Annotated in this window: 80 protein-coding genes and 1 pseudogene; 1 reads left to right on the top strand and 80 read right to left on the bottom strand. The window is 30.2% G+C overall.

Annotated features, from left to right (window positions below):
- Positions 1-104 precede the first annotated feature (104 nt).
- The 12 genes from ACREV6_RS13120 to ACREV6_RS13065 form a co-directional block, all read right to left on the bottom strand.
- On the bottom strand, positions 105-416 hold the full coding sequence (locus ACREV6_RS13120; protein WP_431578483.1) for a hypothetical protein: 312 nt from the start codon (positions 414-416) through the stop codon (positions 105-107).
- A 93-nt stretch (positions 417-509) separates the two neighbouring features.
- Positions 510-1010: a hypothetical protein gene (locus ACREV6_RS13115; protein WP_431578482.1), complete on the bottom strand. Its 501-nt coding sequence runs from the start codon at positions 1008-1010 to the stop codon at positions 510-512.
- A gap of 179 nt (positions 1011-1189) precedes the next feature.
- Positions 1190-1918 carry a sugar phosphate isomerase/epimerase family protein gene (locus tag ACREV6_RS13110; protein ID WP_431578481.1) on the bottom strand — a complete coding sequence of 243 codons (729 nt, stop codon included), beginning with the start codon at positions 1916-1918 and terminating at the stop codon, positions 1190-1192.
- 152 nt (positions 1919-2070) lie between these two features.
- The gene (locus ACREV6_RS13105) at positions 2071-2526 is read right to left on the bottom strand and encodes a GNAT family N-acetyltransferase (RefSeq protein ID WP_431578480.1); all 456 of its coding nucleotides are present in this window, start codon (positions 2524-2526) and stop codon (positions 2071-2073) included.
- A gap of 57 nt (positions 2527-2583) precedes the next feature.
- Entirely contained in the window at positions 2584-3081 is a 498-nt protein-coding gene (locus ACREV6_RS13100) for a cupin domain-containing protein (protein ID WP_431578479.1), read from the bottom strand.
- A gap of 20 nt (positions 3082-3101) precedes the next feature.
- Positions 3102-3578, bottom strand: coding sequence for a GNAT family N-acetyltransferase (locus tag ACREV6_RS13095; RefSeq protein ID WP_431578478.1), 477 nt, complete (start codon positions 3576-3578; stop codon positions 3102-3104).
- A gap of 118 nt (positions 3579-3696) precedes the next feature.
- Positions 3697-4524 carry an MBL fold metallo-hydrolase gene (locus ACREV6_RS13090; RefSeq protein WP_431578477.1) on the bottom strand — a complete coding sequence of 276 codons (828 nt, stop codon included), beginning with the start codon at positions 4522-4524 and terminating at the stop codon, positions 3697-3699.
- Between the two features lie 124 nt (positions 4525-4648).
- Positions 4649-4900: a hypothetical protein gene (locus ACREV6_RS13085; protein WP_431578476.1), complete on the bottom strand. Its 252-nt coding sequence runs from the start codon at positions 4898-4900 to the stop codon at positions 4649-4651.
- Positions 4901-4925: 25 nt separating this feature from the next.
- Positions 4926-5549 (bottom strand): cyclase family protein, encoded by a 624-nt coding sequence (locus tag ACREV6_RS13080; RefSeq protein ID WP_431578475.1) that lies wholly within the window; start codon positions 5547-5549, stop codon positions 4926-4928.
- Between the two features lie 34 nt (positions 5550-5583).
- Entirely contained in the window at positions 5584-6447 is an 864-nt protein-coding gene (locus tag ACREV6_RS13075; protein WP_431578474.1) for an alpha/beta fold hydrolase, read from the bottom strand.
- 21 nt (positions 6448-6468) lie between these two features.
- The gene (locus ACREV6_RS13070; RefSeq protein WP_431578473.1) at positions 6469-7050 is read right to left on the bottom strand and encodes a class I SAM-dependent methyltransferase; all 582 of its coding nucleotides are present in this window, start codon (positions 7048-7050) and stop codon (positions 6469-6471) included.
- A 56-nt stretch (positions 7051-7106) separates the two neighbouring features.
- Positions 7107-8876 carry a M3 family oligoendopeptidase gene (locus ACREV6_RS13065; RefSeq protein ID WP_431578472.1) on the bottom strand — a complete coding sequence of 590 codons (1770 nt, stop codon included), beginning with the start codon at positions 8874-8876 and terminating at the stop codon, positions 7107-7109.
- 478 nt (positions 8877-9354) lie between these two features.
- Here ACREV6_RS13065 and ACREV6_RS13060 point away from each other — a divergent pair, with 478 nt between their 5' ends.
- Positions 9355-9693, top strand: coding sequence for a hypothetical protein (locus ACREV6_RS13060; protein ID WP_431578471.1), 339 nt, complete (start codon positions 9355-9357; stop codon positions 9691-9693).
- Positions 9694-9784: 91 nt separating this feature from the next.
- On the opposite strand, the gene ACREV6_RS13055 is transcribed toward ACREV6_RS13060, so the two are convergent.
- The 68 genes and pseudogenes from ACREV6_RS13055 to ACREV6_RS12720 all read right to left on the bottom strand — a co-directional run.
- The gene (locus ACREV6_RS13055; protein ID WP_431578470.1) at positions 9785-10447 is read right to left on the bottom strand and encodes a class I SAM-dependent methyltransferase; all 663 of its coding nucleotides are present in this window, start codon (positions 10445-10447) and stop codon (positions 9785-9787) included.
- 61 nt (positions 10448-10508) lie between these two features.
- A complete protein-coding gene (locus tag ACREV6_RS13050) occupies positions 10509-11123 on the bottom strand; it encodes a class I SAM-dependent methyltransferase (protein WP_431578469.1) in 615 nt (204 codons plus the stop codon).
- Positions 11107-11916, bottom strand: a complete 810-nt coding sequence (locus ACREV6_RS13045) for a DNA polymerase III subunit beta (RefSeq protein ID WP_431578468.1) — start codon at positions 11914-11916, stop codon at positions 11107-11109. Before ACREV6_RS13045 ends, ACREV6_RS13050 begins: the two co-directional genes overlap by 17 nt.
- 119 nt (positions 11917-12035) lie before the next feature.
- On the bottom strand, positions 12036-12296 hold the full coding sequence (locus ACREV6_RS13040) for a TIGR04076 family protein (protein WP_431578467.1): 261 nt from the start codon (positions 12294-12296) through the stop codon (positions 12036-12038).
- The gene (locus tag ACREV6_RS13035; RefSeq protein WP_503417272.1) at positions 12284-12640 is read right to left on the bottom strand and encodes a hypothetical protein; all 357 of its coding nucleotides are present in this window, start codon (positions 12638-12640) and stop codon (positions 12284-12286) included. Before ACREV6_RS13035 ends, ACREV6_RS13040 begins: the two co-directional genes overlap by 13 nt.
- Positions 12641-12680: 40 nt before the next feature.
- The gene (locus ACREV6_RS13030; RefSeq protein ID WP_431578466.1) at positions 12681-12998 is read right to left on the bottom strand and encodes a hypothetical protein; all 318 of its coding nucleotides are present in this window, start codon (positions 12996-12998) and stop codon (positions 12681-12683) included.
- Positions 12999-13043: 45 nt separating this feature from the next.
- Positions 13044-13406, bottom strand: a complete 363-nt coding sequence (locus ACREV6_RS13025; RefSeq protein WP_431578465.1) for an HD domain-containing protein — start codon at positions 13404-13406, stop codon at positions 13044-13046.
- A 130-nt stretch (positions 13407-13536) separates the two neighbouring features.
- Entirely contained in the window at positions 13537-14229 is a 693-nt protein-coding gene (locus ACREV6_RS13020) for a 4Fe-4S double cluster binding domain-containing protein (RefSeq protein ID WP_431578464.1), read from the bottom strand.
- Positions 14230-14273: 44 nt separating this feature from the next.
- Positions 14274-15608, bottom strand: coding sequence for a M20/M25/M40 family metallo-hydrolase (locus ACREV6_RS13015; RefSeq protein WP_431578463.1), 1335 nt, complete (start codon positions 15606-15608; stop codon positions 14274-14276).
- A gap of 325 nt (positions 15609-15933) precedes the next feature.
- On the bottom strand, positions 15934-16866 hold the full coding sequence (locus ACREV6_RS13010; protein ID WP_431578462.1) for a homocysteine S-methyltransferase family protein: 933 nt from the start codon (positions 16864-16866) through the stop codon (positions 15934-15936).
- A 21-nt stretch (positions 16867-16887) separates the two neighbouring features.
- Positions 16888-17109 (bottom strand): GNAT family N-acetyltransferase, encoded by a 222-nt coding sequence (locus ACREV6_RS13005; RefSeq protein WP_431578461.1) that lies wholly within the window; start codon positions 17107-17109, stop codon positions 16888-16890.
- Positions 17110-17536: 427 nt separating this feature from the next.
- A complete protein-coding gene (locus tag ACREV6_RS13000; RefSeq protein WP_431578460.1) occupies positions 17537-18478 on the bottom strand; it encodes a DUF1028 domain-containing protein in 942 nt (313 codons plus the stop codon).
- A gap of 28 nt (positions 18479-18506) precedes the next feature.
- Entirely contained in the window at positions 18507-18971 is a 465-nt protein-coding gene (locus tag ACREV6_RS12995; RefSeq protein WP_431578459.1) for a GNAT family N-acetyltransferase, read from the bottom strand.
- Between the two features lie 14 nt (positions 18972-18985).
- A complete protein-coding gene (locus tag ACREV6_RS12990; protein WP_431578458.1) occupies positions 18986-19732 on the bottom strand; it encodes a class I SAM-dependent methyltransferase in 747 nt (248 codons plus the stop codon).
- A gap of 285 nt (positions 19733-20017) precedes the next feature.
- Positions 20018-20455, bottom strand: a complete 438-nt coding sequence (locus ACREV6_RS12985; protein ID WP_431578457.1) for a GNAT family N-acetyltransferase — start codon at positions 20453-20455, stop codon at positions 20018-20020.
- On the bottom strand, positions 20436-20567 hold the full coding sequence (locus ACREV6_RS12980) for a GNAT family N-acetyltransferase (protein ID WP_431578456.1): 132 nt from the start codon (positions 20565-20567) through the stop codon (positions 20436-20438). Before ACREV6_RS12980 ends, ACREV6_RS12985 begins: the two co-directional genes overlap by 20 nt.
- Positions 20568-20691: 124 nt before the next feature.
- Positions 20692-20910 carry a GNAT family N-acetyltransferase gene (locus ACREV6_RS12975; protein ID WP_431578577.1) on the bottom strand — a complete coding sequence of 73 codons (219 nt, stop codon included), beginning with the start codon at positions 20908-20910 and terminating at the stop codon, positions 20692-20694.
- A gap of 91 nt (positions 20911-21001) precedes the next feature.
- Complete coding sequence (locus tag ACREV6_RS12970; RefSeq protein WP_431578455.1) at positions 21002-21943, bottom strand: amidohydrolase family protein; 942 nt, start codon at positions 21941-21943, stop codon at positions 21002-21004.
- 253 nt (positions 21944-22196) lie between these two features.
- Positions 22197-22742, bottom strand: a complete 546-nt coding sequence (locus ACREV6_RS12965) for a GNAT family N-acetyltransferase (RefSeq protein ID WP_431578454.1) — start codon at positions 22740-22742, stop codon at positions 22197-22199.
- Positions 22743-22794: 52 nt separating this feature from the next.
- Positions 22795-23253 (bottom strand): hypothetical protein, encoded by a 459-nt coding sequence (locus tag ACREV6_RS12960; RefSeq protein ID WP_431578453.1) that lies wholly within the window; start codon positions 23251-23253, stop codon positions 22795-22797.
- 94 nt (positions 23254-23347) lie between these two features.
- A complete protein-coding gene (locus ACREV6_RS12955) occupies positions 23348-24280 on the bottom strand; it encodes a metallophosphoesterase family protein (RefSeq protein WP_431578452.1) in 933 nt (310 codons plus the stop codon).
- A 397-nt stretch (positions 24281-24677) separates the two neighbouring features.
- A complete protein-coding gene (locus ACREV6_RS12950) occupies positions 24678-24890 on the bottom strand; it encodes a cysteine-rich CWC family protein (protein WP_431578451.1) in 213 nt (70 codons plus the stop codon).
- Between the two features lie 56 nt (positions 24891-24946).
- Positions 24947-25495 carry a GNAT family N-acetyltransferase gene (locus ACREV6_RS12945; RefSeq protein WP_431578450.1) on the bottom strand — a complete coding sequence of 183 codons (549 nt, stop codon included), beginning with the start codon at positions 25493-25495 and terminating at the stop codon, positions 24947-24949.
- A gap of 187 nt (positions 25496-25682) precedes the next feature.
- Positions 25683-26075: a GNAT family N-acetyltransferase gene (locus ACREV6_RS12940; protein ID WP_431578449.1), complete on the bottom strand. Its 393-nt coding sequence runs from the start codon at positions 26073-26075 to the stop codon at positions 25683-25685.
- 116 nt (positions 26076-26191) lie between these two features.
- Positions 26192-26662 carry an NUDIX hydrolase gene (locus ACREV6_RS12935; protein WP_431578448.1) on the bottom strand — a complete coding sequence of 157 codons (471 nt, stop codon included), beginning with the start codon at positions 26660-26662 and terminating at the stop codon, positions 26192-26194.
- 99 nt (positions 26663-26761) lie between these two features.
- Positions 26762-27595, bottom strand: a complete 834-nt coding sequence (locus ACREV6_RS12930; RefSeq protein WP_431578447.1) for an alpha/beta fold hydrolase — start codon at positions 27593-27595, stop codon at positions 26762-26764.
- Between the two features lie 56 nt (positions 27596-27651).
- Complete coding sequence (gene murC, locus ACREV6_RS12925; protein WP_431578446.1) at positions 27652-29121, bottom strand: UDP-N-acetylmuramate--L-alanine ligase; 1470 nt, start codon at positions 29119-29121, stop codon at positions 27652-27654.
- Positions 29122-29238: 117 nt separating this feature from the next.
- Positions 29239-30000, bottom strand: a complete 762-nt coding sequence (locus ACREV6_RS12920; RefSeq protein WP_431578445.1) for a hypothetical protein — start codon at positions 29998-30000, stop codon at positions 29239-29241.
- A gap of 138 nt (positions 30001-30138) precedes the next feature.
- Entirely contained in the window at positions 30139-30837 is a 699-nt protein-coding gene (locus ACREV6_RS12915) for an HAD family hydrolase (RefSeq protein ID WP_431578444.1), read from the bottom strand.
- Positions 30838-30898: 61 nt separating this feature from the next.
- Entirely contained in the window at positions 30899-31672 is a 774-nt protein-coding gene (locus tag ACREV6_RS12910) for a metallophosphoesterase family protein (RefSeq protein ID WP_431578443.1), read from the bottom strand.
- Between the two features lie 252 nt (positions 31673-31924).
- Positions 31925-32152 (bottom strand): hypothetical protein, encoded by a 228-nt coding sequence (locus ACREV6_RS12905; RefSeq protein WP_431578442.1) that lies wholly within the window; start codon positions 32150-32152, stop codon positions 31925-31927.
- 277 nt (positions 32153-32429) lie between these two features.
- A complete protein-coding gene (locus ACREV6_RS12900; protein ID WP_431578441.1) occupies positions 32430-32999 on the bottom strand; it encodes a histidine phosphatase family protein in 570 nt (189 codons plus the stop codon).
- A gap of 72 nt (positions 33000-33071) precedes the next feature.
- Positions 33072-33620, bottom strand: coding sequence for a GNAT family N-acetyltransferase (locus ACREV6_RS12895; protein ID WP_431578440.1), 549 nt, complete (start codon positions 33618-33620; stop codon positions 33072-33074).
- A gap of 235 nt (positions 33621-33855) precedes the next feature.
- Positions 33856-34551, bottom strand: coding sequence for a hypothetical protein (locus ACREV6_RS12890; protein ID WP_431578439.1), 696 nt, complete (start codon positions 34549-34551; stop codon positions 33856-33858).
- A 99-nt stretch (positions 34552-34650) separates the two neighbouring features.
- Positions 34651-34938 carry a hypothetical protein gene (locus tag ACREV6_RS12885; protein ID WP_431578438.1) on the bottom strand — a complete coding sequence of 96 codons (288 nt, stop codon included), beginning with the start codon at positions 34936-34938 and terminating at the stop codon, positions 34651-34653.
- Between the two features lie 392 nt (positions 34939-35330).
- Complete coding sequence (locus ACREV6_RS12880) at positions 35331-36251, bottom strand: aminoglycoside phosphotransferase family protein (RefSeq protein ID WP_431578437.1); 921 nt, start codon at positions 36249-36251, stop codon at positions 35331-35333.
- Between the two features lie 63 nt (positions 36252-36314).
- Positions 36315-37307, bottom strand: a complete 993-nt coding sequence (locus tag ACREV6_RS12875; protein WP_431578436.1) for a phosphotransferase enzyme family protein — start codon at positions 37305-37307, stop codon at positions 36315-36317.
- 83 nt (positions 37308-37390) lie between these two features.
- The gene (locus ACREV6_RS12870) at positions 37391-38347 is read right to left on the bottom strand and encodes an alpha/beta fold hydrolase (RefSeq protein ID WP_431578435.1); all 957 of its coding nucleotides are present in this window, start codon (positions 38345-38347) and stop codon (positions 37391-37393) included.
- A gap of 269 nt (positions 38348-38616) precedes the next feature.
- Positions 38617-39090 (bottom strand): HIT family protein, encoded by a 474-nt coding sequence (locus ACREV6_RS12865; protein ID WP_431578434.1) that lies wholly within the window; start codon positions 39088-39090, stop codon positions 38617-38619.
- Between the two features lie 44 nt (positions 39091-39134).
- Entirely contained in the window at positions 39135-39515 is a 381-nt protein-coding gene (locus ACREV6_RS12860; protein ID WP_431578433.1) for an SH3 domain-containing protein, read from the bottom strand.
- Between the two features lie 122 nt (positions 39516-39637).
- Positions 39638-40279, bottom strand: coding sequence for an HDOD domain-containing protein (locus ACREV6_RS12855; protein ID WP_431578432.1), 642 nt, complete (start codon positions 40277-40279; stop codon positions 39638-39640).
- A 119-nt stretch (positions 40280-40398) separates the two neighbouring features.
- Positions 40399-41004: a class I SAM-dependent methyltransferase gene (locus tag ACREV6_RS12850; RefSeq protein ID WP_431578431.1), complete on the bottom strand. Its 606-nt coding sequence runs from the start codon at positions 41002-41004 to the stop codon at positions 40399-40401.
- Positions 41005-41234: 230 nt separating this feature from the next.
- Positions 41235-42173: a hypothetical protein gene (locus ACREV6_RS12845; RefSeq protein ID WP_431578430.1), complete on the bottom strand. Its 939-nt coding sequence runs from the start codon at positions 42171-42173 to the stop codon at positions 41235-41237.
- Between the two features lie 120 nt (positions 42174-42293).
- Entirely contained in the window at positions 42294-42422 is a 129-nt protein-coding gene (locus tag ACREV6_RS12840) for a hypothetical protein (protein WP_431578429.1), read from the bottom strand.
- A gap of 233 nt (positions 42423-42655) precedes the next feature.
- Positions 42656-42826: a hypothetical protein gene (locus ACREV6_RS12835; RefSeq protein WP_431578428.1), complete on the bottom strand. Its 171-nt coding sequence runs from the start codon at positions 42824-42826 to the stop codon at positions 42656-42658.
- A 324-nt stretch (positions 42827-43150) separates the two neighbouring features.
- Positions 43151-43570 (bottom strand): hypothetical protein, encoded by a 420-nt coding sequence (locus ACREV6_RS12830; protein WP_431578427.1) that lies wholly within the window; start codon positions 43568-43570, stop codon positions 43151-43153.
- Between the two features lie 66 nt (positions 43571-43636).
- Complete coding sequence (locus ACREV6_RS12825; protein WP_431578426.1) at positions 43637-43948, bottom strand: hypothetical protein; 312 nt, start codon at positions 43946-43948, stop codon at positions 43637-43639.
- A gap of 169 nt (positions 43949-44117) precedes the next feature.
- Entirely contained in the window at positions 44118-44330 is a 213-nt protein-coding gene (locus ACREV6_RS12820; protein WP_431578425.1) for a PF20097 family protein, read from the bottom strand.
- Positions 44331-44516: 186 nt separating this feature from the next.
- Complete coding sequence (locus ACREV6_RS12815) at positions 44517-44864, bottom strand: hypothetical protein (protein WP_431578424.1); 348 nt, start codon at positions 44862-44864, stop codon at positions 44517-44519.
- A 136-nt stretch (positions 44865-45000) separates the two neighbouring features.
- Positions 45001-45156: a CD1375 family protein gene (locus ACREV6_RS12810; RefSeq protein WP_431578423.1), complete on the bottom strand. Its 156-nt coding sequence runs from the start codon at positions 45154-45156 to the stop codon at positions 45001-45003.
- A gap of 1 nt (position 45157) precedes the next feature.
- Entirely contained in the window at positions 45158-45328 is a 171-nt protein-coding gene (locus tag ACREV6_RS12805) for a hypothetical protein (RefSeq protein ID WP_431578422.1), read from the bottom strand.
- A gap of 18 nt (positions 45329-45346) precedes the next feature.
- Positions 45347-45853 (bottom strand): hypothetical protein, encoded by a 507-nt coding sequence (locus ACREV6_RS12800; RefSeq protein ID WP_431578421.1) that lies wholly within the window; start codon positions 45851-45853, stop codon positions 45347-45349.
- A complete protein-coding gene (locus ACREV6_RS12795; protein ID WP_431578420.1) occupies positions 45853-46191 on the bottom strand; it encodes a hypothetical protein in 339 nt (112 codons plus the stop codon). The genes ACREV6_RS12800 and ACREV6_RS12795 overlap by 1 nt, the downstream gene beginning before the upstream one ends.
- A 281-nt stretch (positions 46192-46472) precedes the next feature.
- Positions 46473-47393, bottom strand: coding sequence for a GNAT family N-acetyltransferase (locus ACREV6_RS12790; RefSeq protein ID WP_431578419.1), 921 nt, complete (start codon positions 47391-47393; stop codon positions 46473-46475).
- A gap of 37 nt (positions 47394-47430) precedes the next feature.
- Positions 47431-47955, bottom strand: a pseudogene (locus ACREV6_RS12785) (nuclear transport factor 2 family protein); the annotation flags it as partial.
- 162 nt (positions 47956-48117) lie between these two features.
- Complete coding sequence (locus tag ACREV6_RS12780; protein ID WP_431578418.1) at positions 48118-48741, bottom strand: class I SAM-dependent methyltransferase; 624 nt, start codon at positions 48739-48741, stop codon at positions 48118-48120.
- Between the two features lie 61 nt (positions 48742-48802).
- Complete coding sequence (locus ACREV6_RS12775; RefSeq protein ID WP_431578417.1) at positions 48803-49330, bottom strand: HAD-IIIA family hydrolase; 528 nt, start codon at positions 49328-49330, stop codon at positions 48803-48805.
- Positions 49331-49383: 53 nt separating this feature from the next.
- The gene (locus ACREV6_RS12770) at positions 49384-49674 is read right to left on the bottom strand and encodes a Mur ligase family protein (RefSeq protein WP_431578416.1); all 291 of its coding nucleotides are present in this window, start codon (positions 49672-49674) and stop codon (positions 49384-49386) included.
- A gap of 3 nt (positions 49675-49677) precedes the next feature.
- Positions 49678-50721 (bottom strand): UDP-N-acetylmuramoyl-L-alanine--D-glutamate ligase, encoded by a 1044-nt coding sequence (gene murD / locus ACREV6_RS12765; protein WP_431578415.1) that lies wholly within the window; start codon positions 50719-50721, stop codon positions 49678-49680.
- A gap of 161 nt (positions 50722-50882) precedes the next feature.
- Positions 50883-51320, bottom strand: a complete 438-nt coding sequence (locus ACREV6_RS12760) for a GNAT family N-acetyltransferase (RefSeq protein WP_431578414.1) — start codon at positions 51318-51320, stop codon at positions 50883-50885.
- Positions 51321-51706: 386 nt separating this feature from the next.
- The gene (locus tag ACREV6_RS12755) at positions 51707-52186 is read right to left on the bottom strand and encodes an NUDIX domain-containing protein (RefSeq protein WP_431578413.1); all 480 of its coding nucleotides are present in this window, start codon (positions 52184-52186) and stop codon (positions 51707-51709) included.
- A gap of 57 nt (positions 52187-52243) precedes the next feature.
- On the bottom strand, positions 52244-52390 hold the full coding sequence (locus ACREV6_RS12750; protein ID WP_431578412.1) for a hypothetical protein: 147 nt from the start codon (positions 52388-52390) through the stop codon (positions 52244-52246).
- Positions 52391-52683: 293 nt separating this feature from the next.
- Complete coding sequence (locus ACREV6_RS12745; protein ID WP_431578411.1) at positions 52684-53346, bottom strand: hypothetical protein; 663 nt, start codon at positions 53344-53346, stop codon at positions 52684-52686.
- A gap of 159 nt (positions 53347-53505) precedes the next feature.
- Positions 53506-53736, bottom strand: a complete 231-nt coding sequence (locus ACREV6_RS12740; protein ID WP_431578410.1) for a hypothetical protein — start codon at positions 53734-53736, stop codon at positions 53506-53508.
- 328 nt (positions 53737-54064) lie between these two features.
- Positions 54065-54685 (bottom strand): HAD-IA family hydrolase, encoded by a 621-nt coding sequence (locus ACREV6_RS12735; RefSeq protein WP_431578409.1) that lies wholly within the window; start codon positions 54683-54685, stop codon positions 54065-54067.
- A 2-nt stretch (positions 54686-54687) separates the two neighbouring features.
- Positions 54688-55272 (bottom strand): GNAT family N-acetyltransferase, encoded by a 585-nt coding sequence (locus tag ACREV6_RS12730; protein ID WP_431578408.1) that lies wholly within the window; start codon positions 55270-55272, stop codon positions 54688-54690.
- A 166-nt stretch (positions 55273-55438) separates the two neighbouring features.
- Entirely contained in the window at positions 55439-56026 is a 588-nt protein-coding gene (locus ACREV6_RS12725; RefSeq protein WP_431578407.1) for a DUF2785 domain-containing protein, read from the bottom strand.
- A gap of 419 nt (positions 56027-56445) precedes the next feature.
- Positions 56446-56729, bottom strand: a 284-nt coding sequence (locus ACREV6_RS12720) for an RNA-guided endonuclease TnpB family protein (protein ID WP_431578406.1), incomplete at its 5' end; no start/stop codon positions are given.

Genomic DNA, 56729 nt, shown 5'->3' with positions numbered 1-56729 from the left:
TTGCCATTGCGTAAGTTTCAACCTATATATAGATTATAACCCATAAATTTACACAAATCCATATAAAAAAATCCACCAACTAAGGTGGATAAAAGTGTAGTAAATCATTTCAAAGTGTTTAAAATTTCACTGCACCTTTTTATAAAGCCCATTATACCTATTATAATTAGTATTGAGGCTACTAAAATTCCAATAATATAAAGTACGCCTAATAGAGGTATGAAAACAAAGAAAAATGAGCATAATGCTGCAATCTGTAACAGCTTATATTGATTCCATTTTTCATCAGACTCTTTCACTAAATCAGATTGTTCTCGTTTTTCCGCCATATCCTTAATTCCCATAAATAAATTATATACAATTAATAAATTCAGCACAAAGGAAGCAATTGCTAAAGGAATACCAAATATGCCCAATGGACCTAAATGAATACCTCCACGTTTGAAGCCATATCCTATTGAGAACTAATTTTACTGTGTTTTTCTCTATTAGTCTGTGATATTTAGAATTTAATAGTTAGGGTTAGAAATTCCATATCTTCTAGTATCACTATCTCCAATAAGAGTGATTTTTATATTCGGAGTTCCTTTTATTTCTATAGTGTAAGTCTTTTGATCATTATCATAATAATAGTTTCTTATTTTATTATCTTGTTTCATTTCCTTTAGCACTGAATTGAAGAATTCCCTACACTTATTAACATCATACTTGCTATAATAAATATCAGTTGGAGTTTTAAGTAGCCATACAGAATTAGGGGGTAATGGTATATCTACTTTTGTACTATCTAAATGGGTAACAGTATAGGTATGCCGTGAAAAAAAATTACTCTTTATAAAAATATTAAAGTCATAATTCAAAAAATATAATACTAAAAAAATTGTTAGTGGGATAATAATAATTAATAGTCTTTTGAAAGCTTTATTGCCTCTTATTACAGCAGTTAATATTACAATTAAACTAATTATAAATATTGCGCAAACCGAATAAAACATGTAATTTAATCTCATATTAAATTACCCCCAACTTATTTCCCCTTATTATATATGCTTAAAAATTTTCAACTATTATTTAATCTTAAAATTTACTGTTCTGTATCTTGTATTTCTGTAAATTGTAAGCAGTTTATTCTTTTTCAAAATTCTCTCTTCCTAAGTTTTAAGTTGTATAAAATATGAAAAACAAAGATTTATATGATTCGGCAGTACTGCTCAATCCTAGTCTTTGAACTAATTATATCACTTGAGCCTTGTACAATTTCTAATATTATCTTGCCATGAAAATCCTGCAATATATTGGCGAATATATGCTTGAAATCTATATTGCCTTGTCCTATAGGTAGATGTTCATGAATCACTTCCAGATGTCTATCTGCAACATGTAGTATCTTAGGCATCTTTATTGTAATCATAGATTTAAGATGGTCATAGCTATCTATATGAGCTATATCAAGAAGGAATTGAAGATTTGGGTTTTGCCCAAACATAATTTCTAGTTCATATGGTTGATTAAAAATCGGATCTAATCTACTGTTATTTTCTAAGTATAAAGTTATATTTTCTTTTGATAGTTCCCCTAAAGCAAAGCTTACTTTATCTGATAGCTTATATATTGTTTGTGTAGTTATTTCTTCACTTTTACATATTGGATGAATTATTAACTCATGGTGTCCTAAATATTTTAGTATTTCAATTAGTTTTGGTACATGTTCTTCAAATTCATTTATATCCAAAACAGCATGAATTATCGTTGGAAAATCATATTCTTTAATTATTTCTATTGGATTTAGATCTTTCTTCAATGCAATTCCATTGCTGTCATACCATATTTGCATAAATTCAAAATTATTATTTTGTGCAAATTCCACTTCTTCTTTGTAAAAGTTAAAATATCTTGCTAAACATCCTATCTGCATCATTTTCCCCTCCATCTTTATTCATTAAATTCACATTTAAGCATTGAATAGTTTAGTTGATCATATTTATCTTCATTAATCCAATAATGCTCTCTTAGTCTTCCATCCAATTTAAAATCTAACTTCTACTTGAATTATTCATTATTATATAAATATCATTTTCTTCTTAAAATATAGGTTCCGACATAAAAACCATAGCGCTGGTAAAACGGCAATGATTCCTCATTTGAATAAACTACACCAATTTCAATATTTGTTATTCCATTTAATTTGAACCAACTCAAAGAACTATCCATAAGTTTACCACCTAACCCAAACTTCCGATAATCATTTTCAATGTATATAGATTGTATTTCTCCTAAATTATCATTAATTGAACTTAGACAATATCCTACATAATTTTCAGTTTCACTATTCCAAAGCATATCTATCTTTATAATACCAGTTTGTGCTTTTTCATAAATGGATTTGACTCTTTTATCGAAGGTGAATTTTTCGAAGTTACGCTTAAAATAAATTGATTTATCAAAGTGAACACAATTGAGTTGCTCCCATAATGGCTTTATAAGTTCAAGTTCTTTTATACTTTTTTCAACTATACAAATATTCATAAATGCCTCCAGATTAAATTTAGACTCTCCTCACAATAAGTGAAGATAAATTAAAAACTAAGTTATATCTCCCAGCGGCCATTTTTCACTTACTTTATCTTCACCTTTATAATAATCTACCTTTTGGTTACTTTGGTATATCTCTTGATAGGGTAAAATGTTTATTTTTCCTGAATCAGGATATTCACAGACATCTAGGCCAACATTGGTACCTATATCAATGAACATGCATGGCACCTCTGTATGATTATAAAGTTGATGAGCACCTTCTGGTCCAATTTCAAAAAATACAATATCGCCTTTATTTAATTCCACAAATTTATTTGGTGTTCGAAGTGTAGCTTTTCCAGATAAAATTACAAATATCTCTTCGGAGTTTCTATGAAAATGATATGGATAAGAATATTTACCCGGATCAAGGGATCTTACATCAAATTGTAAATGTTTTGATTTAACTATTTCTGACAACTTCTGACTTGTATGCCAAGAGAATTCTGGAATAGGTGATTGTCTGAGTTCAAATGATATATTATTTTCAGTGAATATCTGTGCCATGTAAAAGCTCCTTTCTAAAATTATTTCTCAAAAATGAAAGATTTACAGCCATTATCGCATATGTTTTCTCTACTAAATACGAAACCACAATTTTTAGTGTAAAAATGGTGGTTTCTTTTTGAATAATCAGGTGTTTCAACCGTCCATTTTTTTGCATCTATATATTTTTTCTCTATATCTTTCCACACTATAGTTCCCAGATGATTTTTTCTGTATTTTGGATCAATAAATAACATTTCCAAACTGTATTCACCATTAAGATTAATCGCAACAGTATAAGCACCAATGGTAGTATTATTATAAACTACTTTATAGCTTTCAAAATCTTTATGTTCATTAAGCCATTTAATTAAGCGACCGTCATTGTATCCTGAAGGACCATCTTCTTTCAAATCAGTGTGAATAAATGTATCTTCATTAAATGCAGAAGTCATTATAATTGTTAGTATTTCATAATCAACGGGATATATCTTTAAATATGCTATTTTATTATTCATCTAAAACTCCTTTTTTGTTATCGTTGTAATTTAGCATTACACATAAATCATTTGTTTAAATATAAACGCTTAATTTACTATATAAAACTAAATTCATAATTCCACTTACCCTTTCTAACTATACTTCAATAATCATTCCTGTTTTTAACTCATTTAAATTATTCATGGTTTTACTTAAATAACTATAAGCTTTTTCACCAGTACAATGGCAAGTATAATAATTAGCAATACTACTGCTAATTAGAGCCGCTGAAAGATTATTTAAAAATGCTTTAGAATCTTGATTTTCAATATTCATTCTCATTAAATGAAATCCACCAATTACTGTGTTTAAATCTCTATCTATGAAATCTTTAGTTCTCTCAATTATATTAATAATACCTTTGTGAGCACATCCGCAAAATAGACTATTTTTGTTATCTTCATTAATCAATAGGTTTATTTCATGTTCAAAATCATCTTTTTCTATGGATTTATTACTCCATTCTTTTAATAGCCTATTATTACCTTTAGGCTGAAGCTTATTACCCTTAACGTCACCAAATAAAGTAAGCTCGTCATCTATTCTCGCCAATCCATCTACGAACACAAACCTATTATTACTGATTAATTCTTTCTTCAAACCTATATTAAATTTAATAATCCCAAGCAATTTTACTAGATGATTATCAAATGCGCCCTTGCCCATGTAAATCTTTGCTTTACTGTTGAGTTTTAATAATGTTTCTAGGCCACCACCATGATCATAATGGCCATGGGATATAACGGCTATGTCTATATCTTCCAGGTTCACACCTAACTTACTAGCATTATAGGCAAAGGATTGATCTGTTCCAGTATCAAATAATATCTTATGATTAGCTGTTTCTATATACAATGATAAGCCATGCTTACATTTATATTCTTTTGAGATAGTTCTATTTTCAAACAATGTTATAACTTTCATAAATATCTCCTTTAGATTAAATACTCGGTAAAATATGTGGAGTGTAAAAGGCACTTAGTAACCAGTGTGGGCTATCAAAATTACTTCCCTCTCACCATCATTTATTCTTCAAATATACTGAAACCTAAACTATTAAATCTTTATCCTTCTCATCCTTCATAACTTTCTTCTTATTTGCTTTAGCCTGTCTTTCTTCATACATATCTTGAATCCAAACACTTACAGGTGCTTTCCATTGTTCACTTTTATTCGGAATATTTTTAATTAGGCTCCTGGGATTCAAACCCATTTCCTTTGCCTGCTTTAATGTTTCAGCATTAAGCTTGCACTTCTTTTTTACGTCTTGCCATTCAGCCTCTTTTTTATTAATAGCCATTTATGCTTTCCTCCAGTCATTTGAATTACAATTGAGTTCTCGCAATAACTCTTGCCATTGAACTATCGGCCTTTATTTTTAATGGAAAGGCCATAACTTCAAAATTTTTATTACCCAATAATTTATCTATATTGGTTAGATTCTCAATTATACATATTTTATTTTCCAAAAGAAATTTATGAATTTCAAAAGGAGATTTATCTGGTGAAGGCATATCTATACCTACCATTTTAACATTTTTCTTTAATAAGAATTTGCATAAATCCATGTCTAAAAGTGGGTGATCTTCATAATATTCTGGCATACCGTAAAGTTTATCTAATCCGGTATAAAGTAGCACTATACTGTTTTCTTTTATCAAATCTTCATATACTGCTTTCATTTGTATTATAGGTTGATTTCTTACATCTAGGATACAACCCGTAGCTATAAATGAGTCCACAGATAGTTCAGATATGTACTTATTGCTTTCAGTTAAATGCATAGGTGAATCTATATGTGTACCTGTATGCATACTAATTTCTAATCTAAAATTATTGTGGCTGTTTATACTTAGATACTTATTTTGAAATAAGTTTGTTGAAACATCTCCTGGATAAATAGGCATAGTATCCTCAATTATATGTGTTAAATCTATTAATTGTTCCAAAGTCTCACTCCATTCTGTTTTTGTATATAATTCTTTACTTAAACCAATATAAAATTTCTTTAACAACTTCATCAGGTTTATCCCAATGGAGCATATGACCTGCTCCTTCAATTCTCTTTGTCTTTGAACCTGTATTACTCTTAAATTTTTCAACTAGTGTTTCTCTAATTTCATTCATAGATTCTGGCAAGGTACTTTGCAACAAATAGATTGAAATTGGTAACCTGTTATAAATAGAATCCGGCGGATAATGATACATTGACTTTACAGCACCTGTTGCAGTGCGAGCATTTGCATGGTATTTATATTTACCCTCTTCTACTCGTATTAAATCCCTTGAGGCTTCTTCTAATAAACAAGACCATCTAATATAGTTAGCCTTTTCTACTTCAATATGTTCTTGCAAAGTATCAAAACAGTATTCATCAAAGTCCTTAATATAATAATCTATTTCCTTTTGTAAAGAATCTATCATTCCTGACCTTAATGCATTGTAAGCGTAGATATCTGTTTTTATATAATATCCACCATCCAGTAGCATAGCCTTAATCACTTTTGATGGATGAATAGATATATAATGAAGTGCAATGTCTGCACCCCAGGAATGAGCCAATATATAAAATTTATCGTTTGTTATGTTAGAAACAATTTTGTCAATCCAGTTAATCATATTAGGCATCTCATAATCTTCTTCTTTTAAAAAGTCAGGTGTTTTCCCATGACCTGGTAAATCTATAGATATAATATGATATTCATTCTGTAAGAAATGTCCTAATTCAATAAAACTGAGGCTTGTACTCCCTAAGCCATGGAAGCATATAATTGTTGGTTTTTCTGAATTTCCCCACTCATGGATTCTTGCCTTAACTCCTTCTTTATTTAAATAAATCTCTTTCATAAATTTCTCCTTAAAAACAAATTAATTTTTACAACTAAAATAGAAAAAATCATCATCTCTTAATATAACTTCTCTAAATTCATATTTCGCTACAAGCTCATATAAAGTATCATCATTAGGAATTGCTTCTCTTCCCAAATTATAACCTATTCTTTTATGATGTTCTTTTACTTCCTTTCTAGTTTTTGAATGTATTATTGCAAAAATACCTCCAATTTTCAAATGTTTCTTAGCATTTGAAAACACTATATTTAAGTTTTCAAAATGTGGTATGCTATTAAACATTAAAATATAATCAAATGTTTCCACGAAGTTAATATCCTTATCAAAATCATCACATATAGTTTTTGCATCAGGATATAGCTGCTGTAGTTCTTTTAGCATATTTTCTGATATATCTAATGCTACATAATTGCTTAAGTGCATATTTTTTAAAACTGAGTATAACACACCTGTTCCTGAGGCTACATCCAGTACCGAATGGCCTTCCGATATCCCTAATATATTTATAGCTTTATTTATAATGCTGCCTTTTTCATCAGATATTTCTTTCCACTTTTCATAGGTATTATTAAAATATTCTTTTTGGTTTTTAATGGTCATAATCATCCTCCTAAGTCAGTTATCAACTTCAAATTTCCACTGCTTAAAATATAAATCTATGCTCTGTTAATAAACACTTCAATGTCCTTTTGAATAAGATTTAATGCATTTCTCCAAAAATCTATTGAGTGAACGTCTATATCAATTATCTTTGCAATATCAACAATATTATTTTTACTTGTAGCACTCAAAAAAATATTATATTGCTCTACAAAAGCTTCTCCTTTTTTCATATATTCTGAATAAACACCTTTAGAGAATAAAACCCCAAATGAATATGGGAAATTTAAGAATTCATTGCCAACCATATAATACCCAGCTTTATTCATCCACATATATGGGTGAATTGTTTCAATATCAATACTATCACCATAAGCTTCTACCATACAATTCAGCATTAATTCATTTAACTCTTCAACAGACAATTGACCAGATTTTCTTCTTTCAAATAATTTGTTTTCAAATAAATACCTACCATAAAAATCAACAATATAATAACCCGCATCTGAAATACTTTTTTCTAAAATTGATAAACCCTCATTGATTGGTAGAATATTAAGCAATGCTTTATTTACTATGGTTTCACAGAAAATTGCAGCTGTTTCTGCAATAGGATTAGGATAATCCGTATTTAACATCTCTTCATTTCTAAGACAATAACTATGATAAGCATGTCCAATTTCATGAGCAAGTACAGCAACATCACTAAAGTTTCCAGTAAAATTAGCCAAAATTCTACTTTCTTTTATTGGAAAAATATCAACATCCAGTCCATAATTCCCTTTCCCAGTTCTTGGCTCAGCATCAATCCATCTATTGTCAAAGGCCTTTTTTGCAAAATCAGCAAGTTCTTTACTGAAAGTTTTAAAGCTTGATACAATTAAATCTCTGGCATCTAAATATGATATTTTTGTATTAGCATCACCCACTGGTGCAAAGATATCATAGAAGGGAAGGCTCACTTTATGTCCTAGAATTTCTGCCTTTTTATGATAATATTCATGAAATATAGGCAGGCGTTCTTTTATAGCTGAAAACATAGCATTTAAAGTTTCATAATCCATCATTGAGACCTTGAGGACTTTTTCTAGTGGTGATTTATAACCTCTCATATCATAAATAGTAAGTGCTTCACCACTAATTCCGTTTAAACATGCTGCAGATGCTTGTGATATGCTTTTACATGCGTCAGCCTCTGCATAATAAGCTGCCTTTCTTAAAGACTCACTTTTCTCATATGCCATATTTCTCAGCTCTGAAAGCGACACTTTTTTTAATTCACCTTCAATATTTATATCCATTAGTATAGTAGAAGTGAGCTCCATATAAAGTCTTTCCCATGATCTCGAGCCTGTACTCTGCATTTTTGCAATTACTACTTCTACATCTTCGCTCAATAAATATTTTGACTGCAAAAGAAGTTCTTTAATATAAAACCGATGTTCTATAAGATATGGTGAAGCCTCTATTAGCTCATCTATATTATTAAAATGCTTAAGCCAATTGTTAAAACTTACAAAAGTCTCTATAACCGATGAATCCCTATCCTCCATATTATCTAAAACGTCCATTGCTTCTACATTTGAACAATCCGCACTTGAAATTAAATATGCATAACAATATAAGCATGAATATAAGCTTTTATATTCGTTATAAAGATTTAAAAATTCTTCAATTTTAAAAGTAGCGTTGCTCCTATCTTTTAGATTTTTTTCAGCCCATTTGTTTAAATTTATAATATATTCATTAAGAAGCTCTTCATCACCTTTAAACTTTTCAGAGTTAAAGGAAGTATAAAGTGTATCTAAATTCCATGTTAAATCCATTAATAACCATCTCCTTAAGACTACTATTTAGTTCACTAAATAATGTATCTTCTATATTATTCATAAGACTCTCCTTTATTCATAGTTATGTATCCCTATCCATCATAGCCATGCTACCCCCTTTAGAAAAATTTAATTCAGCTCTTTTCTCTATACATTAAGCAAACAATTCCATTTGTCACCATTAAATATAAAAAAATCAACGCAAAAGCAATAAACATAAAACTATTTACTATATTTTAGCATAACAACCTTTATATTAACAGTTATTCCTTGGAAAAGCCTTAGATGACACTCGTTTTAAGACGCTTTATTTTATTGTAAATTCTTCACTACTTAAATTATCTGACCATTGCAATCTTTTAATTTCTTTATTATGCAATCCTTAAAAATTATCAAAACCATTACTATATTTATCAAAATGTATTATAAACTAGTTAAAAATTAAATATAAGCAAACTTTATCTTTAGAATCCAAATGATACCACATATACTTAACTTAGTTGAATTTAAAAGAGGTGCATTAGTTATGTATAAAGAAGAAAATGAGAATCAGACATCAGAAGTTATTTTTTTTTACAATATAAAGAAAGACAATAGGGTATTTATTTATTGGTATGATAAGCTTATAAAAATACTCTCGGGCGAAAAAGCCCAGAAATTTCTATTTAAAATTCAAGGTACAGGTAGTTTGGAAGCTCAGCAGCTTATGGCGAAAATTACAGGAAATCTTAAACGTAAAAAAGATGAAAACACAAATACCATTGTAATTAGAGGTGCTCACTATACTAGGAATAAAAATAATGACCACCAGTAAACGTGTCAAATGGCTTCTCATGCTTATTTGATCACGGGCAATATCATTATCTTAACTCCACCAAACATTTATGTACACTGATAACATAAATCTATTTTTTTCTAACAATCAAATTAAAGTGTTTAGAAAAATATTCTGTATTATCCATGTTATATTCTGTTTGCTCAACAGGTAAATTTACAAATTCAAAATCAATAAAATATTTTTTTATATCTTCAATATCTACATAAAAATGTGGAACATCCCTTTCTGTATCATGTTCATCCCTCAAGATTGTATTATTATCAATTCGCTTATAATTATCAGCTCTTTGATATGACCATGTATCTTTTGAAAGCAGAGTAATAAATAGCTCTCCTCCGCTTTTTAAAACTCTTTTTATTTCATCAAGCGACTTAATAAATCCATCAGTGTCACTATGGTATACGACATTGTAAGCCATTATACAATCAAAGGAATCATTCTTAAATGGCAAATTTAACATGTCACAAATATCTACTGCAATATCTACCTGTTCTTCCTCTGCCCACCTTTTCAAGTGATTGACTCCATATTCGGATAAATCTAAAGAATTGACTTCAAACCCTTTCTTAGCAAAATAGATAGAGTGTCTGCCCAATCCACAACCCAAATCCAGAAACTTGTTAAAGCTTTTTGATTTCCATGATTCAGATAAATAACATGCCTCTATTGATGGTACTAACCAGCCGTTACTTTTGTTTTTACTCCAGTCCCAGGCTTTTGATTTAATCATAATTTTCCTCCTCGTTGAAACTAATTAAGGGAATTTACATTCTATTTATTCCCTAGTGATTTTATAACTTCTCAATAATATAATCTATAAAGCCTAATGTAATCTTCACATCTTTGCGTGCATAACCATCTCTAATTCTTCGTTCCTTATAAATAACCTTAAATCCATCAAAAAACTTCTCTGCCTCATTTTCTTCAAAATAACTGTGCAATATTTTCTCACCATGTTCTTCTTGTAGATATTCACCATCTCTAACTTTCTCACCCATAGTTGCTCTAAAATCACTTGTTGATGTGAAATTTATAAATGCTAGTCCACCTTTAGGTAATACTCTATAAATCTCTTTAACCGCTATGCCAATTTCCGATTTGCTCATATGAAATATGGAATTATATGAGTAGATAAAGCTTATAGACTTATCTTTAAAAGGCAATAATTTCATATCACCTTCCTTAATCCCCAATTCTAAATTATGCTCTACCTCAAAATTCCTTGCTTGCTCAATTTGAGATTGGCTTATATCAATACCATGAGTTGCATATCCATGCTCTGCAAATATTGCAAGTGGTGGAAGATTCCCTCCTGCTCCACAATCCAATACCCTCTTCTCTAATTCAACATCATTACAAAATAACAAAAAAGTAAATAATTGATTCTGTCTAAAAACTGGCTTCATAATTATTCTCCTCTCTTATAATCTTTATATACTCAGCTCGCTCTAAACTTAAAGTTTTACAGGCACACTGTATAACCCCTCCTAAATTTTTAAGCCATTCTTTATTTTCATTTGTGATAGCAAGTATAGGCGCTTGTCGTATTGTGATTGCCTTTTGTAATATCCCGATCCAACTATAATCACAGTTATCTATTACCCATTTTGCAGCATTTGTTTTTCCCGTAGTATCTAAAGTTTTAAGCCAATAAATTGATTGACTTATTAAGAATAACCAATCTACCGAATGAATATCCTCATTAGTAACTTGTGCATGTTTTATAATTGTTTCTACCATGTAATTTACTTGATTTAACATTTTTGTATCACTTGGATATGGTAATTCGTCTCTTAAATCTTTTCCGAAAATCAAATATCCTTCATTTATCAATCCTCTTAATGAAAATCCAGATAGTCCATATTTCAGATTCAAGCTATCTTTTGATGTTCCCCAATATATTGTATTTGACTCTATATCATTTTTAATTGCATTTTTAGAAATTATTTCTCCCTCTAAGACCGAAAAATACGGATGCGCTGAATTCTTCAATTGGGTTCTCCATGATGAAAATTTTTGAAAATCATCTTCACTTATTATGTTATCAGTAATAATAAAAAAATCCAGATCACTATATCCATTATGAAAATCTTCATAAATTGCTGAACCAAAGCAATAGGCCGATAATATACTATGATTTAAAAGCATATTTGACTTATTTACAAATTCTTCAAGTGATTTTATTATTAGATTGTCCATTCATTTCCATCTCCCATCTTTAACTTCGCATTAACTACAATTATAGCGAGTAGCTCTATTCATAGCATTTTCATAAGTTTGCTTAAATAAAAATAGTATAATGGCATATCTAATGATATTTAACGTTTCGTGACCGTAAATACCTCCCCACGTATTACTACCCTACCATTATCTGGACACTTCATTTCAAATTTTTTCGCCTTAGTGTTGCCATAATCTAAACTGCCTCCATTTAAAAGAACATATACGCTTGGATAAATAGTATTCCATAATTCATGACATATAGGTGGACAAATATCTTCTACAATATAAGAGTCATTGTTTTTATGATAGCCACATCTGCAATTACTTTCCAGGATTGTTAGTTTTACTTTAAGCAATTTATTGTCATACTTTCTAATGCTATTTCCTGTAAAAACCTTGCCATCTCTTTTGGTATGCCAGCAGAATATGATAAGCCTACAGGATTTTGTTTTAGTAGCAAAACATAAAACACACAAGCGGTTAAGTATGTTCCCATAATTGATGGATGACTACCATCTTCATCCCATAGTAGAATATCTTTATCTTTCTGTTTTGCTTTTAACCATGCTATTCCAACTGGTGCAACTGATAATGTTAATTCATTTGCTATTTTGGTATAACCCTCTTTTAAAGCTTCTTGCATGGTTTCGAAATTTTCAAATCCAATTTCAGTATCCCCAAATCGACGCCCCCAAGTCATAAATAATACAGTTTCAGCACCAAAGCTTTTAATATTATTGTTAAGTAATATTATTGTTAAGTAATCTTATGCTTGGATACATTTTTGTTTCACATTCATTTGGAATAGAGGGAATTTGACTTTGTTCTTGTAATATTACAAAATCCCACTTGTTTTTCTTCAACTTATAATTAGAAATATTACTTAGCTCGTCTTCATTGTTAAGAAAATCTTGTAGTCTAGCACCTCCCCTTGTAACATGATTTGTTATCAAATCAAACCCACCAGATAGTGCTAAATTTGATAAAACATTAGGCAAATCATTTACATATATATAACTATTACCTAGAAATAAAATTTTCTTGCATAAATCACCCATATTAACTCCTCCATTCCTTACTAACTATTTACATGTAGAATACATTTATTTTACTTCACAAGACTTAATTTTAAAAATTTGTTCTGCCGTTACCATAGATATCTTTTGATGAAGAATTAATGGTAACACTTCCTCCTCATACAAGATATTAAGGTTAAGCATGTTTGAAATTTCAACTCGTCTATCATTTGGATAGACGCCACCTATATCATGCAATAATCCTGCTACTTCTGCTAGATTTTCATTAGCACCGTACTGCTTAGCTAATACTTTTGCTTTCTTTGCAACTCTTAGAGAATGTTCTGCAATCCTAAATCTGCTATGTTTTGTTAGAAATCTATTCGAGTCTGTTACTAACTCTCCTGTAAATGTTAAATCTTCTATTAAAGAATTAAATATTTCTTCCAATCTACACTTTTCCTTCCGAATAAATTTGACTTGGAATTGGATCTGATTTTCTTGGTTTTATGCCCGATGTAGCCCTCTTCATAGCCTTTTTATTAGCTTACTTAAATAAACATAACATTTATTTGCAAATTTAATGATGTAACCTTGTATACCTCTTTGTAAATGGACAAACTTCAATACATTTACCACACAAAGATATCTCTATCCCTATTTTTGCATTTGATAGTTCTCTTGCCTTTTTTCTACATTTAAAAGGGTCTAATAATTCCTCTCTTGTTGAAGCAAAATTCCATAGTGTTCCTTTAATTGCTGATGCAGGGCAAGTATTAACACAATTAGTACAGGTTCCACATTTAGACTCATTTATAGGAATATCAGTTAGAAGTGGCATGTTAGTTATAACTGAAGATATACGGATTGCAGACCCATATTTAGGTGTAATTAATAGTGCGTTTTTGCCAATCCATCCTAATCCTGCACGTGTAGCCACTGTTTTATGTGGCAAAGGTGTAGTTAATTTATTGTCACTGGTAACATATGTTGAAGTTTGTCCTATTGCATTATATCCTATGTCTTCTATATATTTTACACATGATATGACAATGTTATCGAGGTCTTTGTTTAATTGAGTATATTCTTCATAATATTCTTTTGTAGGACCTTCATTAATAGCTTCTATAATTTTAGATCCTATTTTGATACCAAATGCGATACCATAATTCATATTATTAAATGAAGAAGTATCAAAATTGCTTAAATCGGCAAATCCAACTAACGACGCCCCAAGACTTTCCAAATATTCACTTAACTCATTTTTAATCATAATTTCACCTTTCTAAATCAAATTAAGGGATAAATACACAAATATTATTTTGAGAAGCCCTCAGGATTTTTCCCGATTTCATTACACATATTTATTAATACATTACAGGTATGAAGAAGATCTTCTTTTTGTATCCTATCTATAGTATCCTTATCTGTATGGTAACTTTCATCCGGACCATATTCAAAATAAGCTACCGGTATCCCTGAAGATTCAAAAGCAACATGGTCACTACTTTCTTGTTCAGTTCTTGCATTTTTATACTTAAATTTATTCATACAAGTTACGGCTAAATCAGCTGGCAAAGATTTAGTATCCGCTTTCATAGTGTGTACCGTTAATGTATCACCTACCCCCACCATATCAATATTTAGCATGGCTATAATGTTGCTTTTATCCTTAGAAGTTAAAGAAGCTACATAATAATTTGAACCGACAAGTCCTATTTCTTCAGCGCCAAAGGCAATAAACTTAATATCACAATCAAGTTTTTGCTTAGATATAACCCTGGCAGCTTCCATTACAGTAGCTATACCAGAGGCGTTATCATTTGCTGCCGGTGTATCTACACCATCATAGTGTGCACCAACAACAATATTTTTACCATTGCTCTGTTTTTTTGACTTCATTGTTGCAATTATATTTTTGGATGTACCATCCTTGCATTCACTATCAACCTTCAAAGTAATCTTAACGGACTTACCTGAAGCTAACATAGCTACAATATTTTCACCCTCAGATTTCAATATTGAAACTGCAGGAATGCTAGATGGTTCCACTAAAGTAGCCGATATAAGTTGTTCTTCATAAGGATCATAAAAAATAGCTCCAACAGCGCCTTTTGCAAATGCTCGTTCTGTTTTAGCCCTAAAAAACTCTCCCCCACGTTTCATAAGTACAAGCTTATCTTTAACTTTAGCATTTTCTAGCTCACTATCAGTACCCATACCTCCAAAAACAATATCTACGGCGATTCCTTCCTTTGCTGTGGCCTTACTAAAGGTTAAAAAACTAGAACTGATTTTTTTGTTTCCGTTGGTAATAATATTCACTTCTGTTCCTGCGCATCTGAATGCCTTAATTGGAAAACTTTGCTCTGTTACATTAAATCCCATATCCTTAAATTGTTTTGTTATATACTCTGCTGAGTTCTTTTCTCCTTCAAAGCCTGTAATTCTTGCATTATCTGTAGCTGAAAACTTTTTAATTGTGCTGTAAATCCCGTCTGCTGAAATATCCTTTGAGAAATCAGTAAAATTTATGTTGTTAACATTAACCACACTTTTAGATTTGCTTGTAAAAGGCAATTCGCAAGCCGTAAGAGATAGAGTAGTAAGTAGTGCACAAACTGCAGCTATAAGTTTTTGGTTTTTTTTCATTTTTATTTCCCCCTCTTAAGATTGATCTTTCCATTTTTTCTAGGTTGATGACCAGTCAGAAGTGTCCCCCCTTATTGAAAATCATTTCTATGTAGAATATTTTTTTTGCATATCCATATTTTATTACCCTCTTCCTTATATAATCTTATGCCTATTTACATTTTTTTACAATTAAAGATTATTACTATACTCTATAATATAATCCTTAATTTCTGTTTTTTCTAATGTTTTAAATCTATGCATTAGTATGTTCCTTCCTATTTTTAAAAAAATTTACTTGGTAGGAAATCACTATTAAATCAAAGAATACTTTTGTACATATGTTTCAAATTAGAATCTGATTTAACCTTTTGGCAATTTCATTCATGTGAGTGTTATCTGTACCACAGCAACCTCCGAAAATTTTAAGGTTAAAGTCTTTGTGTAGTTTTAACATATCATTTGCCAAATTATAGGCATCTGAAGTTTTCAAATCATAACAACTGTCAAGTTCTTCTGGTGAGAGAGGAGAGGTATTTGCTTGTATTCCTTTAAACCTTTTTTTCACTGTAGCTGTTTGGTTATATGTCTTAGATAACGCGTTAGCAACTACCTTTGGGTGAACACAATTTGTCATATAGCAAATAGGGTTACGATTTGTAATATTATCAATTGTGCTTATAGCTTCATGAATTGTTGTACCGTCTATTAATTTACCATCATGTCTTATCATAAAGCTAATAATATATGGTAGACCTGCATTTTCCATTGCCCTTGCCATACCTACAGCTTCCGATAAAGCTGGCATAATACCTGCATATAAAAAATCAGCTTTAGCTTCCTTAAACAATAAAGATTGCCACGAATGAAATTCAAATGCTTCTTTCTCAGACAAAACATCAGTTGATTTGTAAGCATCACCCTTACACCCCATAAGTCCACCAATATAAACATTGGAAGGATAATCCTGTTTTATTTCACGTAAGAATGAAACATTGTCATAAATAATACTCTTATTATATTTAGATTGTGCAACACGTTCTTTATTTGCTCTGCGAGTTGGTGTTGTTAGCACAATCGGCAAATTATAATGTTGAGATGTTTTTATGTATTGATGAAATAATTCTTTAAGTGCTTGCTTAGATTTTTCATTGTATATATGACCGGCAAGGGCAATTACCTCGTCAAAAGGAATATTGTATTCTCTTTTTAAACGCTCACCCAATGCACCTTCCATTAAAATAAAAGGGGAATTATTGTAGCAACTTTCAAAATCCATTTTTAGCTCCTTTAGTGGTGATTAATTAAAACATTTGGTGAACATTTCCGCTGGTGAACCATCATCAATTTCATATATCTTGCATGATACAAAATCATTATTTAACAGTATTTTCTTTGATCCTATATTATTAGGAGATGTTATCGCTATAACTTGTTGTATACTCTTTGTTCCCTCAGCCTTATTTAATAATTCTCCAACAATTTTGCTTCCATACCCCTTTCCCCAATACGCAGGGAGCAATAACTATTCGACTTCCGCCTCAGTAAAGTCATCGTTTATTGATAGTGCAGCTGAACCTATAAAAATATTTGTAGCCGTTTCAAAAACCTTAAAGTGTCCAAAATCTTTATGTCTTTTATTATTTTCTAATAAACGTTTGTAGCATTTTTTTGCTTCTTATAATAGAAACACTCTTCCATAATTCATTACCATTATTTTTTCATTTAAAACTAAGTTTAAAAAACATTGAAAGTCATCCTCAGTAAGAAATTTTTTAAAATATATTCTATTTGTCAATTTTCTACCCCCTCATATAAAATACTTATTTAATACTTGTCTCAGATTATCTCTTCATCTAATTAGCAGTACCCATCTTATTTTCCACTATACCTTTTCGACTTAATTGTAAGTTATAAATATTTCATGTTATAAGTTTTATCCTTTAAGTTTAAATATTATTTATTATTTGAGAGAGAGATTCATTAGATTCTGCTTTTGCAATTCTAGATGCAAGCTCTTTCCAAATTGGATTAGCTGTAAATACGCTTTTGAGCAAAGGAATTGACTCATCTTTTAAACCGCACTTTAATAAGCTCATAGCGTAATAAAATTGGTACTGTATTCTGCTATCTTGATTAGGTATTTTATTTACAGCAAAATTAAACTGCTCAATTGATGAAGATATTTTTGCACTATCTAAGATTCCTTCATGAAGTATACGCTGAGAACTACTAATGCAGTTATTAGCTTTTTTTAAGTTAATGAGCCGCCGAAGTTCTTTTAAAGGCTTAGGATTATCATATACTTTGAAATCATAAATATAACCTAACCACGGTTTGTCAATTGGCTCTGATGTGACTATAGTGATTGCTGCAGATTGTGCTCCACGAATATCCCCACCTTCAGATTCAGCAGCTTCCATTGCGTACATAATACGATCAATTAATTCACCATCATAGCTTTCGAATGCACTTCCCATTGCATCCCAAACTGTGTTTTTTAACATCATATTAGCTTGACATGAATAATATTTACCTATTCGATGACCTGCTTCTCTAACGCAATTATTTCCTGTATGTGCAAAAACGTTACCTTTAGCATCTATAATTCCAACTTGTCTATATTCTGAATCTATATCTCCTTCTATTAAATCTTTCAGTATTTGTTTGGGCAATTTACCCGCCTTCATCATTTTAATGCCGTCAAACCCATAAATAGGATTTGTATATGATTGACTTGCAACTACACCAACACCGGGTTCTGCGTAAATAACACGGTTGCATGCAGCAAAATTATGAGTTTGCATTGCAATACCCAACTGATTTTTGATAGGATCAAATGCAACAATGGAATATGTATTTGAAAACTCAGTATAATTGATTTTATCCATCTATTCCCTCCCGAAGTTTAGTAAATAACTACTTTCTTAATTTCATCATTAAATATTCAGTTATTCCTTCTCTATATAAATTTGGTATAATAGCAATTTCTTTATATCCAATCCTTTCATACAGGATTTTGGCAGCTGGATTAAAATCTGCAACTACTAGAAATAGTTTTGTATAGTCTCTAAAACAGCTGTCCTCAAAAAATTCTAATAGTTTTTTTCCTATGCCAAATTTGCGATTTTCTCTTTTGACTGCAATAATGTGAAGATATGGAAATGAATGAAATGCACCCTCTAAAATGAACCATATGAACCCCTTACAATTATGATTAATATCTAGGGCAACATATATCTCTTCCTTATTAAATCCATCCTCTAATGCCTTTCTAGCGCTTCCTTTTTCTGAAAAATACTTTTTTCCTAGTTCAGAATTTAATAATGCCTCCTCACAATCATTTATATAATCCATGCTCCCTTTTAATATTGTTATTTCCATACAACACCTCTACTCTAGTTTTCTTCTTTTTCAAACCAAACTAACGTATCTCCAGCTGATTTCCTAATTATATTACCATTAATCATCTCATTTCTAACCAGTTGTAGTCCATTGTCAAAATCCTCATTAGAAATTAGGTGTAGCATTGAATACCCCTTTTTTTCTATTAATTCAAAATAGTGATTACCTAATTTAATTTCTTCACCTTCTCCGATTGTTTTTTCTTTTATAAACTTTAAATTATTTTTGCTAGCTGAGGAAACTATTTGGTCAATATCTGGATACCTTAGTTTGTCTACTATAGCAGTTGCAGGAAAGAATTCTGACATATATCGGAGGTCTATTTGTCTATGTGATTGTGTAACAATGCACACTTTACCATTATTTTTTAATATTCTAAAAATATCAGCAAACATTTTATCAATATCAGATATATGATGTATAACATCAGTCATGTAAATTAATGAAAAGTAGTTTTCTTTAGATGGTATTGAACAAGCATCTCCTAATAAAAAAGTTATATTACAATTTTTTTCTTTAGCTTTTTTTAACATCCCCTCTGAGGCATCCATACCATAAACTTTAGCATTTGTTATTTTTTCTATGATATTAGTATAGTTTCCAGTTCCGCAACCAATATCTAATATTGTTGTTTCTTTAGAAAATTCACTTTCAGATAATAACTCCAGAACAACTTCCAACTCCTCTTCCCTCACTTGGTCATATATTTTGCTTATACTATTGTAATTTACTGTAGTCATACTATTTTTTACCCCCTTTTTATATTAAATCATCATCTGCGATGCTGCAATTAACGACTTCAGAAGGAGATTTAGACTCCCACTGAAGTTTTTTATTTGTTATAGCTTGTAACTCCCACTTATAGAAGTGGGAGTCTTTCCTTCTAAAATGTCGTTGAAATATCATTGTGACTTAATCTTTATAGTAGCAGTGGCAAGAATCACTAAGGCATAAGATAAACTTCGATAGGCCTATTGCATCACCACATATGAAGACGTTTCATTAAATTCTCACTATGATTATGGTCATAATCTATATGTATATATAACTTCATCGGCTGACGCTGAAGCGATTCCACCAGTTTTTTCATAAAGAGTACAGGCAGAAGTGTTACTTTTATTTGTCGGCACCCACATTTTTACAACATTTATATTATGACATATCTCTATTAATTCATTAATTAACATTCGAGCAATACCTTGTCGTCTAAACTTTTTTAATACACCAACCTCATATAAACACATCATGTCTTTTAGCGTATCCACACGATTTTGAATATAACCAATTGCATATCCGACTACACATTCACCCTCTATGGCAACCAAAAAATAATTATTTTCATGAGTAAGAAAATTAGTAATAGCAAGTTCATTAAACTCTGCATCATCTTCTTCCGCTTTCACTTTGGTAATTGCCTCAATTACCAGTTTAATATTTAAACTATTACATATATGTATCCTCATGACTAACTCCTTCCAGTAAAATAAATAATTGATTCATTAGTTCTTTAGCTATTCCCCTACCTCTAAATATTGCATTAACATAAAGTGCACCTAGCCAGGGAGTCAATTGCATTGTCTAATACCTTAATTATCTTAAAGGACTGCATATTTTGGTTTCTTTGGAGGATTGTCCATTGTTTAGCCAACGGGAACTTGAATGCATTGTTAGTGGAAGTCCACTCTTCGTCATTCTTTTGCTAATTGTTTATTGTATCAACATTGGAGAATAACTCTTTATCTATATTATGAAAATCGCAACTTAACATTGTGTATTCTAGTCTTTCAAATCCATTCCAGTCCATAGTTCTGCTAAATTTAAATCCACATTTTTCAATTAATCTAATTGAATTAATATTTTCTGGATCAATTTCCGCAACAATTTTATTTAATTCCAAAATCTTAAATCCATAATAAATAAGTGCTAAACAAGACCTACTTCAGTTATCCTAAAATATGATTACTACTATATAATAATTATGATGAAATATATGAAGAATGCCAATTAATTTATGTATTGAAAGTTGCTGTTAGTCCATTTTCTCTTATTTCATTTAGTTCATTTGAATTAAACAAACCAGCATTATAAAGGTTAAAAAATTCCTGAGAAACACTTTGATCAAAAATAAGCATATCATCAGTATTTATAGTTACTTTAATCCCATTATCATATAGTTTTCTAATGGGATGAACTTTATAACTTTCTACCCTACTAAGTAAAACATTACTTGTCGGACATACATTAAGCTGTATTTTGTTGTCACATAACCATCTCATGACACTTTGAGAATTTGCGGCAGCTATTCCATGTTGTACCTGGTCAAGTTCTAATTCTTCTACAGCCTCTCTAATTAATTCAGCAGTTCCAAATTCACCCACGTGTGCTTTTAAAATTAATCCTTTTTCTTTAGCTTTTCTAAATACTTTTTTAAAAGTTGGTATAGCAAATTCATCTCCAAACATGTCAATAGATTTAAAATAATCTTGAGATAAAAATTGTTCTAACCCTTCATTCATTTCATCAATAGGTGTAAATGAGCTTAATGCGATTTCTGGTATAAAAAGAACCTCTGGAGCAAAGCTTTGATGAATTGTTTTTAATGCTTGTACCAAATCATCTACAGAGTTATCATACCAAACTGCTTCCCCAAAACCGACACTCATATGAAGTACCGTTACACCGTCCATCTTAGCCTGGATAAAAGCTGCTTCTATTCGCTTTTCAAAGCCCAAAGTGCCTATAACTAATGGTTTAATATATTGTGCATTCCAGGTATTCATGTCATTAAGATCCTTAAGTTTGGGGCATTTAGGTATACTTACACCTGCCCATTCTTCAATATATCTTTTATTGCCACCTCTTGTGCTATGGTTATGCAAATCACCCTTTGGTATTTTTCTCATTTCATCTAGATCATTACTTTCTAATGCATTAATAAATTTTTCTTTCATTAAATTAAGCTAATTTGTCCATGTCCACTTTTTTTTAGCCTGTAGATTTGCAAACCATCTTTTTTTAATTAGCACATAGCACATATTATACATTGGTAATTGCTACTAACCTATATATAGATTATAAGTCATAAATTTACACATTGCTATATAAAAATAGTTTACCAACCAAGGCAAACGTCAACATTTTGTATTTCATAACCGTTGTGACGGCAAATATGAATATTATGTACTAAATGACCAGAATTTTTGGTCATTTAGTACAAACAAATTCCTCAGATAATATTGAATATTGATAAGCATCATGCCAGATTGGTTTTCCTTCATTTGATCTCCAAAAGAAGGCGGGTTTTCTAAAATGTCCTTCCCTTCGCATCAAAAGTCGTTCCAATAACCTCCATGAAGGAGTATTTTCAGGGTTGCACTTACCAATAACTCGATGAGCTCCTAATTGTTCAAAACCATACTTCAAAACTCTTTTACACGCCTCTGTGGCATAGCCTTCTCCATAATATGCAGGATTAAATACATAACCAATTTCCCATGTTAAGAATTCTTTAGGCTCCAGCTGTTGAAAATAAACATTGCCAATTAACTTATTGTTTTCTTTTAAGCATACAGCCCAAAAGGCATCATTCTGTGAACGGTTAATAGCCACTTGCGTGCACTCTTCCTTACTGAAAACATTATATGGTTCATACTTAACAACTGTTTCTTGAGAAAGGTATTCATACAGATCATACCAATCATCATAACAAAATTTCCTTATGACTAATCTATCTGTTTCTAAAATTAACACAATTGAAAGAATGATTATAAATGTTTTCTATATATCTTGTAAACCCTTCAATTTATGCAGGTTCTTCTTTTTCCGTAATATACCATTCACCATTTATATTTTTAACCGTAAATGTAATTGGTATATGCGATGAAGCACCTATAATATTATTTTGTAAATCCGTTATATTAACTGAATAAATCATTTTCACATAAACTGTATTATTTTTAAATCTTCGTGAATCTTCCTTTAAGATAAAATCTATTTTATAAGTTTTTTTATTATCTGCTGGATAAGCATTATATATATTTGTTCTTTTAAATACTTGTGGTGACATATGTTTTGACAATTCATTAGTGTATCCCTTATTAGTCAAAAAAGCTTCCTTTACTACATTATAAGCATCTGTCCCTGAAAACCACTCAGGCATAAATTTAGTATATGCATAAGTACTCATAATGCTTAAGCATAGTATAAATCCTATACTTAATAGTATATTTTTTTCAATGAAATCCTTTACTTTATTAAACATATATTTGCCTCCTTTTTAATTCCAAACACTTCTTTGTAAACTTCGTGACTATCTACAACTGTTCCTAATAAAGGCATGTACAATAACTTATCCATTAATTACTCTTCCAACTATTTGTCGCCTCATTCCATACAGTATTACTATACGGTATACTATAATCATTCTTCTTTTTAGCAATGGTTTCGACATGTCTAAAGAAAAAAGTAATTTCCTCTTTTGCTAAATTTAATTGGTCAAAAATTATATCACACCAGGTTTTTGCATTTATGTATAGCTGTGATTTCATAGTATAACAAATGGTATCACTAATATTGTAAGGTACTCTTCTCTCCAAAATGTTAATAGCATTTTCATTTAATTCAAGGATGGTATACGCTGCTCTTTTATCATAATCCAGCGGTAATCCACAGGAACCTGGGTTTATTATTACTTTTTTATCTATTTCTGCATGCCACTGTATATGGGAGTGTCCAAAAATAATAATATCCGAATCAAGACCATATAAAATCTCAACAATCTTATCATCACTGGATAAGATTTTCTGAACATAACATAAGTATTCTTCATGTGAAAAATTCTCTTGAATTATTTTCTCTGCATATTTGGAACTTGAGAGTAAATCCATATTTGTAGACTTAAACAAAAATGCCGGTGCGTGAAACAAATGCATTTTATGATTACCATTTGGTGTTTGGATCTTCTTATCTTCAGGTAAACCTATTAAATATTGTAAATTATCATCATCAAGTTCTCTATAATTCCAATAAAGAGGAGCAAATTGCTCATATACCCATTTTGCTTGATCCGAATTTAATAAACCGTCTAAATATTTTTCTTTGTTCCCTTTAATTACATGGGCTCCTTTAATATTCTTTATAGTATTTACTACTTCATTGGGATAAGCTAAATCACAATAATAATCGCCAACGAATATGTATTCATCTATAAAATTTCTCTTTGCATCATCAATTACTGCATTTAGTGCTGGCAGGTTCCCGTGAATATCTGAAATAACTGCATATCTCATTAATTATCTCCTTACTATATCTCCACTAAAGGATAATAGATTTTCCTTTATGCTTACTGAAATAAATTGTTAGTTGAAGTTAATTTATGATATAAATATCATGGCATTCAACTTAATTTTCTTAACAAAATGTGATTATAAAAAGATATATTTACATAATCATCTATGTCAGAGACCTTCATTTTAATCTCAAACATTTTTACTTGCCGAATTGGATAATACCTAATTTCATTATGAAGTACTAATCTTGAGCGATGAAACTTTTTGTTAGGAGACGTTTGCCTTTAGCGTAGTCGAGCGATAACCTATATATAGATTATAAACCATAAATTTACACAATGATATATAAAAAGAGCCCACCAGTCAAGGCGGACTACATTATAATAATCTATTTCATTTATTTCTGATACTTTTCTAAACAAGATTTACATATGCAAGCTTTACCCCTTTTATCAATAGGAATTAAATCTAATATGTACTTTGGAAATTTAACTGTATCGCACCAGCATCCACCTTGATCATGTTGACAATTATTGTCTTGTCCACAAAGTGGGCATATTCTTTCTACTTCTTTTATAGTCAATTTTATCTCTCCTTCATCCTTTTTCACTATCCAATATTAATTATATAGTTATTCCATATCTAATATCCATATAATATTAGTATCTATTTATCTAATAATCTTCCCATTATAACTGTATTATAATAGTTTCCATCTTTATGAATACGATCCTTTATTAATAATCCTTCTTCTACAAATCCATATCTTTTATATAATTGAATCGCTTTTGTATTTGTTTGTACCACAGTTAACGAAATTTTTTCAATTTCCACAGTAGCTGCCCACATCAAAATATTATCTAGCAGTAATTGACCAATTCCATGACCCCAGTATTCCTTTGATATACATATTCCAAACTCTGCTTTATGTCTAAATCTACTTAGGTTACTTCCTTTGCATCGAGTAAATCCAACAATTTCGCCTTCTACTGCTGCAATTAGAAATATAGTTTTTTCTGCTATTGTATCTTCATAAATAAGTTTTTCAAAATCATCTGGCGTTAATAAACCTTCACCAGATTCCCTATCAAGATTTTCTGTTTCTCCATCAATTTTAACTCTTAATTTAGATAATTCAATTGCATCATGTTTTGTTGGACAACGAAGTATCCATGTTAGACTTTTACCTTCAATTTTTTTGTTGCTAATAATCATACATTACCTCCAGGGGTATTATTATTAAAAAAGTTCGTACCTAATTATGATTTAGCACTACTTGCTGTGAACAGTGTTCACCCTCGCCTTATGAGGGAGTAATCTACACTAAAACATCATGGGATTTGCGGTTAGTTCTTTAGTATAAGTCTTTCAGTTTTTATTTTGATAGTAAATTTTTTTCATCTTATCTTTTTCGTTTATAAACCAAAGATATTGGACCATCTTCGAAACCTAAACTTCTATAGAATTCCTCATTTCTGTTACTTCCCCTTAACATATATGTAACTTGTTTGCTGCTATCTAATATCTTATTTATTAAAATTTTACCAATACCTTTTCTTCTATATTCAGAATTAACCACTACATTATTTATTTGTCCATTAAATACATAATCAGTTGTACACCTGGCAAATCCAATCATTATTTCTTCATCCCATGCAGTAACTACTATTTGAGAATTTTCTACCATGGCTTTTAATCTATTAATATCATTAGTTTTGTCAATCCATCCTACCTGATTAAACAAAATTTGTAATTTATCATAATCAACTTTTTTATTTTTATAATACATAATCATAATATAACACACCCCCTTTAATTAATTTTCTAAGACATATATCTGATTATATTTCTAATCGTTAATATTCCTTCTTATATATTGATCATTCATTATAAAAGAAGAATATATATCAATTATTGTTTAAATTCTATATATAATTCCAAAAACCTATTTATCATTTTTCTATGGCTCTTTACAATATTATCTGGCAACTGATTAATGTCAAAAAAAGCAAACCCAAGAGATTCACTTTCATCTATTACTAAATCACCATTCACTTCGTTTGTATAATACGCAACTGTAACAGAATAGAACTCATCACCATTTTGAACTTTCAAAAAATTGCCTGGGCCTGAAAATACATCTATTAAGTTTAGTTTTCCAATTGTTAGACCCGCTTCTTCAAATACTTCTCTTCTTGCAGTATCTTCAGTTGATTCTCCTAATTCCATCAAGCCTCCTGCCAATCCCCACATGCCATATGAGGTTGTTTTACGTTTTTGTAGTAATATTCTTTTTTTATCATTTATAATAATAGTTACTGCACCTACTAAAATAAGAGGTTGATGTCCTACTATTTTTCTTAGCTCCTCTACATAACTCATTTTATTCCTCCAAAAAATTGTGGCAATCTGACAATTCACTATATATTATGATACAATTTTAATTAGAAAATTTTACCTAATTAAAATAAAGTACAACTTTTATAAATCGTCAATAAATTCTTCAATGACTGATTTAAATTCTTCGTTGTTCTCAATGTATAACATGTGTTTTCCCTGCATAATTTTAATTGTTTTATTAGGAAACATAAATTTTTTATAATGATTTGGCCCAATAGCGTAATCCTCATTGCCAGTTATAACAAGTACAGGAACAGTTATTTCATTTGTAATATCAAAATAATTCATGAAATACTCTTTGTTGCTAAAAGCCTGATTTGCCATAGTTGCATTAAAATTTTCTATTTGATTACTAACATCATTTACTCTTAAAAAGTTATTATAATCTTTATATTGGAGTTTATAAAATATATCTTTTTCAATAAGTACATTAATTATATATTTCCATTTTTCTAAATTAGAATTATATGATATAGATTGTAATTCTTCTTTAGATAATAGATTAGATCCATAATATATTTGACTCTTAAAAGAGTCCTCCATATTAAGAGTTGTATTTGATAGGATAAGTTTATGCACAAAATTCTGATATTTGTAAACATAATTTGTGGCGATAATTCCTCCAAATGAATGTGCCATTACTATCCACTTTGATATTCCTAAATTTTTTCTTATTTCTTCAATATCATCTATTATTCTCTCTATAGAATAATCATCAGCACTAGTCCCTCCTGACCTTGCACTTCCTCTTTGGTCAAAATATATTATTTGCATAAAGCTTTCTAAAGAATTACCACCTAATACTTCGAAATCAAGACTACCTTCACCTGGTCCACCATGAATAAATATACAAGGTATGCCCTGTCCAGACTTTTTTACATATAGCTTAACTTTATCACTCATTTCTATATACATTTACTTATCCCCCTTATCATTTTGCTATAACATTTTACAATTACGTTGCAATGAGATTAAATCCTACTCAAGTTACCATTATTTTTCTCCGTTAATACTCTCCTGATTGTTTTTTGTTTTAATACATTAATAATTTTTCTAGATAATTTATACGATTCACCAGCTCCAAAAACTATAATTATATCTCCATTTTTAACTTCGTTAACAATTTTGTTACATATTTCATCATAGTTTTCTATATACTCTGCTGTATTTATATTTATTTCATTAGCCAATATTTCTAAATTGACAGGTTCAATATTTTTATTTACTTCTCTTCCTAAAAATGGTTTTGAAATAATAACTCTATCTGCTTTTTTTAATGCCACTACAAACTCATTAAAAAACAACTTTGTTCTTGAAACTTGATGTGGTTCAAAAATGACAAAAACTTTTTTTCCTGGATAAATAATTTTAATTGAGTCTAATGTTGCTGCTACAGCTGTAGGATGATGGGCAAAATCATCATAAATCTTAACATCTTCAATATCTCCTATTAGTTCTAATCTTCTTCCTATTCCTTTAAAATCTTTAAATGAATCCTTTATTATATTTATATCAACACCTAACTCTAAAGCAGCAATAAATACCCCTAAAGAGTTCTCAATATTATGTTTGCCTATTAATCCTAACTCAAAATCACTTTCTTTATCCCCATATATTATTTTATATGTTGAATATTCAGAGGTAGTTGAACCCAATACTGCTTTATATTCCATACCAAAAGGGAAATCAAACCTATTATTTATATAATATCCTATAACTCTTACTTGTTTCTCTTTTATCCAATCTTTTAATTCATATAAAATTTCTCTAAGAGCTATACTTTCTTCGTTAACAATTAGAATTTTTGGGCTTTCAAGCTTTTTTATAAACTTTTTAAAAGAATCTTTAACTTCATCTAAATCTTTGAAAAATTCTGGGTGATCCATTTCAACATTATTTATTATAGCTATGGAGGAACTATAATTCAGAAAATTATTATTAAATTCATCAGCCTCACAAACAAAATAATTTGATTTTCCTATTCTATATCCCCCTCCCCAATGCTTAAAAGTTGTCCCAGCTTCAACAATTGGATCTAACCCTGCATTTTCCAAAACAAGCCCCATTAAAATCGTAGTTGTTGATTTACCATGCGTACCTGCAATAGAAATAACAAACTTTTCATCTTGTATATATTTAGCCGAGAATTCTTGCCATGTCATTAAAATTCCACTTTTTCTAGCTTCTATAATTTCTGGATGATTAGGAGAAATATCTAAAATAGCAGGTGATATAGCTAAAATATCAATGTCCTCTATATGTTTTAAATCATGGCCATTTACAACCTCTATACTATTTTCTATAAGGATATCACTATAATAACCCGACACATTCAAGTCACATCCTGATACATCAAAGCCCACATTTTTTGCTATAATTGCTATAGGCGCAGTCCCGCTTCCGCATATCCCCATAAAATGCACTTTAGTTTTATTTTTCAATCTAATTCACTCCCGTTATTTTTGTTTTTGTTTATAATACTAGATTACAATTACATTGTTAAGCGAAGTTAGTTTTCCTAACTCCGATTTAATACTTCTCCATTATGTAAAAATATATTACTCGAAAATATCAATGCCAAAATACTTACTAAGAGGTGTTTTTCTACCTTCACTATCCCAAATTTGATATAAAGCAAATATTTTTTTTGGATCTCCTTTTCCTAATACCTCCACTAACTTTTTAACAGTATGAAAGCTCCTATGATATTCATACATAATTCTTTCCATACTATTAGAATAACTTTCTACTCCAAACTCCTCTATTGAACTAATCTTAAATATATTTTTATAGTACATAATATAGTCCCATTCAACTTGCGAAATGCACTCAAATTCTTCATTGTTCAATAGATACTTCCTACTAAGATAGTCACACATACCTTCTTCAAACCATATTCCACTGTATCTATTATTATCAAAATCATCTAGAAAAAGATCTGAATGATGAGTAAACTCATGCCCTATCATTGTTAATAAAAAATTTGTTGATATATTCTGATAATAATTACTATTCCCTTTGTTGGGTACATCTTTATTAATATCTCCATATATTTTCTTCCATGTGTTTATATCAGGTGTAATACATATAAATCTATCATTTGTATAAGCTGGTATAGGTACATTGGAGAAAACTGTTGTTGCTAATTGAGATGTAGTCCATACTATTGCCTTAGGATAATTTATTAATTTGTAATCTTGTTCTAATATTTTTATATAGTCTTCTAATTTAATTAAAAGGTTATCAATCATAATTTTATATTTTTCTGCTTCCTTAGTACTTTCAAATGCTAAAACTTGCTTTATTTTATTTTCTAACATTTAATATTCCTCCTCTATGGTAGAAGATATTCTCTATTTTTTAACCTTTAATAGATTTCGCAGACCTAGTACGACTACATTTGGGCTGAAAAATGTGTATTGGCAATGGGTTAGCTACTAACCTACATATAGATTACTTCAATATATTATCTCCTTTAATCCTAGCAGATCTTTTGAATAATAATCTATGTTGTCTACTTTCGGAGTTCTTACTAGAATCCCTTTTATCCCTGCCTTTTCTGGACCCTTAACGTCTGCTAACAAACTATCGCCTACCATCCATACTTTTTGAGGGTTTTCAAATTGTTTTAAAGCAAATTCATAAATTTTATGATTTGGCTTTTCAAAACCGATATTAGCTGATGATATACACTTGTAAATGCATTTCTTTAATCCCAGTAAATTAACTATATCAGGTAACTCTGGTATATGATTTGACAATATAATGTTTTTCCATCCATTTAATTTAAAATAAGTTAGTACTTCTACTGTATCATCGTATAACTTAAATTCATCAGGTTTAACTAACTCATGATGAGCTTGTTTTGCATACTTATTGGCCCTATCCGCATCTATATAAAGTAACTTATATGCTTCTTCAAATGTACTTTCTACAAGTTTCCACCATGCACCTTGAATTGTTAAATATGAATAATCATGCCTATAGTCTTGCCATGGAATTCCGAGTATTTTTAATTTCTTGAATTGTTCTATTGTAATTTTAGTATTCGGTTCATTGTATAATAGAACCTTATGCAAGGCTTTACTAATCATCCAATCATTGTGTGCCAAAGTTCCTTGAAAATCCCAAAATATAATCTTATTTATAATAATCACCCTCTTTTATAATCATCGCCAAAATCACTGTTGTTGGTGGTAATTTAAAATTCTACTAAACTTAATTTCTAAGTTCTTGTGTACCAATATAATTGTGTGCTGTTAATATAGTAGTAACCATATTCATGGACCAATTGCAGTTTTTCTCAAAATACCCCTTTTTATCAAAACCTTCTACTAGCTTTAATCTGTCATATTCAACATACTGTCTTGATGTTGTAATGTTGCCTTCAAAAATATCTAATATAATATATTGTGCTCTTGGATCTCCATTAAAGGGCATTCCTACTGAACTAGGACATATAAACCTTTTCCCATTTACTTCTTCATCCATGAACAAATGATAATGACCAAAAATACAAACATCACATTCCATCCCACTAGCAATCTCAGCTAGCCCTCTCATATTAGGAATATTATTTTCTCTTTTTAAACTATCAACTACTGTAAAAACCTCAATCTTCGATGGATTATGGCACAAATACATAGAGATTCCTTCCGCCTCTATAAAAATATTAGATGGAAGGGACTTCAAAAATGATACACGTTCTATACCTAGTTCGTTGTATATTTGCTTATTTACCGGATATATCCCATCAGCATTTTCTTCTATCGGAGCTATTAATTCATCAATATTACCTGATATAATTAAATGTTTTTGGCTTTGATTTTGGTAACGCATTAACAAATCAACAGTTTGATTTGATCCATAACCTCCAAAAATATAATCACCAAGAAAAAAAATCATATCGGTATCTCTATTATTTATATCCTTCAATACTGCCTCAAAAGCAATATGATTACTATGTATATCAGCAACTACTGCAATTCTCATAAAATACTTTTCCCCCTAATAAATTCATCATAATATAATACTTCCACCGCATTATACATCAATCACTAACCTATATATAGATTATAAACCACAATTTAACATATTGCTATATAAAAAGAGGCCACTATTAAGGTCATCGTGTTCGTTTTTGAGGTGCGAAACATAATTTTACATTCCATTTAACAGATAAAAACGCAAGTCAATTAACTTACGTTTTTATAATTCACTTAATTATTTAATTATACAAAACATTTAATAATTTTCTCTAATGTATTTAAATATTTGATGAGTTAAACCAATTGATATTGGAAGCAACAATACAAAAATACTTATTATAAACAACATATTTAAAACAATAATACTATTTACAAAAATATCAAATATAACATTTTCAAATAAAAATCCAATTATTTTGAAAAGTATAAACCAATAAATCAAAATATTTAATATAAATATTCCTTTCATACCAATTTTTTTCACGAAAGTCCCCCCTTTTTTTAATTATTGATAAATTATAATTATGTCTCAAGTATTGTTTTATAATTTTGATTAAGCTTTTATTCTTCTGATACTTAACATTTTACTTTCAATTATATTAATTCCATTATATACCTATTGAAAATAATTTACTACAATTTTTCCAACATCATCCCACTCCTTAACACAAAGCAAAATGCGTTGGCTGAAGAACCTCGATCTTCTTAACCAACACATTAAGGTACCATTAGCATTAATACTATTTAGCGAACTGTTTGACTTATAGAACCTTAATTTCTTTAATCTGATACTCCCCATTTCGTAAATCTACTTTAAATAGTCCACCTGGGACAGATTTTACTAAGTTGATATCTGCTTCACAGCAAGTTGTTTGATTATCTACTAATGTCTTTAACACAGCGCCATGTGTTACAATTAATATATTTACATCAGAATATATGCTATCGTAGTAATTTAAGCCTTGTATTGCTCTTGAAAAAACATTCTTTTCTGACTCCATTTCAGGGACGTCTAAATCGGGAAACTTAAATTTAATTTCTTCTCCTAACAACCCTTCCGCTAAACCAAAATTTCTCTCGATAAATAATTCATCAATTGCTATTTCTCCTTTGTAACCAATACTATTTGAAAAAATCAACGCACTCTCATTGGCACGAGATAGAGGGCTAGATACAATATAGTTAATATCACCAATACTTTTTTTGAAGATAAAAGCAACTTGTTCAATTTTGTTTTTTCCTGTTTCATTTAATGGAATATCTGTGTGTCCTTGACACCTATCAATAGCATTCCAATCTGTTTCTCCATGTCTTAGTAAAAAAATACTCACAAAACCATCTCCTATTTTTGGTCTAGAAATAATATTTTCATAAACCACCAATTTAAGTGGCTGATATTATACTCATTTAAGAAAGTTAAACCATTCATCTGCTAAAATTGCATACTCATATGTATCACTCCAAATAGGGATTCCCTTTTCATCATGTTTAAAATATATGTTTTTCAGTAAATGTCCTTCTCTTCTCATATTTAATCGTTCTAACAAATTCGGTGAAGAAGTATTTAAAGGATTGCACATCGCAATTATTCTACGAGCCTTTAATTGTTTAAATCCATAGCCTAAAATCTCTTTACAAGCTTCTGTAGCATAACCTTTCCGCCAATATGCATAGTTAAAAACATAACCAATTTCCCATGTGAAAAACTCATTAGGTTCTTGTCGCTGAAAATATACATTGCCTATTAATTTATTATTCTCTTTTAAGCAAACGGCCCAAAAAGCATCTTGCTGTGAACGATATATTGCCTCTTGTTTACACTCATCTTCGGTATAAACTTCATATGGTTCATATTTAACCACTATTTCCTGAGAAAGATATTCATATAAATCTTTCCAGTCATCACAAGAGAATTTTCTTAATATTAATCTTTCTGTTTCTAAAAAATTCATGATATTACTCCCTATACACTAGATTTAAATTATCTTCATTTTATTATACCAATCCAATTTAACTAACAATAAAATTATAATTATAAATTTAAATTAACACAATGGAAAGAATATTAATAATTATTTTTTCCATTACGTTTATTTATTTTTGTTAGCTTATAAACTACAATTACGAATTAACTTATAAGCGATCTTGTCTATAATCCAAGCTGAATGTTTTTTTGTTATATGTTGCTTACTTTACTCTAACTATATCGATAGTATCATGAAAATTTTCTTTTATTGCATTAATTGCAAATCCTCTATGATCTGCTCCCAATATAAATACTAATTTTTTGCCAATGTTTTTCTCGATAATATTTATGATGTTTTTATCAATATGTTTATCACGTTCCTTGTAAAAATTCGCCATTTCTTCATATGGTGTCTTTTTTAATAAAGACTCTAATTGGTTGTAATATATGTCACATATAATATCATACCTACCATCATTTAACTCAGCAGCAGTCAAATTAGTATCTATCATTTCATTTCGTTTATTTCCACATATATCTAACGCATACCTTTCTTTGGTTAATAAAGGATCTATTTCGAATTTATTTTGCATTTCATTTATATAAAAATTATTAAAGTAACCTTCTGGTATAAGTTTCCCCTCTACACTCTTTTCATAGTAATCAACCCCAAACACTCCTATATGTTTAGACCATCTAAAAAGTGCTTCAATCATTTCATAAGGATAATATTTACTAAGGTATTCTCTAGATTGACTCATGTCTTCTTCTCTAATTTCAACACCTAATATATTTGGATTAAAATCATCTATAATCTTAAAAACATCATCATAGGTATACGTATTACTCTCTTTATGGAATTTATGCATAGTGCCAAGTACTAAAACTTGAGTTTTTTCTTTTTTTAAACTATTCATCCTTATACCCCCATTTGTTGTATGATTTCTTTATTAAATTGCAAATAACGTTTCGTGTTGCCGACGTTCAAAGTTTCACCTAACTGAAGATTGTGATCATTATGTATTGTCCCAATCTCCAACCAATGGACTATTTAAAATTCGATATTTATGATTAGAATTCCAGATAACAATTAACTTATTAAAATTCTTATCTGGTTCCAACATTAATTCTGCTAGGTCATCAATTTCTATTAAATCATTTTCTGTTAATATATCAAATTTACCATCTATATAGCATGGTTGAAATTTATATGAAATTTCATCATTCATCAATGCATGAAAATCATAAAAAATTGATTTGCTAACTGCTTTTAAAGAGTCACCAGTCAAGTCGAACAATAACATTTTGTTAGTGGATGAAATATGCTAATCACTCTGTAAATTTAAGATGCATTTACATCTAATTCCTTTTTTAAATCATTAAAAGCTTCTACTAACCAGAGATAAGAAAATCCAAGTTCGTCTTTTGTTTCAAATAAATATTCCCAACCTTTGATAGTCGGAGAGTTGAATGGTAACCTATATATAGATTATAAACCATAAATTTACACATTGCTATATAAAAAGAGCCCACTCCAATAAGATATCATTTCCTCAACAGGTATCTCAGAAATAGGAACATCGTAACCTTCAGATCAACCATTAAAAGCCATTCCACTAGCCTAAATTAGACTGTAAATAAACTTCTTTCTTTTGTTCTTCAGTAATTCAAATGTATTACTACTATACTTCGTTAACTAACCTTTTAAGTACCATTCAGGAGCACCATTGGTTTCAAAATCATGTGTGTTAAATATTTCAATTTGTCGCTCCCTTACTTTATCCAACTGGTTATATGCATGACCACCAAGCATACTTGCATGAAAATTTAATGCAACAAATAAATTATATTTTCTCCAAAATATATCTGGAACATTACCATTAAAATAACCATCTATCTGACCTTTTGAGAACTGTACACTTATTTCATTTGTATATTTAGGAAGTTTAAAAAAATCTTCTATGGGGTCACCCCAATCGAATCTATTAAAATCTATAATTCCAATTAATTCGTTCCCATTAATTATTATATTCATAGGTTGAAAATCATCGTGTTGAAATCTGATGCAACTTTCTCTTAATATTCTAAAATTGTCTTCAATATAATTCTCTATTTTAGCCTGCTTATAAAAGCTACAGCCTAATTCAAATAATTGTTTTTTCTTTAATTGATACTTTTCCCATCTTTTCTTATACCAGTTAAAAGTTTCTGAAGGTTTAATTTCATGAATTTTTCTAAGTTCATTTGCAGCTTCATACCCTAATGAGTACTGTATTTCTTTGGGGAGCAATGGCAATACCTCATCTCCACTTTTTCCTTCTAAATATGTTAATATAGTAATACATACATTGCATTTTTCTAATATAAAAAATTCTAATGGTTTTGAGCATTTAACACCATTGTTATAATGAATATTTAAATAGTAAAATTCTTGTTTTTTTCTATTATAATCCTTAATATTAGAAACTTTCATGAGTACTGATATGTTATTAGTAAGTTGTAGCAAATATTTTTCATCGTTAGAATAACCTTTTATTAAAGGTTTAATATTTTCAACTTTATATTTAGTAAGATATGATAATGTTTCATCAATAATTGTACATTGCATGTCGTTCATTAAATACTCCCCCTCAGATGAATAATAAAAGAAAATTATGAATTAACGTAACTCATGTTATGCTTATACTACGGTGCTCTCACTTTCTGTTAATTTATGCAAAAATCGAGTTTCGTTTATAAATGGACGAACATAATCTGATATGACTAATGGCAAGCGTCGTCCAAACCATTCATGCATTTTAATGTTATGCAAATGCATTGACATAAAGAAATATATACTTGCAATAAAGAAAGCTTCAATTGAACGGTAATCGTTTTGATTAAGTGGGCGATGTTTTGAATATCCATCAATTACCGCTTTTCTTAGCTGAGCATCATCGAATGTTCCCATAAGTCCTCCAAGGTCAAATAAAAATGGTCCATGACCACATAAGCCGAAATCTATAGGAGATACACTACCTTCGTGTATTATAATATTACCAAGCCCCAAGTCACTATGAATAAGACCGTACCAACCTTCTCGTGAATTTTCCTGCTTCATTTTATTGCATATACACATTGCCCCCTCATAGAGTTCAGTATACATATCATTGGTAAACAACCCCATGCCAATGCCTTCTTCAAGTGAATTTACCGCATTCATTACACGCGCGGAATCATATGTAGGACGTGGTAATTTGCAACTGTTTGGCCACTTAATAACATAGTCATGCATTTTTGCAACAAGTTCACCGACTAAAAATGCATTATGAATTGCTGTGTTTTCCAATTGGTTAAATGTTACGCCAGGCAACCACGATAGTAGTGTTGCAAATCCCTCATTTAATGGAAGATGAATTACATATCGACCATCTTTAGTTCTTATAGGCTTCTGAACATTAATATCACTATTTACACTTAACTCGCTCAAAAACATCATTTCGCTTTCAAGCCATTCAGCACGATGAATTAGAGGCAGTCCGTTTGCTGGTATGTGAATACGTAATATATAGTATAAGCCTTCTGAAAGTTCAACTTTCCAGACCAGATTCTCATTGTGGCGTAACAAGGTTAATGATGCATTCTCAATCCCATATTTCAATAAAGTATCTTTTGCTACATCTATAGGTTTCATAATAAATACCTCCGTTGCAATCATTTTTAATAATTATTCATTTTTCAGTTTTACCATATAGATTTGCTTATTTCTTATGGGGATTATATCTCTTTGTTATTAATTTCTAATAGTGCTTCAAAAAATAATTGTGACTGGTCCAGCATTGTCATATGTCCAGCATTAGGTATTAAATAAAACTTTTTATATGGAGCATTTATGCTATTAAAGTATTCTTGTGCAATAACATAGGGCGTTTGCCAATCATTTCCGCCTAAAATGTAGTAAATCGGTACTTTATATTCTGCTGGTTCTGATCTTAAATCAAAGGCTCCTAAAAATTCTAGTACCTTTTCGTTTGCTTTAAGCCCTTTTATCAATGCCGAAAGATCTGAGAACTTAAAAATAGGACTTTTAAATGCAGTTATAAATACGGAGAAATCAATCTTAACAGCTAAGTTATATTTACCTTGAATTCTACGTATTTTGTTACATTTGCCCATAAATTTAGCGTCATACTTATCTCCAGGGTAATCTCCTATTGCTTCAATTTTTTTTAGTGCTTTCTTGTCATTTGCTTCTATAATTAATTCCTTAACTTTTTCATACCCAACGCGTTCATTTTCAAGGAAACCAACAACTTGTCCGACTCCAATATAATAAGCTACTTCTTCTGGATATTGCTTTATAAACGTACTTCCTAAAACACTTCCCCAAGAATGACCAAGTATAATTATCTTTTGTTTATTATATTTTTTCTTTAGATATTGAATAATTTCAAACAAATCCTTTATCATCAAATCAATTGTAGGATATTTATCAGGATTCTTTGTAAGAGTTTTTCCAGAGCCACGTTGGTCCCAATGAACTACTGTAAAAATATCTTCCCATTTTTCTTGAAATGCATGTGCAAATAGTGATTCAGCGCTGCCAGGACCACCATGCAAAAACAACATTACTGGATTATCATACTTTGTACCAGAATGAAATAGATATTGATTAATGCCATTAATTGATACATATTCATCAATATAAATTAACCTCTTTAACTTATTTTTCATAATTCCAATTCTCCTTTTCTCTTTGTGGCACCTTTTTTTACAGTTGTGACATACCTTGTGAAGATAGCGAAGTAACCATGATTCACATTATACTCATAATATTCATTTTCCAAATATATTCATGACCCCGTTAGCATTCCAACAATGCATACTATAGTTTTTGTTTTGGTATTCTTCATCTTTGCCTCCCTTAATTATATAAATAAACCTCAATTTGAATTATTTACTGTTCAGCCACAAAATAAGAATATTGGAAATTAAAGAAAACACTATCCAATCGTTTTATTATTAAAATAACTTCGTAATTTCTCAGCGTATTCTAAACGTTCTTGTGGTTCCGATGTCTCTCTACTTGTTAAATATAAATTATCTTCTTTATACCTTGGAAATACATGAAGATGATAATGCCATACATCTTGATTCCCACAAGGTTCATTATGTTGTCTTGATGATACTCCATCACATTTATATACATCTTTAAATGCAATTGCTATTTCTCTTTCTACCTGATGGATTTTAGTAGAAAGTTCACTTGTTAAGTCATAAATATTTTCAAAATGGCTATTGGGGATAATAATGATATGTCCCTTATTATTTTTCCACCAACCAGCACCAATAAAAGCAGTTACGTAATTATCTTTATATACTATATCGGCTTGTTTAGTATATACATGTTCATTTTCGACCCCATTGACGATTAAGCAAAAGGGGCATATATAATCCTTTGGAGCATGATTGTACATATTTTTTCCTCCTTATTTGCACCGCATTTAAATACCGTTGCTACTTAATCACTAGAAAAATTAGACTTAAACATTCCTACTTCCTCCAAATGATTCAACGGAATCCATCCTTTTGCAAGTAGATCATCTTTTTTAGCTCCCCATATCCAACCATTTAATGTCTTATCCATAATAATGATTTCAGCCACTTCTATATCAAGTTCTCTTGCATCGTAATCTTCCAATATAAAGCCACTACCCCCAGTTCTATTAATTATGTGCTTAGGAACCCACCCTTCATTGTTTTCGCTTTTACAAAAAATCCAACCAGCCCAATCTCCATCTTCATTGGACTCTTCAACACATATAACTTTGTCACCTTCATACACAATTATTGGATTATCTGAATCAGTTTTCCTACTTTTAATCACTCGATATTTACACATACTTATATCTCCTCATCTTATTAAAAATCAGTCCATTTATTTCGAAATATTACCGTTTTTAAAACCTTCATGGCGTAATGTTATATAATAATCCCAATTACCTTTAAGTACAACTTCACTTTTTAAGATTCAAAAGTATTCTCAATAACGCCTGGTAATATGCTATATATAGATTTACCCATTTTTCCCTCAAAATATTTTTTTAGTTCCATGAAGGCTTTCCATTTGGGAACATTATATTCATTCACTCCATGTCGCAGGGCAACGTCAATCAGTCTTTTTTCTATCAGTGTAAAACCATTATGCAATGCTAACGCATCACACAATTGTATTAATTTATCATAATCATTATATTCAACCATATTAAAATAGTCTTGAACAAACTTATATTCCTCATCGCTGCAGTTTTTATTTACAACGTCGTCAATATCATAAATACTTTTAGTCGGGCAAGAATGAGTCATACAAATTTTTGCTAATAAATCATAGCCTAGTTTTTTAGAATAGTTATACCCACCCAATATATGTACCATAGTTGTTATTCCATATTTAAGGCTATCTCTCCTTCCAAAATCATGAAGCATCCCCAATATATAAGCAACCTCTGAATCCAATCCCTCACAATTTTCTGCTATTAGTTTTGCTGCCTGGGCAGTAAAAATTGAATGTTGTACCCATGGTCCTGGAAATAAAATTTCTGCTTCATTTAATAATAGTTTGGCTTCTTCTCTAGTTGGCACCCCTTGTTCAGAACATTTTTTCATATATGTACATCTCCCTTTAGTTGAATTTCTTATGTAATTAAAAAAATTTAAGCTCCGCTTTAGCTAATTTTTTTTATATGATTCTAATATCTCTGCAGAAAAAACATAATTATTTTTAGTTAACCTTTTTTTCTTAGAATTATCGATTGATGATGATATTTGCCACCTGTTTCAATCCTATCAAAACTAACTAAATCAAAATATTTAACTACAATATCTCTTATTTTTTTATCAGAATAAGATGAGAAAAATCTATGAGGTGTATATATGTCTTCTTCCCATATGCCTTCTTTATCTTCTCCGCCGTATATGCCCATAAAAAATAATCCTGAAGGTGAAAGTACCTTATCAATTTCCTCTAAAACTATCTCTAATTCTGATTTTTCAACGTGCAACAGACAATTCATAGCCCAAATTGCCTCAAATGTCTTATTCATGTGAGAAAGATTATAGTAATCTACTATATAAGCTTCAATCTCCTTTGTTCTACATATCTTTACCATCTCATCAGATAAATCTGTTGCTATTACTTGAAGACCGTTATCTATAAAAAATCTACTATCTCGGCCATTACCAGCACCTATATCAAGAATATTTCTTTTCCCTTCTACTTTTAAGAAATTCAGAAATTTATTTCGTGGACCAACTTTCCATTCCTGCATTTCATCTTTTCTTTCATGAGCATGATTATTATATGCTTGTTTTAATGTCTCTTTAATATTCATATGTGTATAAACAACTCCCTTTATCATCTTTTATAGGTTTCATTTCAAAGTCTATACTAATACAGCTAGCACTTCTTTCCCGGTTAAATCTCCGATGGATTATAGCACAAATACATAGAGATCCCATCCTCTTCTATTAAAATTTTTGATGAAAGAGGCTGCAAAAATGATACACGTTCTATACCTAGTTCTTTGTAACTTGTGATTCTATATATTTGTTCAAGCTGCATTTACGCTTGGTAAACAAGCAATTTTATATTTTCTTCTGTTGAAAGCAAGTCATTTTGTATACTATCGAACTTTTTTTTCAGTGAACCTATTACACTTTCTACATTGTTTGCAACACGCCGTGAACTATCTAATGATTCGCAAATTTTTGATTGTACAACCCAATCAGATATAAGACCATCAAAAAAATAATCTGCAAATGTTTCGAAAGAACCAATATTTATATCTATATTCATTATTAAATTTACATCGGATAATTCATTTTGGAATCGTATCAATGCAATTTTTGTATGATGTACATATTCCTTAGCTTCATCAATATGTGAGTGCTTAGCTGCAGTGGCAAGTAAACCTCCACCTAATATATCCCATGTCCCCCAGCCTTCAGCACTTTCAAGAGAATCTATTACATGTCCAAGTTCAATTTGTACAGCATCACCTGACGCTATTGCTTCCTTCAATTCTTTATTCTGTGCTTCAAGGTCAGCTAGGTTGTCTATAAGTTGAAGTAGCTTTTTAGTATTACCATCATTTAATTGCAGTATAAACTCTTCTTTGTGCTTTAATATAGTTTCATATTCACAATCTACACCAGCTAGACTGTTCAATGAAGATTTATAAGATGCAAGTTCCCTCTCTAATGCTAAAACTGATTTGCAACACTCATCATACTTTAGCCTAGCAGAAAGCAACTCTTGCCTCTCCTTTTCAAGCTGTTGATGTTTACTCCCAAGTATAGAATAAAATATACTAGTAATACTTAATGATTCAAGTTTTTTAACATCACTATCCTCATCTTTAAGAATATTTTCCAGCCCTATCTTTCTCTCTAATTCTTTTTGCAATGATTCCCTAGTCTGGTTAACCAAACTTTGAAATTTCTTTTTTCTCAATAATTTTTCTTTAACATTTATGAGTTCCCTGTTAAGTTCTTCAAACATGCTAAACTTCCTCTCTCCTTATGACTTTTTTGTACAAGATAGTGCTTTGGCGATGATTCTGCTATTAACCTATATATAGATTATAAACCATAAATTTACACATTGCTATATAAAAAAAGCTCACCAGCCAAGGCGGACAGCAACAATTTCTTTCTGCTGAACCATAATTAATTCACATCTTTCTATTGTAAGTGGCACTTTTTCTGCTTGAAAACCTAAATTAGTATCGTGTATGTAGGCGTCAGCCAATTATAGGTGTTATATCTTCATCTGATTCAATCCATAATTCTCCTACTAACACATTATCTAAAGATAATTCTCCACTTAACACCTATTCGAATAAATCTTTCTTTAACTCCATAGTATTTTTGAGTATAGCCTTAAATGCATTGACTTCTCCTCTTCGACCAATACGATATAATTTTCCGAATATGGTAAGGCAGTATGGTAAATAAATCGATTATTGATAACCGAATAATATCTTAGTTTCTCATCACGTCGGCAAAGCCAAGCATTAACATCATATCCATAATCCCAAAACATATTTTTCCAATCGGTGTTAAAAGCCAAAAAAACTCTGTATCTATTGCTTCTGCAAATACTATATTCATATAATCAACCACCTTACCTAATATTAATAATCTATACTGCACATAATTTTACTACTGTTTATTGATAACTTTTGAATTCTCTATATTAATATCTCTTCAATCTGCCAAAATTCTGTTTCTTGATACAGTTTCTTGAACAGCGGTTCACTTGCCAGCTATGCCCATCGTATTAACATAATGTTTCCCCCTCTACAAATTTAAATAATTTTTACTTCGTCATACATTACGGTTCCGAATCATTATTACCAATATATAACACAAAAGTAAGAATTGGAATAGTCCAAACTTTACTGCACCATATTTTCCTAAGTCGTCACAAGTAAAAACGTCACAAACTTTTATTGTTTGTGACGTCTAAAAAGAATATTATGTAGTAAAGTGGATAATAGCATAGTCACTAACTTTTCCATTATTATCAAGCATAATGTAGAAACCATTAAAATCTTCTGGCATTTGTCCAGTTTTAGTGAAATAACAAATGCTATTTGAATTATTTAAATCAACAGTTTTTTTTCTATTAGAGATCCCTCTGGCAAAACCATCCGCCTTCCCCTTATTGTCTGGTTCTCCTAATAAATTAATTACGTCTTCCTTTGTCATATTGTCAAAATTATGTTTTTTTATCATATCTTTTACTATTACAAATCTTTTGTTTGGTTCTGCAACCCATTTTTCCTGTGTAAAAGTTACTCTTTGCTTATACTGATTTGTTTTAACGGTAATAATTGCTCCTCCAAAAATAATAACCACAATTATTACTAAATAGATTATTCCTTTTTTCTTCACTATATCCCCTCCCCATCCACATGCACAATTGTTTACAGTTGTGACGTAACTTACGAAAAAGTATGACTATATATTTTTTCTTATTGTAAGTTTATTTGCTATACCAATACTGAATCCACCATAAATTCCACATAGTATAAAATATACAGTATTAGGAATTTCAATTATATATATACCCAATATACCCACCCCTAATATAAATACAAGAAAACTACAAACACAAAAAAATGGTTTCCACTCCTGACCTACTTTAAGTTTTAAACTTACTTTATTTGTTATCCCATATTTTTCATCAATTTTTGGATATATAAATAAAATTAATGCTAATGATAACATCATTGGTAATATAGGTAATATTTTATATAGTAACCTGCCCATGATCTACCCCCACAAATATATTAATACAGATCTCTTAAATACGATTCCGAATCATTGTTACCATTATATAACATAACAGTAAAAATTGGAATAGTCCAAACTTTACTGCACCATGTTTTCCTAAGTCGTCATAAGTAAAAACGCCACAAACTTTTATTGTTTGTGACGCCTAAGTAGAAGATTGTTCAATATCAATTATAATTTTACGGCAATTTTCACAATAGTGGGATATTAATTTGCCACCCCAAAGACTTGTTAATTTTATACTTACAGGAAATATCCCGAATCTCTTTTTTGCTTTATCTGCAATAAATTTTAAGTTGTCTCTTCCTCCACAAATCGCTCCATTCTTCATCTCATTTCCGCAATATGGGCATTTCATTACTTTGCTCCTTTATTTCGTAATTTTTAACAATTCTGACTAACAATATACATTCTATCATACCATAATTACCATAAATTAAGTATATTTACAATTATTTTGTAATGCGTAATAGCCTCAATGTGAAAGTAACTCAATTACCATTGTGTTACTTTCGCTAATCCAATCCATTTTACAAATTTGAGTTTATTTTATTATAAATTCAAAAATTGAAAACACCAAAGCAAGTATCATAGCACAAACACTAACTTTATCAACTTCTTTATTCTTCTTCCAATTCTGACTGGCTTGAATTAACGCTGACACACCTATCAATGGCACAATTACATCTGCTTCAGTTTTCCAAATACCTAAAATCTGCGTACATACAAATATTATTATGCTTATAGAACAAATATTGCTAAGTACAGACAGCACTTTTTCATCTGTTTGTTTTTTACTCCATTGTTTTTTACGCCAGCTACCATTTCTAAGTACAGACAGCGCTTTTTCATCTGTTTGTTTTTTACTCCAGCTACTTCTCATTTTTCCCATTGTACCTCCTCCAATACGATTAATTATTATTTTATTATCTAAGACGCAATATTTTACTGTTCCGAATTAATAATACCATAATTTATCATAAATATAAAGATTAGAGATATCCTAATCTTTATATCAGCTTAGTTTGCTAAAGTGCAACAATTTCTCCTGTAGATAAATACAAAGCAACCGATGCTCTGTAATTCTCAGGTACTACTTTCTTTGTGCTAGCTTCCACTGGCTCTAAATCCCACACCGACACCTTTACCAAATATCCATAAGCTTTTACTAAGTAATCTTTCATATTAAATTCCTCCTAATGTTATTATTTGTTCTGATAATGTTATTATAAGTTCAGTCATTTCGACTTTGTCTTTGTCAACTGGTTGGACTATTATTGATTCGTTTTTTGGATTGTCTACTTCCTTAATGATTGCTCCGCTTGGTAATATTGTAGTTTTATAAACATTTTCCATTTTTAATTCCACCCTTCTCTATAATACACAATATGATATATCATATGGACATGTGGTAGGACCACCAGGATATTCACACATAATCTCAATTAGTAAACTAGATTCAAAAATTATTGGTTCTGCTATGACACACACCCCAAAAGAGAAAGGCTCAGTCGGATATGAGACACCCCAGTCAGTTAGTTTTTCAGTCATACTATTATATGGCGTAGAAAGAAATCCAGTGGATGGATTGCATGATATAAGATCTTCCGTAATTAGACCAAAAACTTTGTTAATTTCTTTATTATTGTTGATATTACATTTAACAACCCCATCCACCGTAACCCTAACAAATGTTTTATAATCAATAGTAACACCCTTTGTTATGATTGTTTTTAAACGACCTTTTCCGGTAATTGAAAATATAGGACTATAATTTGTCGATGGTAGATATACATATTTATTTCGTTCTGATTTATTTACGCTTGTTTTTGTCCAATAATCAGCAGCTCCTTGAGGCTGGTAATTAATTATTTTACTCATTATGCAATTACCTCCTCTATACCATATATAGTAACAACACAATCATTCCCTATATCTTGGGACATAGCGAATACTTCACCTGCATTTAAGATGATTTTATTATCTGATATACTAACCCCTGTATCCTTCGTAATCGGTATGTTATGGCTTAATCTATTTGCACTTGCTAAACCATGAGCATACATATTTATTTTTCTATCAGTAGTCGTATTTTGATTGTCCGCCCATATCTCAACTATCTGAGTTCTAATGTTAGCAGGTGTTGTATACTTTGCTGTTACTGTAGCACTTAATGCTCCTTGATATAGTTTTTTAGGTGTTGCATCTCCTATAGCCATTATGCCATTCCTCCCATTCTAAATTTCCTTTTTTAGCATATTTGTTGTGTCAAATTATCAGTCAAATACGACGTAAAAACACCGTAAAATTCCTTAATAATACGGCGTTTTATGGGATTATTCGGTTTTAATAGTTGTGACGCTTAATAAGAATATTCTTCATGAATTTAATAACTTAATCATTTAATGTTTAACAATATATTTCGTATTTTATCAGTATAAATTTCACCTAAATTCTTAGTGCAATACTCAAAGTTATCTTGGTTATAACCGGCTTAAGATTAGTCATTTATTAAATACATATCATTCAGTGTTCTATTTTTAATGAATCCCAGGTGCTCATAGATTTCTATTGCTGGGTTATTATTAAAAACAAATAATCTAGTAGCTCGATAAGCAGTACTTGAACAGTTAATTGAATTTTTAATTAAGTAGCTTCCGATACCTTTTCCTTGATGCTCCGGTCTAACAGCAAAACTCATAATTAGTGGTAATCCTTCAAACTCCATATGTAAACATGAGCCCACAACCTCATTGGTAGCCTTACATATGACTACTTTTGAACTGTTATATAGTGTATCATTATCTTTAGTATTTTCAATAGCTGCCTCTACATGCTGGATATAGCTTTCTTTACTATCAACTGAATTGATGGTTGGATTAGCTGTGTATGCAGCTATTATCAAATCTGCGATTTCATTCTTATACTCTTCAACAACAGCTTTAGCTTCATAATTATCCGGAACAATGCAATTTATGGAGTCTGTAGGCCTAATCATCCAAAAACCATCTTCAAAAATTACACAGTCTTTACTTTCATAAAAAGGCACATAATCTTCTATTATTTCCTGAAGTAGTATTTTTTCAGTTTTACTTGATATTGTTTTTAAGTACTTTAATAGCTTGTCTGCTATGTATGTGTAATCATTATAAGGTGGTATAACAAATAAGTCAGCCATAAAATTGGGCTTCAAGAAAGCTCCACCTACAATCTTATCATCTTTCAAAATAAAGTAGCCTGAATCTATATATTTTGCTTTCCCCAACAGCATATCTGGTGAGTTTCTAAAATAATAATTCCCATACTTTTGGCCATGATAGACAACATGGTATTTAGAAAACACTTCCGGTTCTTGATAAGCCAGCTTAATATTATGTCCTAAATCAATATATTGACCAAGAACTTTCATTTCTTTAGTCATAGCAATTCCCCCTATTTATGTTAATTTGGAATATATTTTAACTAATTCTCATATCTCCTACTACTCTTACATCTGCCGGTAAATTTGTTGGATGTGAGAAATGTATACTGTGAAATTTCCAACCACTATTACATCTCAATAAAACTGCAGTAAATCTGAACGGCCTTACTACTTCTTCTCCAAGGTTAAGATCATACAAACTCATTGAAATAGTTCTTAATGTATCTAGTACTTTATCTTTTGATTTGATATCTGACTCTATATTTTCTTTGATTTTATTCAAACATTTCTCGTATGATCTAGTTTCACTAAGTGTGCTATTTAAAAATCCCTCTGTAGTAACCCATGCAACATCTCCTAGTGAAGAAACAGTAGCTCCATCAATATCAAGAACTACATTCGCCCAATACTTCCAGTCTGAACCAATCAAGTTTTTAATATCTTCTTTCCCAATGCACCATTCAGAATCTGCTGTTCCAACTATTAAAGAATCTTTGTCATTCACAAAAAGCTCCTCGACAAATTTATCCAATAAATTCAAGTCTCTATTTGTATATCCCTCTTGAAATCGGGTTAATTGCGCTTAGTGAAGGAATGTGCCACCATTTTTCTGAATTATTTTCGATATTCATCCCACCACCTTCACTCCCGCCTAATTTATTCTGTATAAAAAAATCTGAATTAATTATAAATTCAACACTCACTTTAAGGTCAATACATATTACTAGTGTCTAAAGTCCATTCTAATAAATTCCTTACCATTTGGAAGTATATATTTTTTATATTTAATGCAGGTAAACTTAATAGTAGAGAATAGATATTTAAGCTTATTTTCATCAATGTCGTGATGAATAAATAAAATGGGTTCAAAATGTAAATTAAGGTCTGAATTACTTATAAATGAATTGTCATTATTTTTCTGTATAACGCAGGATACTACATCTACATTAATTTTATTTTTATCAATAATAGATACAAATTCCTTTTCACCTATGTATTCAATAATTAAATTACATATTAATAAGTTAGTGTAAGGTAAAACGATAGCATCATCAATTAAGTCACCGCAGATAATTTCTAACGTACTTCCCAAATTTTGATATCTTTGTTTGCAAATATCAAGATAGTTTCTGTTTATGTCAACGGCATAAACTTTTTGTGTTATTAAAATATCAATATTATCAAGGCCATTGCCACCAGCAACCCCTAACACTCCAACAAACGTGCGTTGATTGTCCTGCAATTGTTCTTTAGTAATCTCATTTAAGGTCTGTAGTTGATATACTTCATCAGATGACATATGATTTTCATACGTTTCCAAATCAAGTGATTTCCATGGATTACTCATTCTTAAAATCCTCCTGATTTATACATTTCAGTATGTTTTTAAACTCCCTACTCATAGTCACTCAATAATATTTATTTATCAACCACGTTATTGCATCTGATATATCTTCAGCTATATAATCTGGTTCAACATCTTCCCAAAGATATTTGTATTCACCTAAACTTCCCTTTCCCCAACCTGTCTTTACTAAAATCTTAATTGCCCCAACTGAATTTGCTGCTATCATATCAGTTCCGACATCACCAATAACAATACAGTTTGATAAATTTAAACCATACTCTTTAGCTGCGTGTACTAACATCCCTGGTTTTGGCTTTTGGCATTCACAATTTGAATTCATTTCATGAGTACATATATATGTATCTGTAAAACCATAATTTTCAAATTCTCTTCTAAAATCCTCAATCTTAGCCTCACCTTTAGATATTCTATGTTGGTTTGTAAATGAGAAGATTTTTATTCCCATTTCTTTTAACTTCTTAATCTCATCATAAAAATTTTCATATGGTTTAAATTCATCTGGGTGAATAAAATGACCACTTCCTCCAATAGTACCGTCTCGATCTAAAAAAACAGCTTCTATTCCCAATAGAATCACTCCCTATTCATAACGTTTATATATTAAAAAATTTATCCCACTTTCTATAGTTTGTTTACATACTCTTTATACATATTTCCACGAACCTCAAAATCCTTAAATTGATCCCATGAAGCACATACAGGACTTAGAAGAACAACATATCCTTCACTAGATGAACGGTAAGCGATCTCTGTAGCATCTTCTAAGGTATTAACAACTTTACAAGGAATACCACACTCCATAGCGAAATCATTTATCCTCGTCTTTGCTTCACCATATGCTACAATTAGTTTTACATTTATTAAATAATCCGTAAGCTCTGCAAAGCTGTGCCCTCTATCTAAACCACCCAACAATTATATAGTTGGTTTTACAAATGACGATAGAGCTATTTGGGTTGATGTCACATTAGTGGACTTAGAATCATTATAAAAATCTATATTGTTTATGGTTTTAACATATTCTATTCGATGCTCTACACCACCAAAAGTTTTTAAAACACTAAGGATAACATTATTATCTACACCTAATTCTTTAACAACTGATATAGCTGCCATAACGTTTTCATAATTATGCCTTCCTTTAATTCCCACTTCATCCAAAGCTATTATTTTATCGTTATTATAACAAATATATCCATCAATTATTGAACAACCTAATTTATTTAATGAATTAGATGAAAAATATTTTTTAGTCGATTCTATATTTTTTGTTAAGCCAAGCACTTCTTTATCATCTAAATTAAGAATTGCTATATCACTTTTAGTGTGATGATTGAAGATCCTCTTTTTCATGGTTTTATAAATCTCGTATGAACCATGAAAATCAAGGTGGGCTTCCGATAAATTAGTTAATAAGGATATAGTTGTTTTAAAATCTATCACGTTACACAGCTGATGATCGGACACTTCCATAACAGCAATGTCTTTATCTTTTAATTGAGTCACAAAAGAACACACTGGGTATCCAATATTACCCATTAAAAACGCACTCTTTGATGCCTTTTTTAAAAACTCATAAATTATTTTAGTTGTAGTTGTTTTACCATTAGTTCCCGTAACACCAATAATTGTGACCCCCGTGGGGAAATAGCGAAATGCTAATTCCATTTCATTGATAACAGGCACCTTAAATTGACGGGCTTTTTCCATATACTTATGATTATTCGAAATACCTGGATTTTTAACTATCATCTCAAAGGTACTATCAATTAAATCCTCAGGGTGACATCCTAAAACAATTTTGATACCCAGCGATTGTAACTCATTCATTTGTTCTACGTTTTGTTCAGTCTTATCATCATTGACAATAACGTCATAGCCTTTGCTAGCCAGTAACTTTGCTGCCTCGTAGCCACTTCTAGCCATACCTAGGACAAAGACTTTCTTATTATCACTCATTTTATCAACTCCTTTATCATACCTAATATACTATTACTCATATAAATACAATTTCACATGATACCCTTAATTAAGGAATCAAATTTTCTTAATCATATTCTTCAGCTAACATTTCTTGTTGCCGACATTTCCAAACCCTAGTGCACCCTTAATAATTTTTTTTACAATTGAATTACCATTACTTCCTCATCCCACATTATTTCACCTGTTTTTTTAAATCCTAAGCTTTCGTATAACTTTTGTGCAACTATATTTTTAGGCTCAATGCTTGTATAAAATTTTATATTACCGTATTTCTCTTTGATTAAATCTAATAGTTTTAATACAGCCATTTTCCCATAACCTTTACCTTGATATTTTTGGTCTATCATTAACCTACTCATTTCCATTCTTTTTGTATCTGGATCTAAATCATACATTATAAAGCCAGCCATTACTTCTCCGTCATAAATACATAATGGATAAATCTCTTCTTCAAACTTACCTTGTAAAATAGAGTACCAATTTGCTGCAACATAATCTTTTTGCTTTTCTGTTACACTTAACTCAACACACTCTTCCCAATTATCTTTCTCAATTTTTTTAAAAGTCAATTCCATTTATATCCCTCCAATTTCTTATTCTAATTAATTATTTAAACAACTCTTCTTTATTTGTTTATTAATCCTTATGAACTATTATTAAATCTCTATTAAAATGGCATATAACGTTTGGTGTTGCCGATATTTACCGGCCCTAGTGCGACTGGACTGGGAAATGTGCCTTAGCGATGCATCAATCACTAACCTATATATAGATTATAAGTCATAATTTTACACGTTGCTATAAAAAAATAGTCCGCCAACAAAGGTGGACGGCAATGTTTTATTATAGGTCATTTAACTACTACACTTTGAACAAGACCTACTACAGTTATCCCTGGATTTAATACATACTACATGAACATTATGAATTATTATAAATAAACATATAATTATTTATTTTACTACTTAATCAATAGCTCTTCGATAAACGCTGGTGAAAAGCTATTTGTTTTTATATATTCCATAAGTTGCTCATGGATATAAGGTACATAGTTAACGTCTTCTAAATTGGATATTTGTACCCACTTTGCTTCACTTGACATCTCGGGATTATCAGGGTCTATATCAGGGATAGATGGTGGCTTAATCTTATCATCACCATTTAAAAAGCAACGAAATACAAGACTTATTTGTGGCCTTTTACCGTAAATAAAATTACAATTATTAGGTTCATATTCAAGTGCAAATATAAAATCATGCACAGTAACATTTAAACCAGATTCTTCAAGTATTTCTCTAACTACAGCTTGTTTAACAGTTTCTCCAGGTTCAACACCGCCTCCAGGTATATTATAATATTCGCCACCACCAAATTCATTTAATAAAATTTTATCATTATTAATAAGAATGCCACGGGCACTTACTCTAATATGAAAACTCATTTTGATTTTCCTCCCTTTAGCAATAATACCTTATTACATTGACTGGTAATTCTGACTTTATTTTTTTAGCAATTCTTCAATGTTGGCTACTTTTTCTTGTAGCTCTTCTATATCTTTTACAGACCTATTTAACATTCTGAAACATCTTTGTATCTCTAAAATAGATATAATTATTATAACTGATATAATAGCAATACCACCCATGGTTTCTCCTTTAAACTAATCTTTAATTTTATTTCATTCAATACCTATATTCTTCATAAATTTTAATATACCTCTATATTTGTATAAATTTTAATTATATCCCATAATATTAAATTTAAGTAATTAAATAAAAGTTTGCTACTCTTCTCGATTAATCTAACGTTTTGAACCGAAGACGTCTATGAATCTAGCCAGGCCTGTCTTGGTAACCTGATGTGCTGTGGCTGTTTTTTCAAACAAAAACGAACTTGAGTGTCTTGTTATGTGATTTTGTACACGAAAACTGCCAATAATCATAAGTAATACTCATTATTTATACCAGGCAAACTCAAATGGATTAAGACATGATTTACGATTTGGATTTTTTCAAATTCTATTCTACAAATAGTAATACATTTCCTAATAAATTCTTTAGCCATATCTTCTGTAAAATATTTTGTTTTTTCATCTGTTGAAAAATTAAAATCATTAGTCATATCTAGTAAGAACTCTTCCAATATAAACGGATATATCTTATTTATTTCATCTTCTGCAAAATGTTCTGGGACCTTCAAAGTATTGGTTAATTTATAAGTCTTTACTAAATATCCATTTAGTATTGCATAATCATTATGTAGTGCCTCCAAGATTTCCTGTCCACGATTGCCACCCAATTTATAATCATAATATAAAAACTTTCTATACATTGCATCTTCAATCAAGTGAAAATAATATCCTAAGTACAAACTGTCCTCTAATAACTTTGTTGAAAACTGTTTGTGAAAACTAGTGAAATCCATCATTTTTTTCTTTCCTTCACAAACGGTTAACTTGTAATGACTAGTCGCATGTGCCTTTTGTCCGCGAATAATTGCATCCGGCAACACATTTCCAATTCTTAATCTATTAACATCACTTACGTCTATGAATTCTTCCAATTGTTTGCATATAGCTAAATGGATTATTCTTGATGCCATTATTCTACCTCCAAAATATTTAGAATCTATGTTTTAGGATTAGTGTATAATGTCACATAACATTGATTGTTGCCTACGTAGGACAAAATTAATCGAATGGGCAGATTTTTTACAAGGACACATACCTAATCATGGATTGGAAGGTCAAATCAAATAACATTATCTTCTTAAGTATTGTGTAAATAAACCCATTGACATAATAATGTTAATTATTAGTATAATTATTGCTTTAATTCTAATGAAGTCTATTGCACCTTCCCTTTCAATTAGTCCAGTATCTCGTCTTAAATTCCAAAAAACTTGAAAATCAAAAACTTTATTGGGATATATAATTGAATATGTCCCAATTATTATGGATACCCCAAAAAGTATTACTGTAAAAATCAGCATATTCCTCCCGCCTTTCATTAACTTTTAATATTTTCAATAAATAGTTCAATGGATTCTTAAAGAGTTCACGTGTTTCTGCAATATATATATATAAGAGTTACTTACTAACTAAATATTATGCTCATAATCCTTATTTGATTGCGTAAACAGTAAATTCTCCTGGGTGTTTCTAAAATATCCCTACATAAAGTACAACTATGTTTTAAAATATCATTCCAAATAACTTCTAAGCAATTACTCGTTTATTCTAAAATTCCGTATAAAATTTCGCGTTCAAGTCGCCGAGAAGCTTAGAATGGTTGTTTAGAAAATTTTTCAGCAATCCTTTCTAGAAAAGGATGTTAAATAATTCTGATAGAGACTGAATTGTAAAATCCGATTTTTCATTTGGTTCAATACTATTTGTATTATAAAGACAAGTTTTAATACTTGCCTTTTTCGCACCTAATATGTCACATTCTCTATCTCCAATGGCTAGTACCGAATCATTACCCATACTATATTTATTAGTAAAATAAGTGAATCCTTCTGGGTCTGGTTTCCTCTTAAAGCAATGATGTTTTGTTCCAATTTCATCAAAACAATCGATCATACCATGCTGTTTCAAGAATTTAAGAGTTGAATTTCCTCTGTGTGTTAATATGAAATTTCTTCCTCCATTTTTTTTGAAATGAAAACATAGTTCCTTAGCATATGGAAATGGCATAACCTTATCTGCTTCAAGATTTTTTTCGTAAAATGAAAACTTTTCAATAAAATCATCACTCAAAAGATAAATTCCCTTAAAGTGATTTATAGCATTTGTTACAGAAACCTTCATATATTTTAAAATTTCATCTTCACTTACCTCAACACTATTATCACCTAATGCTCTTTTAAGAGCATATACCATTCCTGGGTATGTATCGAATAAAGTACCATCAAAATCCCAAATAATATTTTGAAACAAAACTACTCCCCCCTCTTAAAGTCGTTGTTCCTTATCCAATCATCTTTTAAAATTGCATATAAATCCAAATCATAAAACTCTTTATTATCATGGAACTTAACTTGTCTTAATGTTCCTTCGTACTTCATCCCACTTTTAGCCATTACCTTTCCCGAAGCAATATTATTTGTGTCATGCTTTGCCGCTATTCGATTAAACCCAACTTCAGAAAATAAATAGTCAATTACTGCTTTTAAAGATTCACTCATTATTCCCTTACCCCAATATCCTTTTGACATACAATATCCTATTTCACAAGAATAGTAATTTTCATCTAACTTGACTATAGAAATACCACCAATAACTTCACCAATTTCTTTTAATTCAATAGCCCAATTATAAATATTATTATTCTCATACTCGTTAATCCACTGCTCTAAAATTTCTTTAGTAACGTCTACATTGTTATGTGGTTTCCAAGTTAAGAATTTTGTAACCACACTGTCATTTACCCAATTTTTAAACATATCATAGGCATCATCAAATTCAAATCTTCGCAGTAAAAGCCTGTCTGTATTTATTATTTGTGTACCTTTATGCATTAACATAACAATTTCTCCTCTTGATTTTAATATTAAATAATTTTTCTTTTATATAAACCGTAGTAACTTACAAACGTGCATTGGCGTTGTTTTAACTGCTAACTTACATATAGACTATAAGCCATAAATTTTTACAGGGTTATATAAAAATAGGTTATTGTGAATTCTATTACTAATCTATATATATGTTTAAAATCTTTTCTATTTCAAGTACTGAATTTGAAATCTGTTCATTATTTTCAATATGAAGCATTCTAAAATAAAGACTTCGAAGAAAATTTTTCACATTCGTTCTAGCTTTGAACTTAGTTATTCTCTCATTAATTTGGAGTACTTTACTTAACCCTTGAATCCAATTACAAATATATTCATCGCTTAATAATTTATCTTCTATAATATTGTAATAAATTATATTAACTAATCGCTCATCTTCTTCAGCACTTAAAAACTCTTTCCCTTCACATAATCTATTTTCTATAGATAACATAACTTCTTTACAAGTGTCTTCCGTAATTCCTTCACAATTAATCAATAAATCTATCCCATCTGCTACATGTGCTAAAGCATGTATCCACCCTTTATCACAGTCATATCCACGTAAATCTTTTTCTTCATTGAAATATTTAATTAAACAATCTTTTGTTTTCATTATCATATCTTTATCTAAGAAATTTTCATCTAAATGTACGCATAAAATAGGATTTACTAAAAGTATTGAGAAGCTCCTTTTTAATATAGAATCATCATTCTCTTGTCCCATATTATAAAATGCAAAATCTTCACTCAATATCGTATTTAAGAGATTTGATAATTCTTCATTAGTAAAATATCTTTTTTCTTCAATTCAATTAACAAAAGTATTTAATATAAGTTCATCTCTTAGTTCTTGGTCTGTATCTCCAATATATTTAAGCATTAATTCAAGATAGTATGTAACTTTTTCATCTTCCCTAAGATTGTATTCATTTTCTTTAATTCTTTTTAAATTTTTTTAAGGATTTTTTTTCATTACACATATTAACACCCTCTTGTGAGCCTCCCATCGCTGAAGTGACGGGCTTCTATCATTACTAATAAAGTTTCCCACATCATTGTCCTCGTAACCTACTAACTCCATGGGCGTTATACTTCGGATAAGTTCCTACCCTACATTTTATCTATATAAATTTCTATAAATTATTAAATCGCTATTTCTAAATCCAATTCATTTATTCCTTGTTTTAGAATATTTTTTGATGCGTTTTCATCCCTATCATGAATGTTTTTACATTCCTCACAAGTCCACTCTCTTATTGATAGCAATTTAACCTTCTTATTTACTGCTCCGCACTCAGAGCAAATCTGAGAACTAGCGAACCAGGGACTTATTTTATGATATGTTCTCCCGTACCAATTTGCTTTATATTCTAGTTGTCTTGTAAACTCTGACCATGATACATCTTGAATACTTTTTGCCAAATTAT

The sequence above is a fragment of the Clostridium sp. genome, assembly GCF_050717515.1.
In the GTDB taxonomy this organism is placed as follows: Bacteria; Bacillota; Clostridia; order Clostridiales; family Clostridiaceae; genus Clostridium_AD.
Note: the sequence above shows the minus strand (reverse complement) of the source record. Positions and strands in the feature narration are given on the sequence as shown.

What these genes read in the sequence shown, in the direction of transcription:
- ACREV6_RS13115 (WP_431578482.1), bottom strand. Translation starts at nt 1,010, where the DNA reads ATGAGATTAAATTACATGTTTTATTCGGTTTGCGCAATATTTATAATT.
- ACREV6_RS13110 (WP_431578481.1), bottom strand. Translation starts at nt 1,918, where the DNA reads ATGATGCAGATAGGATGTTTAGCAAGATATTTTAACTTTTACAAAGAA.
- ACREV6_RS13105 (WP_431578480.1), bottom strand. Translation starts at nt 2,526, where the DNA reads ATGAATATTTGTATAGTTGAAAAAAGTATAAAAGAACTTGAACTTATA.
- ACREV6_RS13100 (WP_431578479.1), bottom strand. Translation starts at nt 3,081, where the DNA reads ATGGCACAGATATTCACTGAAAATAATATATCATTTGAACTCAGACAA.
- ACREV6_RS13095 (WP_431578478.1), bottom strand. Translation starts at nt 3,578, where the DNA reads ATGAATAATAAAATAGCATATTTAAAGATATATCCCGTTGATTATGAA.
- ACREV6_RS13090 (WP_431578477.1), bottom strand. Translation starts at nt 4,524, where the DNA reads ATGAAAGTTATAACATTGTTTGAAAATAGAACTATCTCAAAAGAATAT.
- ACREV6_RS13085 (WP_431578476.1), bottom strand. Translation starts at nt 4,900, where the DNA reads ATGGCTATTAATAAAAAAGAGGCTGAATGGCAAGACGTAAAAAAGAAG.
- ACREV6_RS13075 (WP_431578474.1), bottom strand. Translation starts at nt 6,447, where the DNA reads ATGAAAGAGATTTATTTAAATAAAGAAGGAGTTAAGGCAAGAATCCAT.
- ACREV6_RS13070 (WP_431578473.1), bottom strand. Translation starts at nt 7,050, where the DNA reads ATGACCATTAAAAACCAAAAAGAATATTTTAATAATACCTATGAAAAG.
- ACREV6_RS13065 (WP_431578472.1), bottom strand. Translation starts at nt 8,876, where the DNA reads ATGGATTTAACATGGAATTTAGATACACTTTATACTTCCTTTAACTCT.
- ACREV6_RS13060 (WP_431578471.1), top strand. Translation starts at nt 9,355, where the DNA reads ATGATACCACATATACTTAACTTAGTTGAATTTAAAAGAGGTGCATTA.
- ACREV6_RS13055 (WP_431578470.1), bottom strand. Translation starts at nt 10,447, where the DNA reads ATGATTAAATCAAAAGCCTGGGACTGGAGTAAAAACAAAAGTAACGGC.
- ACREV6_RS13050 (WP_431578469.1), bottom strand. Translation starts at nt 11,123, where the DNA reads ATGAAGCCAGTTTTTAGACAGAATCAATTATTTACTTTTTTGTTATTT.
- ACREV6_RS13045 (WP_431578468.1), bottom strand. Translation starts at nt 11,916, where the DNA reads ATGGACAATCTAATAATAAAATCACTTGAAGAATTTGTAAATAAGTCA.
- ACREV6_RS13035 (WP_503417272.1), bottom strand. Translation starts at nt 12,640, where the DNA reads ATGACTTGGGGGCGTCGATTTGGGGATACTGAAATTGGATTTGAAAAT.
- ACREV6_RS13030 (WP_431578466.1), bottom strand. Translation starts at nt 12,998, where the DNA reads ATGGGTGATTTATGCAAGAAAATTTTATTTCTAGGTAATAGTTATATA.
- ACREV6_RS13020 (WP_431578464.1), bottom strand. Translation starts at nt 14,229, where the DNA reads ATGATTAAAAATGAGTTAAGTGAATATTTGGAAAGTCTTGGGGCGTCG.
- ACREV6_RS13015 (WP_431578463.1), bottom strand. Translation starts at nt 15,608, where the DNA reads ATGAAAAAAAACCAAAAACTTATAGCTGCAGTTTGTGCACTACTTACT.
- ACREV6_RS13010 (WP_431578462.1), bottom strand. Translation starts at nt 16,866, where the DNA reads ATGGATTTTGAAAGTTGCTACAATAATTCCCCTTTTATTTTAATGGAA.
- ACREV6_RS13000 (WP_431578460.1), bottom strand. Translation starts at nt 18,478, where the DNA reads ATGGATAAAATCAATTATACTGAGTTTTCAAATACATATTCCATTGTT.
- ACREV6_RS12995 (WP_431578459.1), bottom strand. Translation starts at nt 18,971, where the DNA reads ATGGAAATAACAATATTAAAAGGGAGCATGGATTATATAAATGATTGT.
- ACREV6_RS12990 (WP_431578458.1), bottom strand. Translation starts at nt 19,732, where the DNA reads ATGACTACAGTAAATTACAATAGTATAAGCAAAATATATGACCAAGTG.
- ACREV6_RS12985 (WP_431578457.1), bottom strand. Translation starts at nt 20,455, where the DNA reads ATGAGGATACATATATGTAATAGTTTAAATATTAAACTGGTAATTGAG.
- ACREV6_RS12980 (WP_431578456.1), bottom strand. Translation starts at nt 20,567, where the DNA reads ATGCAATTGACTCCCTGGCTAGGTGCACTTTATGTTAATGCAATATTT.
- ACREV6_RS12970 (WP_431578455.1), bottom strand. Translation starts at nt 21,943, where the DNA reads ATGAAAGAAAAATTTATTAATGCATTAGAAAGTAATGATCTAGATGAA.
- ACREV6_RS12960 (WP_431578453.1), bottom strand. Translation starts at nt 23,253, where the DNA reads ATGTTTAATAAAGTAAAGGATTTCATTGAAAAAAATATACTATTAAGT.
- ACREV6_RS12955 (WP_431578452.1), bottom strand. Translation starts at nt 24,280, where the DNA reads ATGAGATATGCAGTTATTTCAGATATTCACGGGAACCTGCCAGCACTA.
- ACREV6_RS12945 (WP_431578450.1), bottom strand. Translation starts at nt 25,495, where the DNA reads ATGATTATTAGCAACAAAAAAATTGAAGGTAAAAGTCTAACATGGATA.
- ACREV6_RS12940 (WP_431578449.1), bottom strand. Translation starts at nt 26,075, where the DNA reads ATGATTATGTATTATAAAAATAAAAAAGTTGATTATGATAAATTACAA.
- ACREV6_RS12935 (WP_431578448.1), bottom strand. Translation starts at nt 26,662, where the DNA reads ATGAGTTATGTAGAGGAGCTAAGAAAAATAGTAGGACATCAACCTCTT.
- ACREV6_RS12930 (WP_431578447.1), bottom strand. Translation starts at nt 27,595, where the DNA reads ATGTATATAGAAATGAGTGATAAAGTTAAGCTATATGTAAAAAAGTCT.
- ACREV6_RS12920 (WP_431578445.1), bottom strand. Translation starts at nt 30,000, where the DNA reads ATGTTAGAAAATAAAATAAAGCAAGTTTTAGCATTTGAAAGTACTAAG.
- ACREV6_RS12910 (WP_431578443.1), bottom strand. Translation starts at nt 31,672, where the DNA reads ATGAGAATTGCAGTAGTTGCTGATATACATAGTAATCATATTGCTTTT.
- ACREV6_RS12895 (WP_431578440.1), bottom strand. Translation starts at nt 33,620, where the DNA reads ATGAATTTTTTAGAAACAGAAAGATTAATATTAAGAAAATTCTCTTGT.
- ACREV6_RS12890 (WP_431578439.1), bottom strand. Translation starts at nt 34,551, where the DNA reads ATGAATAGTTTAAAAAAAGAAAAAACTCAAGTTTTAGTACTTGGCACT.
- ACREV6_RS12885 (WP_431578438.1), bottom strand. Translation starts at nt 34,938, where the DNA reads ATGTTATTGTTCGACTTGACTGGTGACTCTTTAAAAGCAGTTAGCAAA.
- ACREV6_RS12880 (WP_431578437.1), bottom strand. Translation starts at nt 36,251, where the DNA reads ATGAACGACATGCAATGTACAATTATTGATGAAACATTATCATATCTT.
- ACREV6_RS12875 (WP_431578436.1), bottom strand. Translation starts at nt 37,307, where the DNA reads ATGAAACCTATAGATGTAGCAAAAGATACTTTATTGAAATATGGGATT.
- ACREV6_RS12870 (WP_431578435.1), bottom strand. Translation starts at nt 38,347, where the DNA reads ATGAAAAATAAGTTAAAGAGGTTAATTTATATTGATGAATATGTATCA.
- ACREV6_RS12865 (WP_431578434.1), bottom strand. Translation starts at nt 39,090, where the DNA reads ATGTACAATCATGCTCCAAAGGATTATATATGCCCCTTTTGCTTAATC.
- ACREV6_RS12860 (WP_431578433.1), bottom strand. Translation starts at nt 39,515, where the DNA reads ATGTGTAAATATCGAGTGATTAAAAGTAGGAAAACTGATTCAGATAAT.
- ACREV6_RS12855 (WP_431578432.1), bottom strand. Translation starts at nt 40,279, where the DNA reads ATGAAAAAATGTTCTGAACAAGGGGTGCCAACTAGAGAAGAAGCCAAA.
- ACREV6_RS12850 (WP_431578431.1), bottom strand. Translation starts at nt 41,004, where the DNA reads ATGAATATTAAAGAGACATTAAAACAAGCATATAATAATCATGCTCAT.
- ACREV6_RS12845 (WP_431578430.1), bottom strand. Translation starts at nt 42,173, where the DNA reads ATGTTTGAAGAACTTAACAGGGAACTCATAAATGTTAAAGAAAAATTA.
- ACREV6_RS12825 (WP_431578426.1), bottom strand. Translation starts at nt 43,948, where the DNA reads ATGGGCAGGTTACTATATAAAATATTACCTATATTACCAATGATGTTA.
- ACREV6_RS12820 (WP_431578425.1), bottom strand. Translation starts at nt 44,330, where the DNA reads ATGAAATGCCCATATTGCGGAAATGAGATGAAGAATGGAGCGATTTGT.
- ACREV6_RS12815 (WP_431578424.1), bottom strand. Translation starts at nt 44,864, where the DNA reads ATGGGAAAAATGAGAAGTAGCTGGAGTAAAAAACAAACAGATGAAAAA.
- ACREV6_RS12810 (WP_431578423.1), bottom strand. Translation starts at nt 45,156, where the DNA reads ATGAAAGATTACTTAGTAAAAGCTTATGGATATTTGGTAAAGGTGTCG.
- ACREV6_RS12805 (WP_431578422.1), bottom strand. Translation starts at nt 45,328, where the DNA reads ATGGAAAATGTTTATAAAACTACAATATTACCAAGCGGAGCAATCATT.
- ACREV6_RS12800 (WP_431578421.1), bottom strand. Translation starts at nt 45,853, where the DNA reads ATGAGTAAAATAATTAATTACCAGCCTCAAGGAGCTGCTGATTATTGG.
- ACREV6_RS12795 (WP_431578420.1), bottom strand. Translation starts at nt 46,191, where the DNA reads ATGGCTATAGGAGATGCAACACCTAAAAAACTATATCAAGGAGCATTA.
- ACREV6_RS12790 (WP_431578419.1), bottom strand. Translation starts at nt 47,393, where the DNA reads ATGACTAAAGAAATGAAAGTTCTTGGTCAATATATTGATTTAGGACAT.
- ACREV6_RS12780 (WP_431578418.1), bottom strand. Translation starts at nt 48,741, where the DNA reads ATGAGTAATCCATGGAAATCACTTGATTTGGAAACGTATGAAAATCAT.
- murD (WP_431578415.1), bottom strand. Translation starts at nt 50,721, where the DNA reads ATGAGTGATAATAAGAAAGTCTTTGTCCTAGGTATGGCTAGAAGTGGC.
- ACREV6_RS12760 (WP_431578414.1), bottom strand. Translation starts at nt 51,320, where the DNA reads ATGGAATTGACTTTTAAAAAAATTGAGAAAGATAATTGGGAAGAGTGT.
- ACREV6_RS12755 (WP_431578413.1), bottom strand. Translation starts at nt 52,186, where the DNA reads ATGAGTTTTCATATTAGAGTAAGTGCCCGTGGCATTCTTATTAATAAT.
- ACREV6_RS12750 (WP_431578412.1), bottom strand. Translation starts at nt 52,390, where the DNA reads ATGGGTGGTATTGCTATTATATCAGTTATAATAATTATATCTATTTTA.
- ACREV6_RS12745 (WP_431578411.1), bottom strand. Translation starts at nt 53,346, where the DNA reads ATGGCATCAAGAATAATCCATTTAGCTATATGCAAACAATTGGAAGAA.
- ACREV6_RS12740 (WP_431578410.1), bottom strand. Translation starts at nt 53,736, where the DNA reads ATGCTGATTTTTACAGTAATACTTTTTGGGGTATCCATAATAATTGGG.
- ACREV6_RS12730 (WP_431578408.1), bottom strand. Translation starts at nt 55,272, where the DNA reads ATGTTAATGCATAAAGGTACACAAATAATAAATACAGACAGGCTTTTA.
- ACREV6_RS12725 (WP_431578407.1), bottom strand. Translation starts at nt 56,026, where the DNA reads ATGGGACAAGAGAATGATGATTCTATATTAAAAAGGAGCTTCTCAATA.